The organism is Pseudomonas sp. zfem001 (genome assembly GCF_032621725.1).
Classification (GTDB): domain Bacteria; phylum Pseudomonadota; class Gammaproteobacteria; order Pseudomonadales; family Pseudomonadaceae; genus Aquipseudomonas; species Aquipseudomonas sediminis.
The window spans coordinates 739,304-791,150 of the sequence record NZ_JAVYJI010000002.1 but is presented as its reverse complement, the minus strand read 5'-3'; the positions used below and the strand labels follow the sequence as shown (position 1 = coordinate 791,150).

Annotated in this window: 67 protein-coding genes and 2 tRNA genes (2 of these 69 cut by a window edge); 17 read left to right on the top strand and 52 right to left on the bottom strand. The window is 62.6% G+C overall.

Features of this window, described 5'->3' with window-relative positions:
• Together RTH74_RS11720 and RTH74_RS11715 are read left to right on the top strand one after the other, a co-directional pair.
• Nucleotides 1–41 (top strand) — tRNA-His (locus RTH74_RS11720) (it extends 35 nt beyond the left edge of the window).
• Between the two features lie 56 nt (nucleotides 42–97).
• Nucleotides 98–182: transfer RNA gene (locus tag RTH74_RS11715), tRNA-Leu, on the top strand.
• 135 nt (nucleotides 183–317) lie between these two features.
• Here RTH74_RS11715 and RTH74_RS11710 read toward each other — a convergent pair.
• From RTH74_RS11710 to RTH74_RS11610, 21 genes are all read right to left on the bottom strand, one after another.
• Nucleotides 318–1,484, bottom strand: coding sequence for an Arm DNA-binding domain-containing protein (locus RTH74_RS11710; protein ID WP_316914763.1), 1,167 nt, complete (start codon nucleotides 1,482–1,484; stop codon nucleotides 318–320).
• A 112-nt stretch (nucleotides 1,485–1,596) separates the two neighbouring features.
• The gene (locus tag RTH74_RS11705; RefSeq protein ID WP_316914762.1) at nucleotides 1,597–1,947 is read right to left on the bottom strand and encodes a hypothetical protein; all 351 of its coding nucleotides are present in this window, start codon (nucleotides 1,945–1,947) and stop codon (nucleotides 1,597–1,599) included.
• 80 nt (nucleotides 1,948–2,027) lie between these two features.
• Nucleotides 2,028–2,234: a DUF7696 family protein gene (locus RTH74_RS11700; protein ID WP_316914761.1), complete on the bottom strand. Its 207-nt coding sequence runs from the start codon at nucleotides 2,232–2,234 to the stop codon at nucleotides 2,028–2,030.
• Entirely contained in the window at nucleotides 2,227–2,472 is a 246-nt protein-coding gene (locus RTH74_RS11695; protein WP_316914760.1) for a type II toxin-antitoxin system HicA family toxin, read from the bottom strand. The genes RTH74_RS11700 and RTH74_RS11695 overlap by 8 nt, the downstream gene beginning before the upstream one ends.
• Nucleotides 2,469–3,707, bottom strand: a complete 1,239-nt coding sequence (locus RTH74_RS11690) for a phosphoadenosine phosphosulfate reductase family protein (RefSeq protein ID WP_316914759.1) — start codon at nucleotides 3,705–3,707, stop codon at nucleotides 2,469–2,471. The genes RTH74_RS11695 and RTH74_RS11690 overlap by 4 nt, the downstream gene beginning before the upstream one ends.
• A complete protein-coding gene (locus RTH74_RS11685) occupies nucleotides 3,704–4,330 on the bottom strand; it encodes a hypothetical protein (RefSeq protein WP_316914758.1) in 627 nt (208 codons plus the stop codon). The genes RTH74_RS11690 and RTH74_RS11685 overlap by 4 nt, the downstream gene beginning before the upstream one ends.
• A complete protein-coding gene (locus RTH74_RS11680) occupies nucleotides 4,327–4,545 on the bottom strand; it encodes a hypothetical protein (RefSeq protein WP_316914757.1) in 219 nt (72 codons plus the stop codon). The genes RTH74_RS11685 and RTH74_RS11680 overlap by 4 nt, the downstream gene beginning before the upstream one ends.
• Nucleotides 4,535–4,738, bottom strand: coding sequence for a hypothetical protein (locus tag RTH74_RS11675; protein WP_316914756.1), 204 nt, complete (start codon nucleotides 4,736–4,738; stop codon nucleotides 4,535–4,537). The genes RTH74_RS11680 and RTH74_RS11675 overlap by 11 nt, the downstream gene beginning before the upstream one ends.
• Nucleotides 4,731–5,078 (bottom strand): Arc family DNA-binding protein, encoded by a 348-nt coding sequence (locus tag RTH74_RS11670; protein ID WP_316914755.1) that lies wholly within the window; start codon nucleotides 5,076–5,078, stop codon nucleotides 4,731–4,733. The genes RTH74_RS11675 and RTH74_RS11670 overlap by 8 nt, the downstream gene beginning before the upstream one ends.
• 59 nt (nucleotides 5,079–5,137) lie before the next feature.
• Nucleotides 5,138–6,097, bottom strand: a complete 960-nt coding sequence (locus RTH74_RS11665) for a hypothetical protein (RefSeq protein WP_316914754.1) — start codon at nucleotides 6,095–6,097, stop codon at nucleotides 5,138–5,140.
• 56 nt (nucleotides 6,098–6,153) lie between these two features.
• Entirely contained in the window at nucleotides 6,154–6,468 is a 315-nt protein-coding gene (locus RTH74_RS11660; RefSeq protein ID WP_316914753.1) for a hypothetical protein, read from the bottom strand.
• Nucleotides 6,465–7,052: a hypothetical protein gene (locus RTH74_RS11655; RefSeq protein ID WP_316914752.1), complete on the bottom strand. Its 588-nt coding sequence runs from the start codon at nucleotides 7,050–7,052 to the stop codon at nucleotides 6,465–6,467. Before RTH74_RS11655 ends, RTH74_RS11660 begins: the two co-directional genes overlap by 4 nt.
• 53 nt (nucleotides 7,053–7,105) lie before the next feature.
• Nucleotides 7,106–7,378, bottom strand: coding sequence for a hypothetical protein (locus RTH74_RS11650; protein WP_183895279.1), 273 nt, complete (start codon nucleotides 7,376–7,378; stop codon nucleotides 7,106–7,108).
• 53 nt (nucleotides 7,379–7,431) lie between these two features.
• On the bottom strand, nucleotides 7,432–7,557 hold the full coding sequence (locus RTH74_RS11645; protein WP_316914751.1) for a hypothetical protein: 126 nt from the start codon (nucleotides 7,555–7,557) through the stop codon (nucleotides 7,432–7,434).
• 18 nt (nucleotides 7,558–7,575) lie between these two features.
• On the bottom strand, nucleotides 7,576–10,425 hold the full coding sequence (locus RTH74_RS11640; RefSeq protein ID WP_316914824.1) for a toprim domain-containing protein: 2,850 nt from the start codon (nucleotides 10,423–10,425) through the stop codon (nucleotides 7,576–7,578).
• 5 nt (nucleotides 10,426–10,430) lie between these two features.
• Complete coding sequence (locus tag RTH74_RS11635; RefSeq protein WP_316914750.1) at nucleotides 10,431–10,667, bottom strand: hypothetical protein; 237 nt, start codon at nucleotides 10,665–10,667, stop codon at nucleotides 10,431–10,433.
• Between the two features lie 10 nt (nucleotides 10,668–10,677).
• Complete coding sequence (locus RTH74_RS11630; protein WP_316914749.1) at nucleotides 10,678–10,911, bottom strand: hypothetical protein; 234 nt, start codon at nucleotides 10,909–10,911, stop codon at nucleotides 10,678–10,680.
• 74 nt (nucleotides 10,912–10,985) lie between these two features.
• On the bottom strand, nucleotides 10,986–11,264 hold the full coding sequence (locus RTH74_RS11625) for a hypothetical protein (RefSeq protein ID WP_316914748.1): 279 nt from the start codon (nucleotides 11,262–11,264) through the stop codon (nucleotides 10,986–10,988).
• Nucleotides 11,261–11,566 (bottom strand): ogr/Delta-like zinc finger family protein, encoded by a 306-nt coding sequence (locus RTH74_RS11620; protein WP_316914747.1) that lies wholly within the window; start codon nucleotides 11,564–11,566, stop codon nucleotides 11,261–11,263. Before RTH74_RS11620 ends, RTH74_RS11625 begins: the two co-directional genes overlap by 4 nt.
• On the bottom strand, nucleotides 11,563–12,033 hold the full coding sequence (locus tag RTH74_RS11615; protein ID WP_316914746.1) for a YmfL family putative regulatory protein: 471 nt from the start codon (nucleotides 12,031–12,033) through the stop codon (nucleotides 11,563–11,565). Before RTH74_RS11615 ends, RTH74_RS11620 begins: the two co-directional genes overlap by 4 nt.
• A 29-nt stretch (nucleotides 12,034–12,062) precedes the next feature.
• Complete coding sequence (locus RTH74_RS11610) at nucleotides 12,063–12,263, bottom strand: DNA-binding protein (RefSeq protein ID WP_316914745.1); 201 nt, start codon at nucleotides 12,261–12,263, stop codon at nucleotides 12,063–12,065.
• 80 nt (nucleotides 12,264–12,343) lie between these two features.
• On the opposite strand from RTH74_RS11610, the gene RTH74_RS11605 reads away from it, so the two are divergent.
• From RTH74_RS11605 to RTH74_RS11580, 6 genes are all read left to right on the top strand, one after another.
• On the top strand, nucleotides 12,344–12,688 hold the full coding sequence (locus tag RTH74_RS11605; RefSeq protein WP_316914823.1) for a transcriptional regulator: 345 nt from the start codon (nucleotides 12,344–12,346) through the stop codon (nucleotides 12,686–12,688).
• 20 nt (nucleotides 12,689–12,708) lie between these two features.
• A complete protein-coding gene (locus RTH74_RS11600) occupies nucleotides 12,709–13,443 on the top strand; it encodes a hypothetical protein (protein ID WP_316914744.1) in 735 nt (244 codons plus the stop codon).
• 28 nt (nucleotides 13,444–13,471) lie between these two features.
• Nucleotides 13,472–13,759: a hypothetical protein gene (locus RTH74_RS11595; RefSeq protein ID WP_316914743.1), complete on the top strand. Its 288-nt coding sequence runs from the start codon at nucleotides 13,472–13,474 to the stop codon at nucleotides 13,757–13,759.
• A 27-nt stretch (nucleotides 13,760–13,786) separates the two neighbouring features.
• Nucleotides 13,787–14,758 (top strand): hypothetical protein, encoded by a 972-nt coding sequence (locus tag RTH74_RS11590; RefSeq protein ID WP_316914742.1) that lies wholly within the window; start codon nucleotides 13,787–13,789, stop codon nucleotides 14,756–14,758.
• A 164-nt stretch (nucleotides 14,759–14,922) separates the two neighbouring features.
• On the top strand, nucleotides 14,923–15,366 hold the full coding sequence (locus RTH74_RS11585; RefSeq protein WP_420713162.1) for a hypothetical protein: 444 nt from the start codon (nucleotides 14,923–14,925) through the stop codon (nucleotides 15,364–15,366).
• Between the two features lie 78 nt (nucleotides 15,367–15,444).
• Nucleotides 15,445–15,624, top strand: a complete 180-nt coding sequence (locus RTH74_RS11580; protein ID WP_316914740.1) for a hypothetical protein — start codon at nucleotides 15,445–15,447, stop codon at nucleotides 15,622–15,624.
• A gap of 261 nt (nucleotides 15,625–15,885) precedes the next feature.
• Here RTH74_RS11580 and RTH74_RS11575 read toward each other — a convergent pair whose 3' ends face one another.
• The 17 genes from RTH74_RS11575 to lysC all read right to left on the bottom strand — a co-directional run bounded on the left by RTH74_RS11575 (nucleotide 15,886) and on the right by lysC (nucleotide 28,262).
• A complete protein-coding gene (locus RTH74_RS11575) occupies nucleotides 15,886–17,148 on the bottom strand; it encodes a phage late control D family protein (protein WP_316914739.1) in 1,263 nt (420 codons plus the stop codon).
• Nucleotides 17,145–17,597 (bottom strand): phage tail protein, encoded by a 453-nt coding sequence (locus tag RTH74_RS11570; protein ID WP_316914738.1) that lies wholly within the window; start codon nucleotides 17,595–17,597, stop codon nucleotides 17,145–17,147. The genes RTH74_RS11575 and RTH74_RS11570 overlap by 4 nt, the downstream gene beginning before the upstream one ends.
• Before the next feature lie 6 nt (nucleotides 17,598–17,603).
• Nucleotides 17,604–20,138, bottom strand: coding sequence for a phage tail tape measure protein (locus RTH74_RS11565; protein ID WP_316914737.1), 2,535 nt, complete (start codon nucleotides 20,136–20,138; stop codon nucleotides 17,604–17,606).
• Complete coding sequence (locus tag RTH74_RS11560; protein ID WP_037053016.1) at nucleotides 20,128–20,250, bottom strand: GpE family phage tail protein; 123 nt, start codon at nucleotides 20,248–20,250, stop codon at nucleotides 20,128–20,130. Before RTH74_RS11560 ends, RTH74_RS11565 begins: the two co-directional genes overlap by 11 nt.
• Before the next feature lie 8 nt (nucleotides 20,251–20,258).
• Nucleotides 20,259–20,609, bottom strand: coding sequence for a phage tail assembly protein (locus RTH74_RS11555; protein ID WP_316914736.1), 351 nt, complete (start codon nucleotides 20,607–20,609; stop codon nucleotides 20,259–20,261).
• Between the two features lie 78 nt (nucleotides 20,610–20,687).
• The gene (locus tag RTH74_RS11550) at nucleotides 20,688–21,203 is read right to left on the bottom strand and encodes a phage major tail tube protein (RefSeq protein ID WP_316914735.1); all 516 of its coding nucleotides are present in this window, start codon (nucleotides 21,201–21,203) and stop codon (nucleotides 20,688–20,690) included.
• 45 nt (nucleotides 21,204–21,248) lie between these two features.
• On the bottom strand, nucleotides 21,249–22,442 hold the full coding sequence (locus RTH74_RS11545) for a phage tail sheath protein (protein ID WP_316914734.1): 1,194 nt from the start codon (nucleotides 22,440–22,442) through the stop codon (nucleotides 21,249–21,251).
• A gap of 158 nt (nucleotides 22,443–22,600) precedes the next feature.
• A complete protein-coding gene (locus RTH74_RS11540; RefSeq protein ID WP_316914733.1) occupies nucleotides 22,601–23,113 on the bottom strand; it encodes a phage tail protein in 513 nt (170 codons plus the stop codon).
• Between the two features lie 9 nt (nucleotides 23,114–23,122).
• On the bottom strand, nucleotides 23,123–24,418 hold the full coding sequence (locus RTH74_RS11535) for a phage tail protein (protein WP_316914732.1): 1,296 nt from the start codon (nucleotides 24,416–24,418) through the stop codon (nucleotides 23,123–23,125).
• Nucleotides 24,415–25,032: a phage tail protein I gene (locus RTH74_RS11530; protein ID WP_316914731.1), complete on the bottom strand. Its 618-nt coding sequence runs from the start codon at nucleotides 25,030–25,032 to the stop codon at nucleotides 24,415–24,417. The genes RTH74_RS11535 and RTH74_RS11530 overlap by 4 nt, the downstream gene beginning before the upstream one ends.
• On the bottom strand, nucleotides 25,032–25,943 hold the full coding sequence (locus tag RTH74_RS11525) for a baseplate J/gp47 family protein (RefSeq protein WP_316914730.1): 912 nt from the start codon (nucleotides 25,941–25,943) through the stop codon (nucleotides 25,032–25,034). The genes RTH74_RS11530 and RTH74_RS11525 overlap by 1 nt, the downstream gene beginning before the upstream one ends.
• Nucleotides 25,940–26,293, bottom strand: coding sequence for a GPW/gp25 family protein (locus tag RTH74_RS11520; RefSeq protein WP_316914729.1), 354 nt, complete (start codon nucleotides 26,291–26,293; stop codon nucleotides 25,940–25,942). The genes RTH74_RS11525 and RTH74_RS11520 overlap by 4 nt, the downstream gene beginning before the upstream one ends.
• 2 nt (nucleotides 26,294–26,295) lie before the next feature.
• Complete coding sequence (locus tag RTH74_RS11515; protein ID WP_316914728.1) at nucleotides 26,296–26,589, bottom strand: PAAR domain-containing protein; 294 nt, start codon at nucleotides 26,587–26,589, stop codon at nucleotides 26,296–26,298.
• Complete coding sequence (locus RTH74_RS11510) at nucleotides 26,589–27,065, bottom strand: phage baseplate assembly protein V (protein WP_316914727.1); 477 nt, start codon at nucleotides 27,063–27,065, stop codon at nucleotides 26,589–26,591. The genes RTH74_RS11515 and RTH74_RS11510 overlap by 1 nt, the downstream gene beginning before the upstream one ends.
• Before the next feature lie 74 nt (nucleotides 27,066–27,139).
• Nucleotides 27,140–27,592 (bottom strand): phage virion morphogenesis protein, encoded by a 453-nt coding sequence (locus RTH74_RS11505; RefSeq protein ID WP_316914726.1) that lies wholly within the window; start codon nucleotides 27,590–27,592, stop codon nucleotides 27,140–27,142.
• Entirely contained in the window at nucleotides 27,589–27,999 is a 411-nt protein-coding gene (locus RTH74_RS11500) for a phage tail protein (protein ID WP_316914725.1), read from the bottom strand. The genes RTH74_RS11505 and RTH74_RS11500 overlap by 4 nt, the downstream gene beginning before the upstream one ends.
• The gene (gene lysC / locus RTH74_RS11495) at nucleotides 27,996–28,262 is read right to left on the bottom strand and encodes an Rz1-like lysis system protein LysC (RefSeq protein WP_316914724.1); all 267 of its coding nucleotides are present in this window, start codon (nucleotides 28,260–28,262) and stop codon (nucleotides 27,996–27,998) included. Before lysC ends, RTH74_RS11500 begins: the two co-directional genes overlap by 4 nt.
• Before the next feature lie 37 nt (nucleotides 28,263–28,299).
• On the opposite strand from lysC, the gene RTH74_RS11490 reads away from it, so the two are divergent.
• Entirely contained in the window at nucleotides 28,300–28,596 is a 297-nt protein-coding gene (locus RTH74_RS11490; RefSeq protein ID WP_316914723.1) for a hypothetical protein, read from the top strand.
• Here the strand turns inward: RTH74_RS11490 and RTH74_RS11485 are convergent.
• The 9 genes from RTH74_RS11485 to RTH74_RS11445 form a co-directional block, all read right to left on the bottom strand.
• Nucleotides 28,548–29,399, bottom strand: coding sequence for an N-acetylmuramidase family protein (locus RTH74_RS11485; protein WP_316914722.1), 852 nt, complete (start codon nucleotides 29,397–29,399; stop codon nucleotides 28,548–28,550). The genes RTH74_RS11490 and RTH74_RS11485 overlap by 49 nt on opposite strands.
• Nucleotides 29,396–29,677: a phage holin family protein gene (locus RTH74_RS11480; RefSeq protein WP_316914721.1), complete on the bottom strand. Its 282-nt coding sequence runs from the start codon at nucleotides 29,675–29,677 to the stop codon at nucleotides 29,396–29,398. Before RTH74_RS11480 ends, RTH74_RS11485 begins: the two co-directional genes overlap by 4 nt.
• A gap of 2 nt (nucleotides 29,678–29,679) precedes the next feature.
• On the bottom strand, nucleotides 29,680–30,045 hold the full coding sequence (locus RTH74_RS11475; protein WP_316914720.1) for a putative holin: 366 nt from the start codon (nucleotides 30,043–30,045) through the stop codon (nucleotides 29,680–29,682).
• Nucleotides 30,038–30,511 (bottom strand): hypothetical protein, encoded by a 474-nt coding sequence (locus RTH74_RS11470; protein WP_316914719.1) that lies wholly within the window; start codon nucleotides 30,509–30,511, stop codon nucleotides 30,038–30,040. Before RTH74_RS11470 ends, RTH74_RS11475 begins: the two co-directional genes overlap by 8 nt.
• Entirely contained in the window at nucleotides 30,502–30,711 is a 210-nt protein-coding gene (locus RTH74_RS11465) for a tail protein X (RefSeq protein ID WP_179527767.1), read from the bottom strand. Before RTH74_RS11465 ends, RTH74_RS11470 begins: the two co-directional genes overlap by 10 nt.
• A complete protein-coding gene (locus RTH74_RS11460) occupies nucleotides 30,711–31,175 on the bottom strand; it encodes a head completion/stabilization protein (protein ID WP_316914718.1) in 465 nt (154 codons plus the stop codon). Before RTH74_RS11460 ends, RTH74_RS11465 begins: the two co-directional genes overlap by 1 nt.
• 100 nt (nucleotides 31,176–31,275) lie before the next feature.
• Complete coding sequence (gpM, locus tag RTH74_RS11455) at nucleotides 31,276–31,977, bottom strand: phage terminase small subunit (protein ID WP_316914717.1); 702 nt, start codon at nucleotides 31,975–31,977, stop codon at nucleotides 31,276–31,278.
• Between the two features lie 3 nt (nucleotides 31,978–31,980).
• The gene (locus tag RTH74_RS11450) at nucleotides 31,981–33,000 is read right to left on the bottom strand and encodes a phage major capsid protein, P2 family (protein ID WP_316914716.1); all 1,020 of its coding nucleotides are present in this window, start codon (nucleotides 32,998–33,000) and stop codon (nucleotides 31,981–31,983) included.
• A 39-nt stretch (nucleotides 33,001–33,039) separates the two neighbouring features.
• Complete coding sequence (locus RTH74_RS11445) at nucleotides 33,040–33,882, bottom strand: GPO family capsid scaffolding protein (protein ID WP_316914715.1); 843 nt, start codon at nucleotides 33,880–33,882, stop codon at nucleotides 33,040–33,042.
• 142 nt (nucleotides 33,883–34,024) lie between these two features.
• On the opposite strand from RTH74_RS11445, the gene RTH74_RS11440 reads away from it, so the two are divergent.
• Together RTH74_RS11440 and RTH74_RS11435 are read left to right on the top strand one after the other, a co-directional pair.
• Nucleotides 34,025–35,779 carry a terminase ATPase subunit family protein gene (locus tag RTH74_RS11440; RefSeq protein ID WP_316914714.1) on the top strand — a complete coding sequence of 585 codons (1,755 nt, stop codon included), beginning with the start codon at nucleotides 34,025–34,027 and terminating at the stop codon, nucleotides 35,777–35,779.
• Nucleotides 35,779–36,798, top strand: coding sequence for a phage portal protein (locus RTH74_RS11435; protein ID WP_316914713.1), 1,020 nt, complete (start codon nucleotides 35,779–35,781; stop codon nucleotides 36,796–36,798). The genes RTH74_RS11440 and RTH74_RS11435 overlap by 1 nt, the downstream gene beginning before the upstream one ends.
• 43 nt (nucleotides 36,799–36,841) lie before the next feature.
• Here RTH74_RS11435 and RTH74_RS11430 read toward each other — a convergent pair whose 3' ends face one another.
• Nucleotides 36,842–37,240 carry a DUF2513 domain-containing protein gene (locus RTH74_RS11430; protein WP_316914712.1) on the bottom strand — a complete coding sequence of 133 codons (399 nt, stop codon included), beginning with the start codon at nucleotides 37,238–37,240 and terminating at the stop codon, nucleotides 36,842–36,844.
• Between the two features lie 892 nt (nucleotides 37,241–38,132).
• Between RTH74_RS11430 and tig the strand changes: the two genes are divergently transcribed.
• From tig to RTH74_RS11400, 6 genes are all read left to right on the top strand, one after another.
• Nucleotides 38,133–39,443, top strand: a complete 1,311-nt coding sequence (tig, locus tag RTH74_RS11425) for a trigger factor (protein ID WP_316914711.1) — start codon at nucleotides 38,133–38,135, stop codon at nucleotides 39,441–39,443.
• A gap of 94 nt (nucleotides 39,444–39,537) precedes the next feature.
• Nucleotides 39,538–40,179 (top strand): ATP-dependent Clp endopeptidase proteolytic subunit ClpP, encoded by a 642-nt coding sequence (gene clpP / locus RTH74_RS11420; protein ID WP_106732429.1) that lies wholly within the window; start codon nucleotides 39,538–39,540, stop codon nucleotides 40,177–40,179.
• Between the two features lie 107 nt (nucleotides 40,180–40,286).
• On the top strand, nucleotides 40,287–41,567 hold the full coding sequence (gene clpX, locus RTH74_RS11415) for an ATP-dependent Clp protease ATP-binding subunit ClpX (protein ID WP_099524454.1): 1,281 nt from the start codon (nucleotides 40,287–40,289) through the stop codon (nucleotides 41,565–41,567).
• A gap of 149 nt (nucleotides 41,568–41,716) precedes the next feature.
• A complete protein-coding gene (gene lon, locus RTH74_RS11410) occupies nucleotides 41,717–44,113 on the top strand; it encodes an endopeptidase La (protein WP_316914710.1) in 2,397 nt (798 codons plus the stop codon).
• 135 nt (nucleotides 44,114–44,248) lie between these two features.
• On the top strand, nucleotides 44,249–44,521 hold the full coding sequence (gene hupB / locus RTH74_RS11405) for a nucleoid-associated protein HU-beta (RefSeq protein WP_003239952.1): 273 nt from the start codon (nucleotides 44,249–44,251) through the stop codon (nucleotides 44,519–44,521).
• A 192-nt stretch (nucleotides 44,522–44,713) separates the two neighbouring features.
• On the top strand, nucleotides 44,714–46,561 hold the full coding sequence (locus RTH74_RS11400) for a SurA N-terminal domain-containing protein (protein WP_316914709.1): 1,848 nt from the start codon (nucleotides 44,714–44,716) through the stop codon (nucleotides 46,559–46,561).
• Nucleotides 46,562–46,615: 54 nt separating this feature from the next.
• Here the strand turns inward: RTH74_RS11400 and RTH74_RS11395 are convergent, their stop codons facing one another.
• From RTH74_RS11395 to RTH74_RS11380, 4 genes are all read right to left on the bottom strand, one after another.
• Complete coding sequence (locus RTH74_RS11395; RefSeq protein WP_316914708.1) at nucleotides 46,616–48,163, bottom strand: phospholipase D family protein; 1,548 nt, start codon at nucleotides 48,161–48,163, stop codon at nucleotides 46,616–46,618.
• A gap of 230 nt (nucleotides 48,164–48,393) precedes the next feature.
• Complete coding sequence (fabI, locus tag RTH74_RS11390) at nucleotides 48,394–49,188, bottom strand: enoyl-ACP reductase FabI (protein ID WP_099524447.1); 795 nt, start codon at nucleotides 49,186–49,188, stop codon at nucleotides 48,394–48,396.
• Nucleotides 49,189–49,216: 28 nt separating this feature from the next.
• A complete protein-coding gene (locus tag RTH74_RS11385) occupies nucleotides 49,217–50,830 on the bottom strand; it encodes an ABC transporter ATP-binding protein (RefSeq protein ID WP_106732426.1) in 1,614 nt (537 codons plus the stop codon).
• Between the two features lies 1 nt (nucleotide 50,831).
• On the bottom strand, nucleotides 50,832–51,847 hold the 3' portion of the coding sequence (locus RTH74_RS11380) for an ABC transporter permease (protein ID WP_279922965.1). It continues 4 nt past the right edge of the window; only the last 1,016 of its 1,020 coding nucleotides appear in the window; its start codon lies off the right edge, out of view — the gene reads right to left on this strand; its stop codon occupies nucleotides 50,832–50,834.

Genomic DNA, 51,847 nt, shown 5'->3' with positions numbered 1-51,847 from the left:
GGCTCCTGGTGTCGTGGGTTCGATTCCCATCGTCCACCCCATATTCCAAAGCGCCAGGCCGAAAGCCTGGCGTTTTTGTTTTAAGCTGCAAAGCCACGCGGACGTGGTGGAATTGGTAGACACACCAGATTTAGGTTCTGGCGCCGCAAGGTGTGAGAGTTCGAGTCTCTCCGTCCGCACCATGTACAAGCCAGTATTTCCGGGGGTTCTAGCCGGATCGCTTCTCAGAGGGGAGCGTTTTGGGAACACTTCGGGAATGGTGGAACGAAAAAGGCAGCCTGCGAGGGCTGCCTTTTGTCGTTTCTGAGGGGCTGGATTCACAGCTTTAGCGCGTGCTCCAGGAGCGGGATCATGTCCGGGCCGTCTTTGCTGATGTACTTGCCGTAATGGCGTTCAAGCATGGCAATGGTGGTGTGGCCCATCTGATCCTTTAGCCACTGCAGCGTGACGGCGCCGGTGGTGAGCAGCTGGCTGGCGTAGGTGTGGCGGCAGTTGTTCGGCCCCCGGTACCGCACCTCGGCTGCTTCCAGGTGCGGGCGCCAGAATCCCTTGAGCAGCATGTCGGAGCTGCTGTGCGCTGCGCCGGTACTGGTGCAGTGGAAGACGAAGCGCAGCGCCTGGCGCTTCCTGGTCTTGTTGTCACGGTCGAGCACTTCGACTTCCACCGGCTTGAGCTTCTGCGTGTGGATCGCCATGGCGTGCAGCGCCTGCAATGCCGGCTTGAGCAATCGCACCTCGCGGTTTGACCGCCTGTTCTTCGTCACCTTGTACACGCCCCGCACCTGTGCGCGGCGGAATCTCACCGTGCCGGCCTTGAGGTCGACGTCTTCCCAGGCCAGCGCGATGGCCTCCGATACCCTCGGCCCCGTCCACAGCATGAACTGCGCGAGCAGCAGCTCCTGGAGCTTGTCGGTGTGCGTGCCGAGGATCGCGTCGATTTCCTTGCGGGTGAACGGGTCGACCTCGTCCGGGTCGGGCTGGCGGATGGTGATGCCCTCGGTCGGATCATGCGCCGAGCGGTTGCGCGCCCGGTACAGCGTGAAGACCTGTTTCACCAGGCTGACCACCTCGCGCACCGTGCGGTTGTGCAGCGTGGGCATCAGTGTCTTATGCACCCATGCCTGCAGGTCCAGGTGATCGATGGTGTCGGCCTGTTCATCGCCCCAGCGCGGGCGGATGTGCGTCTCTAACTTGCTCTTGTAGGTGCGAAAGCCGGACGGCGCCATTTCGTTGCGCTTGATCTCTAGCCACAGGTCCATGTAGTGGCCCAGGGTGTTGGTTTTCACCCTGGGCGAGTCTGGGAAGTGGCGGGCATAGCTGAAAGTGCCCGCCTTGATTTCATACTCGATCATGCCGACCAGGCGCTCAGCCTGGGCGATGTTTTCGGGCGTGGCGTCGCCGTTGAACGGCTCGCGGCACAGTTCGCCCTGATAACGGAAATACACACGCACGCGCTTGCCGCGCACCTCTACACCATTTGCCATCTGCGCCCCCCGGCACACGAAAAGCCCAGTGTATGGGCCGAAAAAAAGCTCGGCCCGAGAGTGGGCCGAGAAGTTGAAGCGGTGGTTTCTCGTTATGGGGGTGGCGGGTGCCTCAGATCAGCAGATCCAGTGACGAGGGCGGGCAGCTCGTCCAGGGGATTACCACCTTGTCCTCCAGCGGGCGGCAGTGCCAGGCCTGATGGAACACCTGGCCGTCGATCACCTCCACGCCGGTGAGCACCATACCCAGGGTGGCCATGCCCTCCAGCTGCACGTTGTAGAGCCTGGGGATGGGGTCCTGCATATGGCCGCCGCCCACACAGGCACAGAGGCACGGCCCGCCCGATGGCCCCGAGGGATCGAGGCAAACGATGATGTCCGCGCGTAAGCGCTGGCTGGATTGCACGTCGCGGCGCGGTCGCTTCTTGCCGAGGTGATAGAGCTGGGCGATGTCGTAATACATGGCGAATAAATACTGTTTGGATGTACAGTATTTTTACCACTGAACGGGCTGGCGTCGAGAGTCGTTTGTCGCGTCCTGGTCTACACATGGTCCCTCCCGAGCCATTCGCTACGGCGCTTCCACTGTCGGCGCATTTCCTCGATCAGCCGCTCGGCCGCAGCAGCGCCGCGCTTGGCGGCGACCTTCTCGCGCAGCTCGTCGACCATCGCCTCGCTGGAATAGCCGAGGCGCAGCCACTGCCGCGCCTCGCATTCGTGCATGTGTTGCCGGTCGGCCTGGTCAGCCACGGTCCACCTCTAATACGCGATAGCCGTCCGCCCTGGCCAGCATGGAGACGGCGTTGCGCACGGCACGCCAATCGCTCGGCGTGCTGCTGGTATGGACGATGGGGCGGCCAGGCTTGGTCAGGCGCAGGTGGCCGCCGTTGGTTCGGGTGATCTGCCAGCCATGCGCCTGGGCGTAGACGAACAGAGGCCACAGGCGCTTTCCGCCGCGCCGGCCGTAGATGACTATCTGCCGGCTCACGATTGCACCTCCAGGAACAGCAGTGGCTGGACGGAGCCGTCCGCGTAAACCTTGTCGAGCGGGGTAGTGGCGACAGGCTCGTCGCCCTCCCAACCGTCCGGCCAAGTCTCGGCGGCGATCAGCTCGCGGATTCGCGCCTCTTCCTGGGCGTTGATCATGTCCACCTTCGGGCGGCCGAGGCGTGCAGCAGCCTCGTTGATTTCCGCCTGGATGCCGAGCAGGCGATCCAGCGCCATCAATCGCGATTCCAGCAGGATCGGCCCCATGCGCTGCGGGTTGGCGGCTACGCTGCCGTTCTTCAGCCGCTCTATGCCCGCCTTGCGCAGCCGGTGCTGTGGTTCGCGCAACTCGCGCCACAGCGATTTGATGCCCTTCATCGGCGCCAAGTAGGCCCATTGCGGGCTGAGCAGGATGGTATCTAGCGCGGCATCCTTGCTGGCCAGAGGGCAGCCGGTGCAGCCTGTGCGTGCGTTGATTTCCTCGGCCTCGTCGCCGCCATAGGCATCCGCGATGGCGGCCGTAGACCAGTCACCGAACTCAGCCCGTGGCGCCCAGTGTTTGAGCCATTCCCACACATGGCACACCCGCCAGTGCAGCAGCGGCGCCAGTGTAGCGAGGCGACCTTTCAGGCCCTTGGCCTCGGGCAATACCTTCTGGTACCAGCCCTGGCCACATTCTGCGCCGTCCTTGCCGCAGCTCATTTCGATGCGCTTGTCGCGGATCGCGCTCTCGCCCTGGCGCACGCCGGTGATCATGAGCACATTGCCGTCGAGCTCAGCCAGGCGCTGTTCAAGCGCCTGGGCCATTGGGTCAATCTTGATCTGGCGGGTGCACCAACGCAGTGTGTTGTTATTTGGCGGCGGCACGCCACGCCCGAGGATGTAGACCATAAAGCGCTTTTCCATCGGCGCCGTGACCACCTCGACGTGGATGCCGCGCTCCTGCAGCTCGTCCATGATCTGGCTGGCAGCATTGGCCAGGGGCAGCAGCTCCTGGCGCGTGTCTGCGTAGAACACGGTGAGTGTCTTGGGCGCCTTGATGCGCCCGCTGTCAATCAGCCAGATGATCAGGGTCAGCGTGGCGCTGCTGTCCTTCCCGCCGGACCAGGCGATGCCCCAGTGGTCATGGTCAGCACCATAGGCCTGCAGGGACTGAATCGTCAGCTCGATGCTTTCGGTCATCTGCAGGCGCTGGGCGCCGCCGGCGAAGATGTCGCCTTGGCGTAGGGAACTCATGCGGCCACCTCCTGAACATTCGCCAGCCCAGCCTGGCGCAGGCCTGCTTGAACGGCCTGCACGATGCGTTGCAGGTACTGGTATTCAGGGCTTGGCTCGGTGGCTTCACTCGCGGCGTGCCACCACTCGTCGCTGAACAGCTCGGCGAGCAGGTCGGAGTGGTTCCAGCAGTGATCCTCACGCTCGACGTTGCGCAGCTCGTCTTCGATGCGGTCGAACAGCTTTCGGGCGTCTTCCTTATCCATGCTGTAAGGGTGGTGGTTGGCCGTGCGCCCGCGTCGGCAATCCAGCACCACGCGCTTCGCCATGGTGACCAAGGCGCCACCGCTGAAACGGTTCACGCCCAGGCTAGGCGCCAGGCTGCCGATCAGGTACCCGCAATGCTCGTCGCTGAAGAACTGCGCCACCGTCCGGTCACCCATGCCGCCCCAGTAGGCCGACCACGATTTGCCGTAACACTCGACAATGATCTTGCCCTGGCGCGAGGTGTAGCTCCCGCTAGCCGTGGGAATCACTCGGTGCCCGATGTCTTCAAGAATCACGGTCACAGGGTCCAGCTTGTGAGGCTCGCCCATCAGGTCGCTGATCAGCAGCTTGGTTATCTGAGTAGTTTCGGTCTTCATACCGGCTCTCCTGGATGGGTGAAGACGACGCGGTCTTTCGGGTCGATCAGGTCGCGTTGTTTCTCCACCAGGTGGGCCGGGTCGAGGCCGAGCTTTACCGCCATTGCCTCGGCGGCGTGGCGGGCGCTGATGGTGTTGCTGGCGGTGCGCTTCTCGCCTTTGACGGTGGCCACGTAGGTGCCGGCGGCGTAGCGGCAGCGGATTTCAACGGCCATAGCGGCGGCGCTCCTGTTTGGCGAGGCGTTTGGCGGCCAGCTCGGCCATGAAGGCCGACCACTCGGCCTGCTTGGTTTGCTGGCGGATGCGGCTGCATTTGGCGTGTTTGCGGGTATTGCGGGGCTTGCCGCAGATGTCGCAGATGCTGTGCAGGTCCAGGCGGCTGCCGGCCAGGGTTGGGCGCTCACGCATGGGGCACCTCCCCACGGCGTTCGGCGTATACCGCGTCGATGGCCGCGCGCAGCTCGGGGCCGGCGCCTTCGCTGGCGGCGGTGCGGCAGAGGGTGGTGATGGTCGCTTGAAGATGGGCGATCAGCTGATTCTGCTGCGCGACCAGGTCGGTGGTGATGAACGAGCGTTCAAGCCGGCGGATGATTTCGGCGTTCATGCTGCGATGGTTCTCAGTTGCCAGTGCCTCGATACGGCTGCGCATGCCATCAGGCAGGCGAGCGACGAACTTCTCGGCCGTGCGGGATTTGCCGCGCAACGTGGTAGCCTTATTGGCGCTGACTTCTTGGGGTTCTGCTTGCATGGTGGTTCTCCTTCGGGGTTGGTTGGCCCTGGTGAGTTGCCGCTCACCGGGGCCTTTCTTTATGCCGCCACGTATCCGGCGGCTGTCTTGCTCAGCAGGCCCGCTTCTGCGGCCAGCTGCATCAGTCGGGTGGTTCTCTCTTTGCCCATCCTCAATTCCTTCGCTACCTGTCGAACGCTCAGCTTGGCGCCGCTCACGGTGCTGGCTATCAGCTGCAGCAGCTCGGCGGGTAGGTCTGTTCCTACTGCCGTTTCCGGCCCGGTTACCGGCTGTTCCTGGGGGCGTTCCTCGGTGCGTTTCTGGCGTTCCGGTGTGCGTACCGGCGCGGTTTCGGTAACGGGGACGGGACGCAGGGCGCTGAGGATCAGGGCCGGTACCACTTCCAGCGCCAGGGCGAAGCCGATGCACAGCAGAGTGGCCAGCGCCTGGGGCAGGCCTGCGGCCTTGGCCGGTTTGCTGCGCAGGGCGGTGAGTTCCTGCGATGCGCTGTCGCGGCGTTGCTGGGCGGCGGCGCGCAGGGCGTCGATGCGGGTGAGGGCGGCGCTTTCCAGCTCCAGGGCTCGGGTGACCATGCCGCGTTCGCGCAGGGCGTTGGCCTGGTGATGGACGGCGACCGCTTCGGCGTCGAGCTGCTCGATGCGGGTGGCGTCGGCCTGGCGCAGTTCCAGCAGGTCTGCCTGGCGTTGTTCGTGCTGCGCCTGGTGCTCGGCCTGGCTGGTGATGATCGAGGACATAAGCCGGTCGTATGTCGCCCAGCCGGAAACGGCGCCCATGGCCAGGGCGCTGGCCATCATCAGCAGCGCGGCCAGGGTGCGGCGGGCTGCCAGCATCATCAGGGCCAGCGGCCACGCCAAGTACTTGAACAGGTCCAGCACCACGGCGGCGCCGGCGAACAGTGCGGCGAGCACTGGCGCGTCGATCAGCGCGGCGATGGCCATGGCCACAGAGGTGGCGGTTACGCCAGCAAGGGCGGCGACCATGGCGAGCAGCGGCCAGCGGTGGTGGGGTTGTAGGTGCATGGTGGTTCTCCTTCGGGCCAGCCCTGCCGAGTTGCCGCTCGGCGGGGCTGGGTTGGTCAGCAGGTGAGAGGGTCGAAGGCGAACTCGCCGGTTTCTGCAAAGGCCTGCAGGTGCGGCAGCAACGCGCGCACCTGGTCCTGGCTCAGGTGCATGCGGCCGCTGACAAGTGCGCCTTTCGGCAGCTTGACGGGCTGCCAGCCCTTGCCTTGCTCCATGACCTGAATGGATGGGTTGGTGACGCCAAACCAGCAATGCACTTGCTCGCCGGCCAGGCTGCTGATCTGTAGGGAGCAAAGTTCGTCGTAGCGGTCTTTAAAGCTGATAAAGGGGAAGCCGCGCTCGGTGACGGTGCAGGTGAGTTCTTTGCTCATGCCTTTGCTCCTTCGAAGGCACTGACAGCCGCCGAGTACTCGCTTGGCAGAATCTCGACGGCGCCCTCAATCCAGCCCGAGGTGGGCTGGCCGGCAGCGACCTTGGCCAGGTGGTCGGCCTCGTCGATCTGGAAGCCCAGGAGGAAGTAGGCGGTAGCCTGGTGTTCGAACAGAACGCCGCCACACAAGAGCAGGTTGCCGGTGTTTACGCCCAGGCGGCCCCAGTAGCTGTGCACGTCCACGCGCGGCGGGTAGTTCTCGCGCCAGAGTGTGAGCAGGCGCTCATGCTCCTCGCGGATGGCTGCGCGGTCCTTCTTCTCGGTGCCTTTGGGGAGGAGGGGCTTGGTGCGCAGGTCGCGGTAGCCCCATTCATCAGGGCGGCGCCAGTGCACGTCGTGGGCCTTGTCGGCACTGAGTTTCACACCGCCGGCGTAGTTGCAGGTGATGCTGGCCATTGGCGCAACTGGGCCGCCGAACAGTTCGCCCAGTTTGGCCGATTTGGCGCGTAGCTCGGCCTTGGCCTGGTACAGCTCCTGGACAATGGCCACGGTGGCCGGTGCGGTGGATTTGTAGTGGTGCTGCATGGTGGTTCTCCTTCGGGGGTTGCCCAGGCGTTGCCGCGCCTGGGCGTTGGAGGTCAGTTGGCGACTACCGCGTGGATGGTCAGGTTGGTAGGCAATTTGCCCTTGAAGCGTTCCAGCTCACGGATCTGCATCTCGGTGCATTCGTCGATGCAAATGACTGTTGCGCCCCGAGAAGCGAGACGCCGGACATCGCGCAGCAGCGCTGCCTTGGTGCTGGTGCGGCCGACCAGGATTTGCTTTTCGGTTTGCCCGTTTGCCTTCGCTAATTCGCGCAGGCGGATGGTTTTCCCGGTCATCGGGGCGCCGCGTTCTACGTTCAGTTGCATGGTGGTTCTCCTTCGGGTGGTGCCCAGGCGTTGCCGCGCCTGGGCGTGTTGGGTCAGTGGATGATGGCGAGCAGCGCTTCCGGGGCGAGGCTGCACAGCGTGAACAGCGCAACGAGCGCCATGCCGCTACCGAGTAGCGTGATGGCCTTGTCTACGCGGGTTTCGTGATCGATTGGCATGGTGGTTCTCCTTCGGGGTTAAGCCGGCTTTGCCGAGCCGGCGGTGGGTTGCTGGAAGATCCAGCACTTGACGGTGGGGGACTTGTAGACGGTGAGGTTGTTGCGCTTGGCCTGGTGCGTGCGCACCGCGCTGCAGACGGCGACGTTGGCGTCGACGAACTTGCGGGAGCGGCTTTCTTTGAGCAGGTCGCGCAGCACGTTGATGTCCGGCAACTTCTGCTTGTGCTCCTGGGCGCGTTCGTAGAAGTCGTTGAGGTTGATGGCGATTTCGCCCTTTTCCCGGTTGTTGCTGTGGTTGACCACTGGGCCTTCGCCGTCCAGGCCTTCCAGGAAGTCGAACACTTCCCAGAACTCGGCCACGTGCTGGTGATCGGCGCTGATCGAGGCCTGGCGCTCCAGGGCCATGGTGATGATCTGCCGTTGCGTGGCGCTGACCTGGGCGTCGCTGATGACGGGCACCACCTGGCGCAGGCAGTGCAGCAGGGCCAGCAGCATTGCGTGGTTCTTGCTGATGCGCTCGACGCGGATGTAGCCGCGCAGCGTGTTGCCGCAGCTGGGGCAGGCGTGGCTTTCGTTGGCGGTGGCGTAGGGCGTTTCGCACTGCCAGCAGTGGGTATGCAGGCGGCGCAGGCGTGATTCATAGCCGGGGAAGTATTCGGCGAAGGCATCCAGCACGCCGGCCTCGGCCTTGATGGCCAGCAGCAGGAAGTGGCTGAGCATGTCGCCGTCCAGGGCGTTGAGTTTGTCCGCCGCGGCGCGGCTTTCTGGCGTGACCTGGGGGCGCACGAAATGCAGTTTGCAGATGCGGGTCATGATCGCCTCATGGGCTACCACAGCGGCGTTCTGGCTGATGGCGATGGTGCCGCGAAAGGGCGGCTCATAAGTCTCGTTGCCCGCTGTTTTCACGCCCTTGGTGGCCAGGGTGCCGCCGCCGAAGAAGTCTTTCAGCTCGTCCCATTCGAAGGTTTTGGCGTGGGGCTTGTCGTCGCTGTGGCGGTCGGCCTCCAGATACACCACGGGCATGCCGGCGACTTGGCCCATCAGGCGCGAGCGCCCGGCCTTGGTGGACTTCATCGGGTCGAAGCCTTCATAGCCGGCACGGCCGAGCAGCTTCCACAGCAGGTTGAGCAGGGTGGTTTTGCCGGCGCCGGCTTCGCCCGTTGCCTCCAGGAAGGGGTAGGACTGCCAGCGGGCGCGGATCTGTTCGCAGAACAGCGAGCCAAAGAACCACACCAGGGCAACCGCGCCCTGGGCGCCGAAGCACGTCCAGAGCAGCTTGAACCATTCGCTGCTGTAGGCCTTGGCGTCGCGGCTGGGGCGGATGGTGACGCCCTTTTGCAGCGTCTTGATGCGCAGTTTGCCGAACTCGAAATAGTCCTCGGCGTTGGCCTCGTACACCTGGCCGTCTTTGACCGCGATATCGCCGAACACGTAGCAGCCGTGGTCGCGGCTGTAGCCGACGAAATCAATCGTCTCGACGGTTTTGATGCCGTAGGTCTGCAGCTTCATGATCTTTTCAAGCTGCTGGCCGGTACCTGTGTACATGGCGCCGGCGGCCATACCCAACAGGCGCTTTTTGAACTCGCTGGCGGCAGCGATGTGGGTGGCGGTGAAGGTGTTCTTCACGCTCGGCGCGCCGTGGGGGAAGTCGACGCGCAGGTAGTACCATGATTCGTCGGTAATCTCGTTGCGCTGGAAGTACAGGGCTTCGAAGTAGCAGTTGGCGATTTCGGTGACGTTGCCGGACAGGCGCAAGGCTTTTTCGCGGATCTGCTTATTGTTCAGCTCGCGGTCTGCGCCTTCGTCGTCGCCCTCGATCGCCTGGATGGCCTTGTTGTATTTGTCGAGGTCGAGCGACCACCAGTAGAGGCGGTTATCAAAACGGTAGTGGAACTCCTTCCATTCGTTGCGCTGGTAGATCAGCAAGCCTTTCTCGCTGGCGTTCTCGGCGGTCAGCAGGGCGCCCTGGTAGCGGGCTTCGTCCAGGTCTGCGGCGATACGTGCGGCGCGTTGCTCGGCGTCGTCGATAAAGGCCCAGCGCTGGTGCAGGTCGTTCCAATCGACCTTCTTACCGTTCTGCGGGATGACGGCGGCTGAGCAGGTGAAGCCCAGGTCTTGGGCCTCTTTCGCCCAGCGGCGCATGTTGGCCTTGGCCACCGGCTCGTTATCGAGCGCCCACACCAGGCGCGGGAGGGGTTTGCCAGCATCCTGGCAGGCCTTCTTGAGTGCCTTGAGGGCTTCGCCAGGGAAGGGCGCGCTGCTCATCATGGAGGCGGCGGCGTGCTCGTGATGCTCCAGGGCGATGGCGTCGAAGATGCCCTCGACGATCCACAGCTCGGTCACGTCGGTCAGGTCGCGCCCGGGCAGCGTCCAGAGTTTGCCCTTGTAGCTGTAGCCCGGCTTGAAGCGCGCCTTCTGCTTGCCGAAACGCTCGGGGCGGTCGATAAGGCGTTCCCAGTAGCCGCCGCCTGGCATTTCAAAGCGCACGGTGGCGCTGCCGATGCCGAGGTCACGATCCCAGTAGCTTTCCTGGGTGAACACGCCGGCGAGCAGCTCCAGGCGGAAGCCACGGGCCATTTCCAGATAGGCGCGGGCGGTGGCGGTGGGGTTCTCCGGTGTAGAGGGCGCCTGCTTGCTCCAGTCGTTGAACAGGTCGTCGTAGAGGTCTTTGACGTGGATGCGGTGGTCGCATTGTTTCGGGCGACCACAGACCAGCATCCACGGGGCATCCGAATAGGTGTATAGGGTTTTCTGGCCGCAACCGGGGGCCGGACATTTGCCCTTGCGCATGACCTTGACGTCAGTGCGCGGGAAGTCGAAGTCGCGCTTGAGGCGGCTGAGCACCTCAAGGCGCAGTGATTCTTTCATGGGGGTCATGCGGTGGCTCCGAAGGCGAAAGCGCGCAGTTCGGCGACCATGTCACTGGTATGGAGCTGTTCTTGTTCCTGGTACGCGGCGAGCATGCCCATCAGCCGATAGGCGTCCGCTTGCTGTATTTCCTGAGAAGGATCAGTCAGCAGAGCGTCAAACCAGAATGCGAACAGATGACGCTCACGCTGGGCTGCTAACTGGCTGCACAGCGGCAGCTTGGGGTGGTTGGGCGTTGGCATGGTGCAGTCCTTACTGGGCGGCTGTGAGCGCGGCTTGCAGCGCGCCGATGGTGCGTTTGTGGCCGGCGAGGGCCGGGTAGTCGGTGAGGATGCGTTGGCTGCGCAGGCCAGCCGGCACGGTGCGGTAGCGGTCGGCGTACCAATGCAACTGCAGGCCTTGGCGCAGCTCTTCGCGCAGGCTGGTGAGCAGCGCCTCGGCCACTGGCTTGGGCAGTTGCAGCTGGATCTCGACGGCGTTTTGCATGGCGCAAACCTCGAATGCTGGGTGTAACTCCCCCTTACCCACGCAAGGCGGGCAGGGCGGTTGGTGGTGCTGGGTTAGGTGAAGTGGTGGCGGCCTGGGCTATCCGGCCCGCTGGCCAGGTCGATACCGAGCCAGGTTTTCTGGTACGGCTGTAGCTCGCTGATGGCCAGAGCAACCAGGCGTGGCGCGATGAACAACGGCACGTCGTACTGGTGCACCAGGTGGCAGGTGGTGCGCTCGATCAGTTGGGTGTCGCCTGACAGGTGTTCGGCTTGGTGCGCCTGCAGATAGGCCTTTGCCTGGGCCTGCATCTGGCTGAGGTAGTCGTCGGGCAGTTGTGGGGCGGTGTTCATGCGGTGGCCCCCATGGCATCGAGCAGGTCGAGCTGGTTGGTTTTCGGCTTGCAGTCGCGCAGCGCCTGCATGCGTTGCACTGAGGGCGCGATCGGCAGGCTGATGCGCGGCTTATCCAGCCCGCTGGGGCTGAGCGCGTAATCCCAGGTGAGCGAGCCGGTGTAGGTGGCGCCGCACGCCAGGTTGCAGCACTGCGCGTACATGGTCTTGAAGGTGGGCGTTTGCGTCTCGCTGTTGCGAATGCGCATACGGCTGCCGCAGGCCGGGCAGAGGCACTTGTAACCGCCGCTGTTGGTGGTCATGGCTGGGGCTTCCTGTGCAGGGCGAGGATGGCGCCCACTTCGGCGTGGCGCGCGGCGATGTGCTGGCGGTGGGCGGTGATGATGCTGGCCAGCTCGGCTTCGTCGATCTGCCCGTCTTCCAGGGCCTTGAGGATCATCGCGTCGACCTTGCCGCGTTTGACCGCCGTACCCATGGCGCGGGTGAGCAGGTCGATGTTGTCCGTGTCTGCCAGCTCTGGCATGGCGACGTGCACGCCGTTGTAGAGACCGCTGATGTAGTCGGGCAGGTAGCTGGTGCCGGCGACCTTCTCCAGTTGCAGCACTTGCTCGTCCGTCAGTGGGCGGTGGCCGGGGTTCTCGTACAGCTTGTTGTCGAACTGCTTGAGGTCCAGCCCCAGCCAGGCGGCGGCGCACTCGCGGCCACCTGGGAATGCGGCAACCACGGCCAGCACGGCGCGGCGGCGGCTATCAAGAATCGGGCGCTTCATCTTCTCGTTTCCCCCAATGACCGGGCGCACTACTGTGCGACCGTGCCTTCCTTGATGCCGAGCAGCACGGCGGCTTTGTGGGCTTCACCGCGCTTACCTTTCTTGGTGCCAGCGAGCACCTGGTAGGTGGTGTGCAGATCAAGGTCGTTGGCTTCGGCAAATTCCTTGACGGTTTTGCCCTGGCTCTCGATCCAAGCCTTTGCTTGTGCTGGGGTGCGGGTGGCGTGCATCATTCAAAACCATTCAAAAGCATTCAATGGCGCACAGATTACCACTCAAATGAGTGGTGTCAATGGAGTTTTCTATCCAAATGAGTGGAATTGGCGAGCGCCTGCGCGAAGAGCGTGAGCGCCTTGGCCTCAACCAAGGCGCTTTTGGCGAGCTGGGGGGCGTGAAGGCGAACGCCCAAGGCAACTATGAAAAAGGGGAGCGCTACCCCGATGCGGCCTATCTGGCGGCGGTGGCAGAGCAGGGTGTCGACGTGCTGTATGTGGTTACCGGCCAGCGCACGCCTAAGCCCAGCAGCAGCCTTGATAGCGACGAAAGCGATTTGATCGATCACTACCGCCAGTTGCCCGATAGCGATCGGCACCACACACACAAGATGGTGAATGCCCTGGCCGAAATGGCTGGGCGATATGACGTGAAGAAGTAAGTACAAGAAGGGGAAAACACATGGATGCGTTGGTGATTCTGGTCACTCTGGGGGCGACTGCGGGCGCGTGGTACTGGCTGGCCAGAGTGCTGGGGCGCAAGGGGCGCGGGTGGTTCATCAGGCATCTGGCAGGGAGTTTCGCCGGGTGCTTCGCGTTCGTGTTGGTTTCGATGATTGCGGTTGGTACTGGCCTTATCAGCGCAGAGCCGAAAGAGGGACTAGCGGTCACAGGCGCCGATAATGTCTCCACGGCTGATGCCGAAACGCTCACGCCGATGAAGTTCGCCACGGTCACGGAAATGATCGATGACAAGGCCGACTTCTCTGAAGAGAACGGCACCTTCAAGGTTATATCTACCGAACCACTGCATATCCAATTGGCCACTCAGGTCGTCGCGAACGATCTGGACGAAGTGAAGCTCGCCGAGGTGCGGCGGGTGGCGCTCTACGGTGTTTATCGCACGCTGATTCATACCGATGCGCCGAGTGTCCATGTCAGTGCGTTGCCCATGGAGGTAACGCTCAATCCGTATTCCGCTCGCTACATTGATGGTCAGAAAGTTGAGATTGCGGTGACCCGCGATGAAGCGTTACGGGCAGTCGCCGGGCTTATCGAAGTGGAAACACTTGAAGACCTAGTCACTCCGAACGCCACCCATGGCATCCAGATGGATTCGTGGTCGAAGGCTTTCGAACCGTTTTACTTCAAGCCAGAAGGCCAGCAAGCGCTGGTTAGCGCGTTACAGAGTCAGTAGCGAAGTGCGGGGGCTTCTAATCCTCCTCATGATTCTCGGTCTGGCCCAAATGAGCCAGGCCGCTAACTACCCGTGCTCCGGTAAGAAAGGCGGCGTAGCTCGCTGCGACGGTGAGCTGTGGGTATGCAATGACGGCTCGATCAGCGGCAGCAAGCGCAATTGCAGCGCAGTTTATGGCGGCAGCGCTAAGGCGCTTCGCGCCACGGGTAACGCACCCAGTGAATGCTCGTGCGGTACAGGTGTTCTATGCACCGGCCCGAGAGGCGGACAGTACTGCATTACGGCGAGTGGGAATAAGAGCTATAGGCGCAAGTAGCGCGTCAACAGACAGGGATCATGGACTATGTCGGAATACGTCAGTTCAATTTTCGATGGCGTGCGCGAGCGCTTCAATAGCCCGTTACTTCTATCGTTTTTTGCTTCATGGGTTGCGTGGAACTATAAAGTATTTTTTGTTTTGTTTTCAGAGCTTGACCCTGCTTTAAAGTTTGTATTGGTGAATGCTCTATACGCTGACAAGCTATTTGATGTTTTGGGTAGAGCGCTGTTGTTTCCCCTTCTTTCGGCTGCTGCGTTCATTCTGCTCTATCCACTTGTCTCACGGCAGGTGCTTAAGTATCAAATGTGGCAGCATGAGCTCACGCAGGCAGTTAGAGCTAGTCGGCTTGATACGCAGATACTTTTACCTGAAGAGGTGAAAAGCCTGAGGGAGCGCTACAAAAAGCAGATTGATGCGGCTGAGTCAGAGGCCGAGCGTAGAACGGAAGCCGCTGCTAAGTATAAGGCAGAAGTTGATAAGGCTGAGCAGGCGCTGATCGAAGAGAAGGCTAAGAATATCTCGGCTGTTAATGATCTGAATACGAAGCTGGCCGAAAATAAAGACTTCTTCAATAATCTGCGGTCAGCCAATGCTCAGATTGCAGCAGAAAGAGATAACATTAATAAACAATATGAAGCGTTAAAGATCGAGTCGGAAGATAAATATTCAGCGTTGAAAGGGGAGTATAAAGAAGTAGTCGCTGCGAGAGATGCTCTTGCTGCAGCGGTGCAGGATAGTGAAAGAAGGCGAGTCGCTGCTGAGCAAGAATTGATTGGGTGTAGGCAGGCGCATGCTGTTTTAGAGAAGCAAATCCAGTGGCAAATTGAAAAATCTGCGTCGCTTCGTAATGAGGCTGATACGACCAAAGAGAAGCTTAAAGCTAAGGAGGTCCAGCTGGCTTCGCTTGAAGAGTCGTTGTTGAGTTTGGTCAAGAATTCAGCAGGTTCTGAGCATTGGTCGCGTAAACTGAAGGATATTATTCAGCATATTCTTTAGAAGCCCTTTGTAACTGGTTGGGTTTTCTAGTCCTCCAAAAATACGGCTGGCCAATTTGGAAAGTTTATCTAGTCTGTTTGAGTACACGGACGGTACCACCCACGAAAAGGAGTTCAACCATGCCCATTCTTCGCTATCTCTGCGTTGCCCTCGCTTCTGCTCTGGTGGCCGCTTATGCGGCCATCTGGCTTGCCAGCCCTGCGCCGCTTGAGCGCACCACTGCCACTATCCCGCCGCTGCGTGTTGCCCAAGGTGACAACTTGATCGTCTGGGGCGGCTGGCGCACTGTCGAAGGCTATGACCACGGCACCACCACCGGGGTAGAGATTATCTGCAACCGTGAGCGGCAGACTTGCCTGGAGGCCTATGCCGCGTTGCTGTACCACGACACGGGCGAGGATCTGAGCGCGCAGGCGTTCGACTACGAGGTGACCACCTGGGATGACCAGCGCGTGGTGGCTATCGACAAGGACGGCATGGGCGAGTGCCTGGACCGCATCCTGAACGTGGACCTCGTGGGCGAGGGTGCCACGCTGGAATGGCGCCCCGGTGAGGGGGAATGCGAGGGCGATACCGGCAAGGCCGTGCTGGTGGGCGACCCCCTCTAAGGTCGCATGCCAGTGCCCTTGGGATTCTGAAAGCCGCCTTTATGGTCGGGACTCAACTGCCATTAACGGAGTATGCAGATGAGTACCGAAGTTCGTGAGGCTGTAGGGGAGCAACTGGCGGAGCGGGTTGCACAGCCGGATCAGGAATGGATCACGCCAGAGGAAAGGCTTTTGCTGCGGTTCTACCGCCAGCTCGATGCAGGGGAACAGGCGTTCATGCGCCGGGCGATCGAGGCGCTGGCGATGCGAAAGAACTAGATGATCCTCTGATTTGGCCCCGCAACGCGGGGCTAAATTTCCGTTTCGGAAAGTCGCAGTAAAGGGTGTTCCGCGGCTGACCTAGCATGGTGGCTCAATCAATGAGCGAGAGGTTCGCCATGCAATATCTAATCGACAATCGAATGGACGCCTTCAAGCGTCAGTACCCTCAATTCCAGGTCGCAGCAGTCAACTACGGGACTTAGGCGCGTATTTCCGTTCACGACGGGCGCCGATGGTTCCATAGGGAGATTCTGCAGGCTAGGCCTGCATGCGCTGCCACTCACGCTTAACCGCCCGCTGCGCGCTGGCCTTGCTCTCGTAGAGGTGGGTAAGGCGGCGCGGGTTGCTCTGGTCGTCTTCGGTGATCTTGTGTTGCTGGCCTGTTTTGGCGTCGCGGTACCAGGCGACGATGCCGGTATAGCCGGCGCCCGGGTCGGCCAGGCCGGCGATATCTTCGCCGTCCGGCAATTGCGATTCTAGCTCTAGGGACGTGGTGAAGGCGTCGGGCGTGAAGCTGTGGCGGATGTTGCCGCCTAGCCAGACGATGGCGGCAATCTCGGCCTTGATGCCGGTGAGGCTGTAGGTCTGGTCGGGGATCAGCTCCGGGCGGCCCTTGGCCAGGGTGTAGCTGAGGGTGGCGGTGCCGCGCTGTAGGCGCTTCCACTCGGCGCGGGCGGCCTGTAGGGCGCTGGCCTGGTCGGTGTAGCTGTGGCGCAGTTCCTTGAGGTTGTCGCCGGCGCCGGCGATGGCCTCTTTTTTGTCCGCGCTGTTTACGTCGTAGTAGTAGGCCTTTACGCCGGTGTAGGCGTCTCGGTCGGCCTGCAGAAAGCGGTGTTGGTCGCCGTCTGCCCTGGTGAGCGTGACGTGAGGCAGGGCCAGGCCGCTTGCGGTGGTGGCCTTGCCGGTGGGCAGGAAGAGCAGTCGGCCGGCCTTCACGGTGGCGATGGCGTCATGCTCGCGGCCGAGGCGGCTGAGCAGGTTGGCGTCTGACTCGTTGGCCTGATCGACCTGCAGCAGCTCGATGCCGGCGAGCACGGCACTGACCAGCGGCGCCAAGCCGTGAGCGGAGGCAATGGCGCCGATGATGGTACCGAGGGTGGCGGTGCTCCAGCTGCGTTCCTTCTTGACCTTGAGGCCGCCGCGCAGGTCGGCGCTGCGGGCGCGGATGCTGAGGGTGTCCGGTGCGCCGCTGTGCTCGGTTTCGTCAACGGTGTAGCTGCCCTTGTCGATCAGCCCGGTGTCACTCCAGCCGAGCCAAAGGCGTAGCGTGGCGCCGCGCGGCGGGATGGCGAGCAGGCCGTCGTGGTCGCTGAGGGTGATGTCGAGCTGGTCCGCCTCCAGACCGCGATTGTCGGTCAGCTCGATGCTGACAAGGCGCGGCTCCTGGCCGCCGAGGATGACGTCGGTGATGTCGGTGCCGTTGACCACCAGCCGGCAAATGGGGCGGGGGTAGCTGGTGAGGTCGCGGTAGCCGCTTGCGGCGTGCTTGAGCATTTGCCCGGCTTGGGCCAGCAGGCTCACAGCAGGCCACCGAGCGCGCCGCGCAGGGCACCACCGAGGACGCCGGCGAGGCTGCCGAGCATGTCGGTGCGGCCGTCGTCGATGCGCTTGAGGTTGATGGTGAACTCGTAGCGGCGGGGCGTGCCGTCTTCGAAGAAGATTTGCTGCGTTTCGCTGATGCTGGTGATGACCCAGGCGCCGAAGATGCGGCCGGTACCGCCGACCAGGGGCCAGGCCTTGCCGGTGTCGGCCATCATGCGCAGGGTGTCGAGGCTGAGCGGCGAGCCTACCAGGCCGGGCAGCAGGGTGCCGGGCAGGGTGATGGTGTCTTCACCCCGGCCGAGGAACTGGCTGGCGGGGTTGGTGCCGATGCGGGTGGTGGAGCCGTGGCGCCATTCGGTGGTGCGCTGCAGCTCCTGGTAGGCAATGGTTGGCAGGCCAAAGGTGAACATGCCGAGGGCCATCATCATGGCGTTTTACTCCTGGTCTGACAGTGCGCTGCGGCTGCGCGCTTGTTGGGCGCGCTGGATCTTGGCCACCTCGGTGGCCACCAGGCGGGCGAGCTGCTGCTCGTCCATGCCTGGCGTCGGATGCACGTGGATGTGGATAGGCGGCAGCGGTTGCACCTGGGCGGCGCGGGGTGCGCTCTGCCTGCCCAGGGGCGGGCGGTTGTCCATGGCGATGGCGCTGCCGGCCGCGCCAAAGGTGATCGCGCCGGCGGCGGCCAGTTGCTTGCCCAGGCCGAGCACGGCGCCGAGCGGGCCGTCCTGGCCTTTGATCAAGCCCCGCTCCAGCCCCTGCATGGTGAAGCCGCCGAGCTCGGCGAATACGCGCGAGGGCGAGTGAATGCCGAGCTTCTGCTTGAACCAATCAATGGTTGCGCCGGCGGCGCCGGTGATGGCGCCTTTCACGCGGCCGAGGCCAGCGGTGATGCCGTTGACCAGGCCGTCCATGAGCATGCCGCCGAAGTCGGTAAATCGCGCGGGGATGTCTACGCCGAAGTAGCTGAGCACGCCTGCCATGGCGCGATGAAACAGGCCCAGCGGCGAGAAGTTGAGGATGGTGGCGGCGATACCACCCAGGCCACCGGAGAAGCCCGCCTGCAGCTCGTCCCAAAGGCCAAGCAGATAGGCCTTCACGGCGTCCCAGTTCTTGTAGATGAGCACGGCGCCGACCACCAGGGCGGTGATGAGCAGGCCGATAGGGTTGGCCATGGCCAGGCGGCCGATCCACAGCAGCACGCTGCCGACCGACTTGAGCGCGGTGACGGCGCCGAGGCTCTTGATGCCGAGAAGCATCATGCCGTAACGGACCATGGCGAACGGGCCGAGGATCGAGGCGAGCATCAGGGTCAGGCCGCCCATGGTGGTCATGATCAGCCCCAGGCCGGCGGCCATCTTGACCAATTGGCTGGCCAGCGCCGGGTTTTGTTCTACCCAGGTCTTGATGCTGCCGATAACGCGGGTGATGCCCTGGGTGATGCTGCGCAGCGGGCCATCTTGCTGGGTTTGCAGCTGGATGCCGAGGTCTTCCCAGGCGCTGTTGAGTGCGTCCAGGTCGCCGCGCATGTTGTCGGCCATGACCTTGGCGGTTTGCTCGGCCTCGCCTCGGGCTTCGCGCAGGGTGCCGATGAATTTTTGCAGCTCGCCATTGCCGGCCTGTTGCACCAGGACCTGCAGGCCGCTGAATGCTTCCTCGCCGGCGATGCCCTTGAGGAAGCCGGCGCGCTCGGCGTCGCCCATGGCCTTGGTTTTCTCGTAAATCTCCTGCAGGACGGTGGGCATATCGCGCATGTTGCCCTGGGCGTCTTTGGCGCTTATGCCGAGGGAGTCCAGCGCTTCGGCTGCCATCTTCGGCGGCGCGGCCAGGCGACTGATGATCGCGCGCAGGGCGGTACCGCCCATGCTGCCCTGAATGCCCGCGTCGCCCAGCTTGCCGGCCATGGCGGCCATGGTTTCGATGTCTTGCCCAACGCCTGCGGCGACTGGCGCCACGTACTTCATGGTTTCGCCGAGCATCTGCAGGTTTGTGTTGGAGCGGGTGAAGGCGCCGACCAGCACGTCACCCACGCGGCCCATATCCGCCGCTTGCAGGTTGAAGCCGGTGAGGATGTTGGAGGCGATATCGGCAGTTTCGGCGAGCTCGCTGTCGCCCGCCTTGGCGAGCGAGAGCATGCCCGGCATGGCGGCGCGGATGGCCTGCGGGTTGAAGCCAGCCATCGCCAGGAAGCCCTGGGCGTCGGCGGACTGGCCGGCGGTGAACTGGGTGCTTGCCCCCAGTTGGCGCGCCTGTTCGCGCAGGGCTTCCAGCTCGGGGCTGTTCTTGTCCAGGCGGGTGAGCGATTGCACCTTCGACATGCTGGCGTCGAAGTCGAGACCTGGCGCGAGCAGGCGGGCGCCGGCGTAGAGAATGCCGCTACCGGAGGCCAGGCCAGCGGCACCAGAGCCGGCCATGCTGCCGGCGAGCTGCTGGGTTTTGTCGTACTGCGCGCGTGCCTGGGCCAGGCGCTTGCTCTGCTGGGCGAGGGCCTGCATGCGCTTGGTCTGGTCGGCGATGCTCTTGTTGGTGTGCTCGATGCGGCTGCGGAGCTCGCGCTCGTGCGTGCTCAGGTTACGGGTGCTGATGCCGGCGGCGTTGAGCTTGGTGCGCAGCCCCTGGAGCTGGGTTTGTTGCTCCTGGTGTTCGCGCTTGAGGTTGGTGGCGGCACGGATGGCGCCCTGCAGGTCGCGTTGCATCTGCCGCGTGGGCACGCCGGTGGCGGCCATCTGGCGGCCGAGTTCCTTGACGCGGTCGCGGGCTTGCTGGAGCGATTGCTCGGTCTGGCCGGCAGCGGTGCGCATGGTTCGCCAGCTGCTGATGTCGCGCTGCTGGGCCTGCATGGCCTTGAGCTGGTCGCGCGAATCCTTCAGGGCGCGGCCGAGGCCTACGCTGCCCTGGGTGATGGCGCGAATGGGGCGGGTTGCACGGTCAATCGCCTGGAGGATGACCTCCATTTTCAAATCATTGGCCATGCTGCCGCTCCCAACGCTTCCTGGCCTCTTCGCGCCAGTCGATCAGTTCTGCCAGGCCTAGCGGGTCCATATCCGCCGGCCCCCAATGAAAGACCATGGCGATATCCGCCATGGCGTCGTCTACGCGTCGAGGACAGCTTCCCTCGCCGACTTCTTCAGCAAAAAAGCCGCCACCTTGCCCGCGCAGTCGACCAGGTCGGCTGGGTCCATGTTGCCGATCTCGTGATCGGTGAGGCTGGGGGTGGTGATGCGTGGCAGTACCTTGCGCAGGGCGAGCACGTCCATTTGCAGCAGGTCGACCAGGGCGACGCCGCGCAGCTCGCCGCTTTTCGGCTTGCGCAGGACGATTTCGGTGATTTCCTGGGTACCGCGCACGATGGGGGTGTCGAGCTCGACGGTGGCTTCGTTGGGGTTCTTGGCTGGGGCGGCTTCGGCGACTTCAGCCGGCTGCGCGGTTTTCTTCTCGGTCATGGGTGGGCTCCTTCGGGTGTAAGGGCCGGCGCACGCTGCGGGGGCAGCGCTGCCGGCAACGGGGGTGGGTTATGCGGGTTACAGGCCGATGTTGCGGCGGTGCTGTTCGAGCAGGTCGACGCCGTCGACGATGAAGACGAAGTTGAGCAGGTCGATTTCGATGATGACTTCGCCGTCTACGGTGAGCTTGTAGTAGGTGCAGGTGACGGTGATCTCGTGCTCGGTGTCTTCGCCGGGGGTGGCGTCGCCGAAGCTGATCTCTTCATGTCGGCCACGGACGGACACTTCGACGGGGGAGGTGGCGCCGGTGTCGTCTTGCTGAGCGGAGCCAGCGAAGCGCAGGGGGATGCCGTCGGCGCGGGTGGCGCCGTATTGGCGAAGGCTGATGAGGTCCCAGCCGCCCAGGGTGAAGACGAGCTGAATGCCGTCGTCGCTGTGGCCGAGGTCAACCTTGACAGGGCCGTCCATGCCGCCGGCGCGGAAGGCCTCCATCTTGCGGGCCAGGTTGGGCAAGGTGACGGTCTTGGCTACGCCCTGGTAGCTCTGGCCGTCGTTGAACATGTTCATGTGCTTGAGCTTTTTGGGCAGCGCCATGGTGTTGCTCTCCTACGGCGCGGCGGGGCCGCGCGGGTGAATGGGTCAGGCCGCGTTGACGCTGTCGGCGAAGGTCATGAGGTAGCGGTCGGTGATGCGCTGGCGGAGGGTGAGGTCTTCCAGCGGCGGCACGGGCGTGTAGTCGTAGTCGAGGAACAGCTTGCCGGCCTTGAGGGTGTCTTTGTCGTTGGCGTCCGGGTCGTACCAGCATTGGCCGTCGATGATGTAGCCGCCGGTTTTCAGCTCGCGGAACTTGGCGTTAATGCCGTCGATAATGTCTTTCACCAGGCTGCCATGCATGGGCTTGTCGATTGCCCAGAAGTGGGCCTCGGCCATGGTGTCAGCCAGCACCTGCGCGGTGCGGGTGTAGTTCTCGAAGGCAAACAGCGGGTCGGCGCTGGTGGTGCGGTTGCCCCAGAAGCGGAAGCCGTCACGACGAATCAGGGTGGAGACTTCGCTGGCGTTGAGCAGGCCGGCATCGGTGGCGGGGTTCTGCAGGTCCCAGTAGATGTCGCGGGACAGGCCGGTAACGCCGTTGACGGCGACGTTGGACAGGGTTTTGTGCCAGCCGACCTGCTGGTCGATCTTGGCGCGCAGGCCGAGGGCGCGGGCTACGGCTGCGGCCGGGGCGTTGCTGCTGGTGGCGGTGTCCCAGTTGATGAAGTCGGGCCAGATGAGCATGAGCTCACGCGAGCCGAAGCCGTCACGGTAGGCGATGGCCTCGGATACGTTGTCGGCGCCCCAGGCGCTGGCGTAGGCGAAGGCGCGCATTTGTTCGGCAATGGCGGCCAGCTCGGTGGTGACCGGCAGGTTGTCGAGCCCCGGCACGCCGAGGATGCGCGGGCGCACGCCAAGCTGTGCCTCGGCCGCCATGAGCGCCTTGAGGCCGGTGTACTGGCCGCCAGCGGTGACGCCACCGATGATCTTGGTGGTTTGGTCGGCCTCTTTGGCGGCGGCATCGGCGCCTTCGCCATCTGCTACGCGAACCACAACGGTGACGGGCTTGGTCTGGTCGGCGATGGCATCCAGGCTGCGGGCCAGGGTGCCGAGTTCGCCAGCCTTACCGGAGGCGGTCAGGACGTTGGTGAGCAGTACGGGTTTATTGAGCGGGAAGACCTCGGGGTCGGCATCGCTGCCGGTGCAGACCATGCCCACCACGGCGGTGGAGATCGTGCGGATGGGGCGCGTGCCCTCGTTGATTTCGAGGACGCGCACGCCATGGTGAAATTCGGTGGACATGGGCTAGCTCCTGGTGGCGTGGTGCCGTTGCAGTGAGCCTTGAGGGTGACGCGCGCGCGCAAGCGGCGCGAGCGGCGGGGGCTGTAGCGGGGCGCGGTACAGGGCGGGGATAAAAAAGCCCCGCACTTGGCGGGGCAATGGGTGCAGCAGGCGTAGGGTCAGGCGTTGTTGCCGATGCCGGCGACGGCAGCTTCGATAGCGGCGATGGTCTGGTCTGCGAGCTGCTGGGCCTGCTCGACCTGGTTGGCGGCCATCAGTGCGCGGATTTGCTCCTTCGCGGCAAGGCGTGTGGTGCGCAACAGCTCCAGGGCGTGGGTGTAGGCCGCTGCCTCGGCGAGGATGCTGTCCGCCGCCTGTTGCGGCGTGCGCCCGTTGATCGCCCAGGCCGCGACCATGGCCGGGACTTCACCCTCGTAGCCGGCAGCGGCGAACTGTTCGGCGGCGAGGCGGGCGCGGTCATATTCGACGGCGCGCAGCGGGTCGCCGGCTACGGCGCGGCGGGCAGCGTCTGCGGCGGTGTCGATGCGGGCGCAGAGTTCGGCAGTTTTGGCGGACGATGAGGGGATCAAGTCCGGTGACCCTTCATCGAGCCACTCTTCGGCGGTGCCGGGTTGGAGGTTAGCGAACCGGCCGACAATCTGGCCGGCTGGATTTCTCTGAATGTACGGCATGTATGTCTCCTAGATTTCCAGCCAGCCGAGGGTGGCGATACGTACGTCGTTACTCTGCGTAGTGAGGCCTGTGTACTTGACCTGCGAAGCCTCATTTGTCGGCACGTTGACCTCAGACGCAAAGTATTCAGCGCTTGCGTTAGTGGTGCCAGAGTTGCCCCCCACGTAACTACCTGGGAGATAGTGCACAGCAATCGAGGGGAAATCGGGGTGATTGAGGTAACCAGCAGCGTCTCCGCCGGAGATATAGAGCGTCGCTTTCACTTCTACCGAGATGCCAGGCGGAACGGAAAGAACATAAGTCGCCGAGCCTGCTGCAGGGACAAGCACCGAAACGTCCAGGATTGGCGTTCGCCAGCTGAACCGGCGGCCATGCTGCAAAAATGGAATGATTGCCCCGGCTGCGTTGGTTTTTATCGACCCAACCCGCCGGAACGCGCTCCACCCAGCCGGTTTGTTGGCCGCAGAAATGGACGTATCAAAACCCACGTCGATGCTGCCGTCAGAATCCTTACGAATCAGAAAGACGTGGTACCAGGTGTTGTTTGCGCGAGCGCCGTTGAACAGCCCGTTACCACCACTACCAGCTGCCCATGCCCCTGCATTTTGCAAACGTTTGGTAATGGCGGCAGCCAGCCTTAGCGTTGCTGTGTCGCTGGCCGAGCGGGCCAAGCCAGGGGCGATGTCGATATCAGTTGTCGGTGTTGCGGCGTTGTTGCTCAGGACAAGGCCGGAGAAGTAGCCGGTCGGCACTGTATTGATGGCAGCGATTGCGGCGGCCAGTTCTGCGTTGTTCACGTACTGCGGGTGCGGGTCGGCTGCAGCCATGTGCACGGCGATCAGGCTGTCCGCATAGGCTCGGGTGGCCAGCACTACGGACGGGTCAATTTTGAGTTGCACGGCGGCGGTGCTGGAGACGATCAGCACCATGCGCAGCACTTGGGTGCGGCCGGAGCCTTCGGCCATTTCCGGCTTGTAGCTGGGCGGGCAGTTGGCCACGGCGATCAGGTCGCCAGCGGCGTCCTTCAGGCCCATTTCACGCAGCCAGTAGCCGCCTTCGGTTTCGGGAATAACCAGCTCGGCGATGATCTGGCTGGCGTTGGCCGGGTCAATCTTGAGCTCATTGAGGGGGGCCTCGTAAACCTCTCGTACAAGGGCCGTCTGCAGGCGGTTGGGCACGGGCAGATTGCCATTGCCGTCGCCTACGGCCATGAGGGCTAGTTGCAGGGGTACACCCAATGCGGCGGCGTTGGAGAGTTTGGCCTCGCCTACGGCGGTGAGAATAGCGAAATAGGTCTGGCTCATGGGTAGACGCTCATGGTGTCGATGGTGTGGGCGGCGCCGCCGAGCAGCACAGCGGGGCTGCTGACTTCAATCGGGCCGGGGGCGTAGGGGTAGACGGTGAGGGTTTCGCCATCGACGGCGGCGGCGCCGATGTAGGTGCGGCCGCGCACTTCCAGGCCGATGGCCAGGCCGATCAGGTGGCGGCTCAGGGGCTTGGCGTCGTCGATCAGGAATGACAGCTCCTGGTACATGGCTTCGTCGATGCCGGTGTCCAGTACGCCGATCAGCAGGCGGAAGGTGCCGGGCACGCCGAGCGGTACTTCCTCCCACCACTCGCGCACCTCGATCAGGTAGCCCAGCGGCTCCACCACGCGGCGCAGGGCGCCGATGGTGCCCTTACGCGAGTGGATGAAGTAGGCGGCGCGGATGGCGGCGCGCTTGGCGCTCTCGGGCCAGGCCGGCGACCAGCGATCTACCGAGAACGCCCAGGCCAGGTACGGCAGCAGCTCGACGGGGCAGGTATCCGGGTTCCAGAGGTCGCGCAGCGGCACGGGCACGCGCTCGATCTGCGCCAAGGCCTGGGCGGCGTTGCGCTCCAGCTCGCTGGCGTTGCCGGGCAGCAGGCGGGCGGCCATTACTCGGCCACCGTGACATTGAAGGCGGTGCAGTAGGGCGCCTGGGTGAGGCTGGCGACCACGTCTACCCAGTCTTCCAGGTCCACACGTTTTACGCCTTCGATGTGCAGGGCGGCGTCCAGCGCGGAGCGGTTCACTTCCATGCCCAGGCGGCGGCGACGGTTGACCAGGGCCAGGCCTCGGGCCAGTGCGGCTGCGCGGATCGGCTCGGCCTCGGGGCCGGCGCTGGCGAGGTGCAGCACGGCGTTGACCTGGTAGGGCAGCACCTCGGCGCTTTGCACGGTGAGGCGGTCGGCGACTGGGCGGCGGTCTTCGTCGGACAGGTAGGCGGCGACGATGGCCAACACCTCGGCGGATGCGGTGCCGTTGCCCAGGATGCTTTGCACGGTGACCAGGACTTCGGCCGGCGCCGGGCTGATGGCGGTGGCGTCGGCTACGCGGCCGTCCGCGCTGCGCGCGTGAAAGATGTAGGCATTGCGCGGGCCGGCGGTGCTCAGGCCTTCCATGGCCATTTGGATGCGTTCGCGCAGGCTGTCGTCTTCTTCCATGACCGCCGCCACGGGCGGTACCGCGTTCGGGTTTGCCGGGACGATGACCAAGCGGGCGACGTTGAAGCGCGCGCCGATCTGCTCCAGGTCGGCACGCTTGGCGAACGGCAGCAGCACGGCGAGTGCGGCCTCGTTGACGCGCTGCCGCCAGAGGGTTTCGCGGTAAGCGTTCTCCTGCAGCAGCTTGGTGAGCGGCTCGGATTCCAGGGCCAGGGTGGCGGCGACTTCGGCTTGCTTGTCGGCTGGCCAGAGGCTGATGGCGTAGGCCTTACGCTCGGCGAGGATGGCCTCGAAGTCTATGGGCTCGACGACATTCGGCGCGGGCAGCTGGCTGAGGTCGATGGGGGTAAAGGTGATGGTCATGCGGCAGCCCCCAGGGTTATGGGCACGCGCAGGCTCAAGGGCTCGTTGGTGTCGGTGACGGTGCCCTCTACGTCCAGGAACGCTTGGCCGGCCACGGTGCTGGGGGTGAGCAGCACGCGGCTGAGGCGGATACGCGGCTCCCAGCGCATGAGGGCGGTGGCGACGGCGGCATAGGCCTGCAGGCGGGTGGCAGCGTTGAGCGGCCAGTCGACGAGATTGGCGAGGTGGCAACCGTACTCGCGGCGCATAACGCGGCTGCCCACCGGGGTCGTGCAGATGTCTTCGATGGACTGGGCCAGGTGCTGCTGGCTGGTAATGGTGCGGCCGGTGCGGGCGTTCATGCCGATCATGCTCAGCCCCCTGCAAATACGTTGGGCGAGCCGGCGGCGACCTGGCTGCCACAGGCGACGGGGTCGCCAATGCGGCCAATCGGCTTTCTGTTGACGAATACGGTGGCGCTGCCCGCGGCGAGCACGCTGGCGTGCGTCTCGGGAATGGTCGGGCAAGTGTGCGCGGCCCAAGCGTCGCCCTGGCGGTGTACGGCGATGCTGTTGACGAATACGTCGGGGCTCGCGCCGGTGCTGGGGCGCGGTGGCCAGCAGCCGTGGCCGGTGCAGTTGTCGCCCTTGCGGGTTACGGCCGGCATCAGTTGAGGTCCACGCGGGCGCCGGTGATGGCGACATTGCCAGCGGCTGCGATCTGGATATCGCCGCCGCTGTTGAGGGTGATGTTGCCGGCGGCCATCAGCTCGGCGCTGCCGGGCAGGGTGGCGCGCAGGTGGTGGGCAAGGCTGTCGTACTCGATGACGGCGCCGTCGCGGTAGGTGCGGCGGTGCAGGCCTTCACGGTCGCCGTTGGCCGGGTGCTGGTCGCTGGTCAGGCCGGTCAGGGCCACGCCTTGGGCGAGGTTGCCGGACGGGCTGAACAGAATGACTTGCTCGCCCACTGTGGGCGGGTCCCACTCGCGGTCCTCGCCGGCGCGCAGGTTGAGCCAGGGGCGCCAGGTGGTCAGATTCTTGCCGGTTTTGATGCGCACGCGTGGCGGGTCGACCTGGACGGCTTCGACGGTGCCGAAGCGGATCAGGTTCTCGATGAGGCGGGCGAGTTCGGCGAGGCTGTTCATGCCGGTGATGCTGCAGCTCGCGCGCGCGGGGCGCACGCGGTGGCCCCTGTAGCGGGGCGCGTTACAGGGCGAGGCTAGCGGGTGAGGTGGTCGAGCAGGCCGTCGCGGATCAGCTCGATGGCGGCGTGGTTGAAGCCGAGCAGCTCGCGCTTGGCGTATTGCACTTCGGCCTGGCCACGGGCGGGGCGGTCGCGTAGGCCGCGCTGGTGAATCTTGGCGATGCGGGCAATGCGACCAGTGAAGGCGATGCCGATGGAATCAGCGGTGCTCTGCAGGCGCAGGTGTTTGGACTGGCGCAGGCGGGCGAACATCTGGCGCTTGATGCGCCCTTGCTTGCCGCGCAATGCCTTGGCCTTGCGCGGCGCGTAGGGCGTGCCGTCCGGGTTGCGTTGGGTGGCGATGCGCTGCTGTTGGTTGCGGCGCAGGTCGCGGCCGATGCGGGTGGTGAGCTTGCGCCGCTCGGCGGGGCTGAGCTTGGCCAGCAGGGCGCCGGCCCAGTCTTCCAGGACTGCGAGGTTGTCGGTCATAGCTCGAAGTCTGGCTCGGGTGGGTGGGTGACTTCGAGGCTTTCGTCCGGTAGGCGTTTGACGATCACGCGCTCGGTCAGCGGCAGGGTGATGGACAGGTCGACCTTGTCATTGCCGAGGATGTCGGCCTCGAAACCGATGGCGTCTTTGCCCTTCTCGATGTTGGTGAGCAGGTCGGGCTGGTTGCGGCGCAGCCAGGCGAGCAGCGGGATGGCGATGTTGTCGGGGTGGCCGGCGTAATCGGTGATGATGATATTGAGGCTGAATAGCCATTCGAACGACAGCCCCGGCGCGGCGGTGGCGCGGATGTTGCCCTCGTCGATGAAGACGAGCAGCCGCTCGGGGTTCTGCGCGAGGGTTGTGTCTGCGGCGAGCAGGTGGTCGCGCAGGCTGTTGGGTTTGTTCACGGGTCAGCCCTCGGCTGCTGTTGCTGGTGTTCGTAAACCGCGTCGACCTGGGCGGCGCATTCGGCCCAGGCGGACAGCAGGTAGTCGCTGTCGTCGCTGAGGCCTTCGTTATTCTGCGGCGCTGCTGGCAGCAGGCTGCAGCGCGTTACGACGGGACAGCCAGTCACGGTAACCACTGGCTCCGGTGAGGGCGGGGCGCTCATGCAGCCGGCGAGCAGCGCCAGGCAGAGGCTGCCGCCCCCAATCACTAAAATTCGGGTCATTGCGGCTTATCTCCTGTTTCTGGATCTGGCTAGCGGCGTGCTGTTGGCGCACGTCGGCCTGAGCCGTTTGCATGCCCTGCTGGGCGACGCGCCAGGCGGCCAGCTCGCCGCCGAGGCGAACGATGCTGGCGGCCTGGCGGGCGCTGCGTTGCTTGAGTTGGTCGATGAGCTGGCCGTCGCGCTCGGCGCGTGCCGAGTGGGCTTGGCTCTGCTGGTAGGTGCCCCACAGGTGCAGGCCAAGGGCGCCGAGCAGGGCTGCGCCGTAGAGGGCCTGGCGCAGGGTGGTCACGCGGCGGCCTTCTGTCCGCAGCCGCAGTCAGCATGCCGCTGGTAGGCGCGTTCGAGCTTCACGTCGTACAAATTGCGGGCGTAGGCCGGGCCGTTGTAGCCCTCGGCGAATGCCGCCCACTTTTTGGCCTTGAGGGCCTTGAGCAATGCCGGGTCTTTCTCGATGAAGCGGACGAACGCCTCGAACTGCTGGTTTTCATCCTGGTGCATGAGGCGCACGAACTCGGCGACGCTGGCATAGCCGAGGCGCGGCGCGTGGTAGCCCATGACCTGGAACGCGCCCCAGCTGGCGGACTCGTCGGCGCAGAGGGCGTCGAGCATGCGGGCCTGGGCGATGCGCTGGTGTTCGGCAGTGCCGCCGGCGTAGCCGCCCGGCTTGCGGCTGACCAGGTTGGGGTAGGTGAGGGCCAGTTGATCGGCATGGGCGACCAGGGCGGCCGCGTCGTCGCCTTTGTTGCGCACCAGGGACAGGCGGGCGTGCATGACGTGGCGTTCAAACAAAGCCTTGGGCTTGCCGTTGGCCAGGAAGCCAGCACCCTGGCTCTCGATTTCGTTGACGGCGTAGACGGTGGCCAGCTCCAAGCCCAGGCGCGCGGCTGCGGCCACCAAGGTGGCGTTGCTGAGTAGCTTGCTGCAATCGGCGCCGGCCAGGGCGGCGAGGGTCTTTTCGCCGGCGCGGCCGTCGACTACCAGGCCTTTCTTGAGTTGGTAGGCGCGGACGGCTTTCTCGGTTTCGTCGCCGAAGTCGCCATCGACGAGCAGGTCGGCACCGTTGGCGTTGAGGGCCTTTTGCAGGGCCAGGACGGCCTGGCCTTTGGAACCGTGTTCGAGGGTGGTGGGCTTGTTCATGGGGTTGACCTCAACAGTGCGGCGAGGTTGCCGCGAGAGCGGTAGACGAGGATGCAGAGCAGTACGGCGATTGCCGTTTGCCATGGGCTGACTGGGCGCTGGTAGAGAAGGATTTCGAGCCCGGCGCAGAGCAGGGCGCCAATAAGTAGGCAGGCGAGCAACGAGATACCGCGCCGGATGCGGGCGCCATTGCGCTGGAAGCACACCAGACGCAGGGCAGAGGCGAGGTAGGCCAGAGCGGCCAGCATCGGTAGAAAGGTGCTGAAGGTGCTGAGCATGGTCAGTCTCCTTTGCCCCGCTTGAACCATGCAGGGACCAGGGCGGAGAAGTCGGCCTTCTCGATCAACTCCAGGGCTTTTAGGGCGAGCGGCACGACGACGACAGCGCCGACGAATCCGCCGGGGCCGGTCTGGGTGATGGGGGTTTGCGCGACGATCTCGGCGGCGCTGACGTAGCCGGCGCCGATGGATACCAGCAGGCCGGTGCAGCGCTGCCAGGCTTTGATGTTGCGCTGCGCGTTGGCGATCAGCGCGGCGCCGATGATGGCGCCGAACAGGGCGTTGCCGTCCATGGTCGGCATCAGGGTGGCCAGGCCAACGCCGGCGGCAGCGGTGGCGATGACGGTGCTGGTGGTTGGCTCAGCCATGGTGCGTCCTTACTTCTGGATGGTCTGGCAGGCGGTTGATGCGTTCGACTACGCGGCCAATGAGCATGGGGTTGAAGCACTGGCCGATATCGGTGAAGCCCAGGGCTTCGGCACAGAACTCGCTGCAGAACATGCGGCTTTCGCTGTGGATGCCTCGGGCCAGCAGCTGACTGAAGAAGATGCCGGCCCAGTCGTAGCCGCTGCCTTCGTACTGGTCGAAAACCTGCTCGATGCGCTTAGCGTTGGCCCAGGGCACCTGGATCAGTTCCCAGTGTTCGGGCTTGTAGTCGATGCGCTTGGCGCGCACGCCGCCGTCCATAGCCGAGGCGGACAGCCAGCGGCCGTCCGGCATGACCAGTTCGCAGTGGCTGTAGATGGAGCCCGTCCAGGCGCGGATAAGTGCGTTGAACAGTTGGCCCTTGCCCTTGTACAGGGCGAGGGTGACGACGCCGGGTTTCAGTTCCATAGGTTCACCACTTGCGGTTGTTCGGCTTGCGGGGCGGCGTCTGGCAGGGTCACGGCGGTGCCGTGGGGGATGATCGGGCCGAGGTCGGCCAAGCCTGGGTTGGCGTCGAGTACGGCCTCGGTAACGCCGGCGGTGCGGCCGTAGTAGTCCCAGCAGATGCTGTCGACGGTGTCGCCCTGGGCAGCGATGACGGTGGGCATCAGAGAACCTCCACGGTGCTCTGGCTATCGCCGAGGATGTTGCGCAGCGCCCAGCGGGCGTCGCGCCGCAGTTGGTCGGGGCTGGTTTCTTCTTCGGTGACTTTCTGCGCGCCGCTATTGGTGGCGTCGTAGTTGCGATAGCGCTCGATGAGCTCGGCCAGGGCACGGCAATAGACGATGCGGCGATAGAGGTGCAGTAGCTGGCTTTCGTCTTTGATCTTCTCGGCCGGTACGTCGCCCAGTTTGGCGTGGCCTTCGGCCTGGCGAGCGGTGCGGTAGTCGGCTAGCTCGCGGTTGGCCTCGATCATGGCGTTGACGGTGGCGACTTCTAGGCGGTCGTCGGTGACGCTGGAGTCGATACGCATGGCGGCGCGCAGCTTCTGGCCGTCGATCTCGGGCCAGAAGTCGGCGTTGCTGATGGGATACGGGACGTTGGGGGTGCCGCCCGCTACGAACGCGCTCATGCGGTGCCTCGGAAATAGTCGGCGGTGGTCGGGGCGTCACAGCTTGGGAAGGAGTTACCAGCTGATCGGCCCCGAGCCGCCGGGTGCGTGGGACGCTCGGTTAGCCGTTGGTGGCGGCGTGTTTCTTGAGGCGACTTTCGACGCGCTCCAGGTCTTTCTTGGCGCCGCAGGCGCTGTACAGGCTGATGGCCTTGGTCAGGTATTCCTTGGCGTTGACGAGGTTGCCCAGGTCTTCGCCGCTGGAATCGTCCTTGACCTTGAGCGCGTACAGGCGACCGATGGCCAGCATGAGCTTGGCGCGGGCGGCGTCGGGCATGTCGTGGCTTGCGGTGAGCTCGTTGGCCTGCAGGGTGACTTCGAGGTCGAAGTCACTGCCGGCCTTGAGGGCGCGGAGGGCGGCTTCGGCAATCTCTTCGGCGACCACACAGCCGGTGGTGCGGTTGAAGCGCTCGGGCATTTTCAGATTGTGCTGGAGCACGTATGCCGCAGCCTCCAGCCCGCCAGCGAAGTCGCCGGCATCGAAGCGCCAGAGCATGACGGTGACGAATACGTCGTCTTGCGCGCCCTTGCCGCCAGCCAGTACGCCGGCGATGTAGTCGGCGTAGTCGGGCAGCAGCTCGGCCTTGAGCAGGGCTTTTTTCTGGTTCGACTGCAGCTGTTTCAGGCGCAGTTGATCCTGTTGCAGCTTTGCGAGCATGAGCTCGTAGGTGGTGAGCCCGTCCATGAGCGCCGGTGGTGCGGTACGTGCCGATTCCGCTTCGGCACGCTTGCGCAGTTGGGTGCGTTGGGCAAGGGATGCCATGGCTTAGACCTTCTCGATGTTCTCGACCAGGGCGATGGCGCCGAAGTCTTCGATGACATAGGCCTCGTTAGAGGACTGGTAGTCGGCTACCTGGTTGTAGTCCGGCTCGTCGCGGATGTGGCGACGACGCTTGCCGCTCTGGACGTAGATCGACAGGTTGCTCAGCGGGGTGATCAGTACGCCGCCGTCGATGAAGAAGGGGGCGTCGTGCTCGATGGGCAGGCCGCCCAGGCGACCCTTGGTGACCACTTCGTCGGCGGCGTTTTCTTCGACGTTGGACTCGGCGCCTTTCTCGACTGCCTTGAGCTGCTTTTCGTGCAGCAGTTGCGGGTCAACGATGACCACCAGATCTTTGCGTTTGCGGTGCCACGGAGCCAGCAGCTGGATGGCGTCGAATACGAGGCCGTCGAGGGTCTTGTAATCGCCGGCGGCGCCCACGGTGACCTTGCCGGCGACTGCCTCGCCTTCGCTCATGACCTGGTCCGGGGCACCCACGCGGATTTTCTGCAGCCAGCCGATGTTGACGTCTTCCAGCATCGGGTTGGCGTCGAGGTCGGTGTCTTCCTGGGCGCTGGTGCCGTTGAAGCCGATCATGATGCGGTCCAGGCCCTGCTGTACGGCGATGGATCCGGACAGCATGGTCTGGAACTCGGGGAACTTGGCCCAGGCGTCGAGCTTGGCGTAGGGGAAGGCGGTGTCGAAGTCGGTTTTCTTGCAGGCGTAGGTGTCTTTGCTCAGGGCGCTGACATCGCGCGGCTGACGCTTCTTTCCCGTGGCTGAGTTGGTCTTGGTGCGGCTGGCAGTCGGGCCGTTGACGCCGAGCAGGATGGCTTCACCTTCGGGCTCGTCGACCGGAATGATGTTGATCTTGGTCAGGAAGCGATTCGATTCCTGGATCGCTTTTTCCAGCTTCTGTGCCGGGGTCGGGGCGACGGTAAACGTCTCGGTAGCCGAGTCGACTTCGTTGATTTTCGCCTGGTTGGCCATGTAGCCGTTGAAGGCGATGCGGGTGTGCTTCTGCATGGTGTTACTCCGAACTGGTGGCGTGGTAGCGGCTTGGGGTCAGAAATCGGCGACGACGTGGCCGTTGCCGCCGGGGTTGGCCGGCCGCGCGGGCTGCTGGCTGTGGTCTTCGGTTTCGCTGAGGCGCTTGACCAGGTCGGCGAACTCGGTGGCCAGCTTGTCGTGGGCTGCCTGGAGCTTGCCGTGGGCGGCCTGCACGCTGGCGAAAGCGTCGGCCTGCTTGGCGCCGTGCTCGGCCAGGCTTTCGATCATTTCGCCCAGTTCGGCGAAGTGAGCAGCGTCCCTGCCTTCCTTGTCCTTGCTCAGTTTCAGCAGTTCGCCGAGGCGCGTTTTCAGGCCGGCGAACATGCTGGTGTTGTCTTCGACTTCCTCGAAATCAAGCGCCGTTTCTTCGGCGGCGGTGAAGAGGTTGTCTTTGTCCTGCTTGCGGTTGGCCAGGGTGCCGTTCTTGGCGCTGAACTGGAGCATTTCAGTGCCGAGGCTGGCCGGGCTGTCGGTGATGGCTAGGCCGACCAGGTAGGCCTTGCCGGTGTCGGCGAAGTCGGGGTTGACCTCAATGGAGGTGTAAACCTTCTGCCCTTTCTTGTTCAGTTCGATCAGGGTGTCGGTGGGCACCATTTGGGCGAACAGGGCCAGTTTCTTCTTGCCGTCGATGTCGACCTCTTCGGCCTTGAGGGCGACAACGTCGCCGTATGCGCCGAAGTCGCTACCCGGCCAGACGCCGCGCAGGTGCTCGCAGTTCAGGCGAGCGCCGTAGGTGTTGGGGCTGTACTGCTGGGCCATCTCCTGAATCCATTTGCGCTCGATGTTGCGGCCATCGGTGGTGGCGCCTTCGACGGCAATGCGGGTCCATTTGGAGACGGTTTTCTTGGTGGCGGCCATGCGGGGTAATCCTCGGTGCGGTTTCGCGTTGAGGGCATGGTCGGCAGGCTGGGCAGAGGCGGCAACGCGCTGAGCCTGTAGCGGGGCGCGCTACAGGGCGCGCCGGTAGGGGCTCGCGCGCGCGAACGGCAGCATCGGCGCCATGAATGCCATCGTCGATTTGCCCACCGATCACCGCCGCCACGCCAAGCACTTGTACTGGCAGGGCTATCGCGTGTGCGAGATCGCCGAGCTGATCGGCGAGAAAGAAAAGACGCTGCACAGCTGGAAGGCCCGCGACGAGTGGGACCGCGCCACGCCGCTGGAGCGTATCCAGGCCGCGACCGAGGCGCGGCTTGTTCAGCTGATTCTGAAAGACCCGAAGTCGGGCGCCGATTACAAAGAGATTGACCTGCTGCATCGGCAGCTGGAGCGGCAGGCGCGGATTGATCGCTTCCAGAAGGGCGGCACCGAGGCCGAGCTAAACCCGGAGCTGGATAAGCGCAACGCCGGGCCGAAGCGTAAGCCCAAGCGCAACGACATTACCGAGGAACAGACCGAGAAGCTGGTCGAGGCCTTCCTCGAAGGGTGCTTCGATTATCAGCTCGATTGGCACCGGGCAGGCGACCAGCGCACGCGCGTCATCCTGAAAAGCCGGCAGATCGGCGCCACGTTCTACTTTGCCCGTGAGGCGCTGATCGATGCGCTGATCACCGGGCGCAACCAGATTTTCCTGTCTGCATCGAAGGCGCAGGCGCATATCTTCAAGGCGTATATCCAGGCCTTCGCGCGGGATGTGGTCGGGGTGGACCTGGCCGGCGACCCGATCATCTTGCCGAACGGCGCCGAGCTGCACTTCCTGGGTACCAATGCGCGCACTGCCCAGGGCTATCACGGCAACTTCTACTTCGACGAATTCTTCTGGACCTACAAATTCCAGGAGCTGAACAAGGTCGCCAGCGGCATGGCGATGCAGAAGCGCTACCGCCGGACGTACTTCTCGACGCCGAGCAGCATGGCGCATGAGGCCTACACGTTCTGGACGGGCGAGCGGTTCAACAAAGGCAAGCCGTCTGCCGAGCATATCAACCTGGATGTAAGCCACGCCGAGCTGCAGCAGGGCCGGCTGTGCGAGGACAACATCTGGCGCCAGATCGTGACGATCATGGACGCGGCCGACCGGGGCTGCGACCTGTTCGACATCGACGAGCTGCGGCGCGAGTACGACGCGGCGGCGTTCCAGAATCTGTTGATGTGCCAGTTCGTTGACGACGGGGCATCGATCTTCCCGCTGAGCATGCTGCAGAGCGGTATGGTGGATAGCTGGGTTGACTGGGATGACTTCAAACCGCTGGAAATGCGCCCGTTTGGCTCGCGCCAAGTGTGGCTTGGCTATGACCCTGCGGAGAGCGGCGACTCGGCCGGCCTGGTGGTGGTGGCGCCGCCGGCGGTACCGGGCGGGAAGTTCCGCATTCTGGAGCGCCACCAGTTCAAGGGCATGGACTTCGACAGCCAGGCCAGGACGATTCAGAAGGTCACCCAGCGCTATTGGGTGACCTATATCGGCATCGATACCACCGGCATCGGCAGCGCCGTGGCGCAGCTGGTGCGCCAGTTCTTCCCAGGCCTGACGACGTTCAGTTACAGCCCCGAGGTGAAAACGCGGCTGGTTATGAAGGCGTGGCATGTGATCAGCCAGGGGCGCCTTGAGTTCGACGCCGGCTGGACGGACATGGCGCAGTCGCTGATGGCGATTCGCAAGACGGTCACGCCGGGCGGGCGTCAGTTCACCTACACAGCCGGCCGCAACGACAACACAGGCCACGCCGACCTGGCGTGGGCGCTGTTCCATGCTTTGCACAACGAGCCCCTGGAGGGCCAGACGGCCGCCAATACGGGCGTTATGGAGTTCTATTGATGAGCAACGAGACAATCACTGAGCAGCCGGCCGCCAGCGTGCCCGGCGGCATGGCCTTTACCTTCGGTGAGCCTACGGCGGTGCTCGATGGGCGTGACTTTCTGGATTACCTGGAGTGCTACGCCAACGGGCGCTGGTACGAGCCGCCCGTCTCACTGGATAACCTGGCGAAGGCCTCGAAAGCGGGCATCTATCTGCCATCTGGCCTGGTGTTCAAGCGCAACGCGCTGTCTCGCACCTTCATTCCGCACAAGCTGTTGAGCCGGGCTGCGTTCGAGCAGATCGTCACGGACTGGGGGTGGTCGGGCAACCTGTATCTCGAGAAGCGCAACAATATGCTCCGGCAGGCCCTGGGGCTGTTGCCGTGCATGGCCAAGTACATGCGTCGCGGGGTGGATCTCGATACCTACTACCAGGTACGCGGCTGGAAAGATGAACACGAGTTCAAGCGCGGCAGCGTCTGCCATCTGCGCGAGGCCGACATTAACCAGGAGATTTACGGCTTGCCCGAGTGGCTGCCAGCCCTGCAGAGCGCGCTGTTGAATGAGGCGGCCACGCTGTTCCGGCGCAAGTACTTCGCCAACGGCAGCCATGCCGGCTTCATCCTGTACATGACCGACGCGGCCTTCGACGAGAATTACGTCAAGGACCTGCGCAAGGCGATGCGCGACAGCAAGGGGCCGGGCAATTTCCGTAACCTGTTCATGTACGCGCCGAACGGCAAGAAAGACGGCATCCAGCTGATCCCTATCAGCGAGGTGGCGGCAAAGGATGACTTTGGCGCCATCAAGAACATCAGCCGGGATGACCTGCTAGGCATGCTGCGCGTATACCCACAGTTGATGGGCATTGTTCCGCAGAACTCTGGCGGCTTCGGCTCGCTGCGGGAGGCGTCAGAGATGTGGGCCGTCAACGAGCTGGAGCCGGTGCAAGCCAGGCTCGCGCAGATCAACGATTGGCTAGGTGAAGAGGTGGTGAAGTTCAAGCCCTATGAACCACCCACCAGCGCCTCCAGCTGACTCCCTCCCGCACCACCAGGGCCGCCCTCGAGGCGGCCTTTCTTTATCCGAGCGGTATGTCGGTGAGTCTCTCGATCTGCTTGCGGAGGAAGCCTTTGCCAAGGGTCGCTAGCGTTTCCATGGTGAAGCCTCCGGCGGCACTCACACCCTCCTTGGTCAGCTTCCAAATTGCGTCGTCTCTTACTGAATCGACGAAGTCATGACCGGTTGGAGTTAATCCCCTGAAATAAAAGTGTCCGCTTGGATTCATGCCACGGCCTCCAGCCATATCCACCCAGCCGCTCATTAGTATCTGGTCGACGTGGTAGTAGACCTGGTCGTCAGTGTATCCATCGATGGCAAGGTTCTCTCGATAGCCCACTGTGGCTATAGCGGTTGCCGGTTTTTCCAGTGACTCCAGCTTGAGCATCAGCTGCCGGATCAATTCAGGGTCTCGACGCATCACTCTTCTCCTTGAGGCGGCCTCATGCCGCACCCGAACGATAACCTTCAGCACACGGTTTCGGCCACCCGAATGGCCCCATTCAGCACCCGGCGCGCGCCCTCGTCCCCACGCCACGCCCCCGGGCTAAATGTGGTGCTTTTTCTTCACCCCTTCGGACTGTTCCAGGCGGCCCAGGCTGTGGGCTACATGCAGCATTCAGGCTGTGCCCGCACCCTGCGAATCCCTGCGGCAACGGCCTCATGCAGGGGCGTTAAGGCGCCTTCCTGCTCAAGCTGGCTGAGACGGTATCGAGAATGGGTAATTTTGGTAATGAGATGGTCTGGCAGCGCTGGAGGCCCCGAAAACCCTGGGCTTGGGCTATTACCTTGGCTGGTAATTCTGGGTAATGGTAAAGGTAATTTTTCTGCAAGCTACTGATTTTAAAGGCTTTTCATTTTCAGATTTCTGACCAGTGCTTAGGGTAATCTCCTAACCTTCTGATTACTGATTTATTACCTTTCTAACGAGCCTATAACGCATTGAAAACACTGAGGTTCAGCCGCTTCCAGTCGCCGAAATTACCAAAATTACCTTTTTCCTTTGCCTCAAAATAAATCCGTGTAGAATGCCGCCGCCTGCGGTGCTGAGCACCCTTGCTCGTTCTCACTGGGAACAAGCTGGGAACAGATTCACGCTCACGCACACGCGCCCATTCACACAAATCAAGGCCTCCAGGCCTGGCCGTCGGGGTGTGGTGAGTTCGAGTCTCTCCGTCCGCACCATCTTTATATAGCCCCTCCCGACTGCCGCCTGCTTCTAGGGTGACTTCTGCACATTGACCCTCTAGAATGCTTGGCCTTGATTCGGGGCCGGTTCGAGCCGGCTTATGTCTGTGCAACGAGGAATATCCATGCAAGTTTCTGTTGAAAGCACTTCTGCTCTTGAGCGCCGCATGACTGTCGGCGTACCCGTCGAGCGCATCGAGACCGAAGTCAACAAGCGTCTGCAGCAGACTGCCCGTCGTGCCAAGGTTCCTGGCTTCCGTCCTGGCAAGGTGCCGATGAGCGTGATCCGTCAGCGTTATGAAGACGCTGCTCGTCAGGAAGCACTGGGCGACCTGATCCAGGCTACCTTCTACGAAGCAGTGGTTGAGCAGAAGCTGAATCCGGCCGGTGCTCCGGCTGTCGAGCCCAAGTCCTTCGAGAAGGGCAAGGATCTGGAATACGTCGCTACTTTTGAAGTATTCCCCGAGTTTCAGGTTTCCGGTTTCGACTCCATCGCCATCGAGCGCCTCGAAGCTGATGTGGCTGACAGCGACGTCGACAACATGCTCGACATCCTGCGTAAGCAGAACACCCGTTTCGAAGCTGTTGAGCGTGCTGCCGAGAATGGCGACCAGCTGAACATCGACTTTGTTGGCAAAATCGACGGCGAAGCTTTCGCTGGCGGTAGCGCCAAGGGCACCCAGCTGGTACTGGGCTCCGGCCGCATGATCCCGGGCTTCGAAGACGCCCTGGTCGGCGCCAAGGCTGGTGAAGAGCGCGTGATTAACCCGACCTTCCCCGAGGACTACCAGAACCTCGATCTGGCCGGCAAAACCGCCGAGTTCACCGTTGCCGTGAACAGCGTTTCCGCACCGCAACTGCCTGAGCTGAACGACGAATTCTTCGCTCTGTTCGGTATCAAGGAAGGCGGTCTGGAAGGTTTCCGCGCTGAAGTTCGCAAGAACATGGAGCGTGAGCTGCGTCAGGCCATCAAGTCCAAGGTCAAGAACCAGGTAATGGACGGCCTGCTGGCTGCCAACCCGGTTGAAGTGCCGAAGGCGCTGATCGGTAACGAAGTGAACCGTCTGCGCGTGCAGGCCGTTCAGCAGTTCGGTGGCAACATCCAGCCTGACCAGCTGCCGGCCGAGCTGTTCGAAGAGCAAGCCAAGCGCCGCGTGGTGCTGGGCCTGATCGTTGCTGAAGTGGTCAAACAGTTTGACCTGAAGCCTGACGAAGCCCGCGTACGCGAACTGATCGAAGAAATGGCCTCGGCTTACCAAGAGCCTGAGCAGGTCGTTGCCTGGTACTACAAGAACGACCAGCAAATGAACGAAGTGCGTTCGGTTGTACTGGAAGAGCAAGTTGTAGATACTGTTCTGCAGAAGGCCAACGTGACCGATAAAGCGGTTTCCTACGAAGACGCAGTCAAGCCGGCGGAAGCTCCTAAAGCCGACTGATCTGGTAACCTCGTTCGAGTACACCACCATAAGCCAGCCTCCGTGCTGGCTTATGCGTATTTGAGACATGACTATTAGGGAGTGAGCGCAAGACATGTCCCGCAATCCTTTTATGCAAAACATGCCTGAAATTCAGGCCGCTGGCGGCCTGGTGCCGATGGTCATCGAGCAGTCCGCTCGTGGCGAGCGTGCCTACGACATCTATTCGCGTCTGCTCAAGGAGCGCGTGATCTTTCTGGTTGGTCAGGTCGAGGACTACATGGCCAACCTGATCTGCGCCCAGCTGCTGTTTCTGGAAGCAGAGAATCCGGACAAGGACATTCACCTGTACATCAACTCGCCAGGTGGCTCGGTGACTGCAGGTATGGCGATCTACGACACCATGCAGTTCATCAAAGCGGACGTGTCCACCACCTGCATCGGTCAAGCCTGCAGCATGGGTGCATTCCTGCTGGCTGGCGGCGCCAAGGGCAAGCGTTTCTGTCTGCCGAACTCGCGCGTGATGATTCACCAGCCGCTGGGTGGCTTCCAGGGGCAGGCCTCGGACATCGAGATCCATGCCAAGGAAATCCTCTTTATCCGTGAGCGCTTGAACGAGCTGCTGGCGCATCACACTGGTCAGAGTCTGGAAATCATCGAGCGTGATACCAACCGCGACAACTTCATGAGCGCTTCGCGTGCCATGGAATACGGTCTTGTAGATGCCGTACACGAAAAGCGTCAAATGCCGGTCTAGATAAGGCTCCGTCTGCGGGCACCCTTCAATGACGCGACCTGCGCCCTTGAAAATGCCCGCATTTGCCTTCATCTTGTGTTTCAAGCCTACCGTATTGGATTGATCGAATGACTGATACCCGTAACGGTGAGGACAACGGCAAACTGCTTTATTGCTCCTTCTGCGGCAAAAGCCAGCATGAAGTGCGCAAGTTGATCGCCGGTCCTTCCGTCTTCATCTGCGACGAATGCGTCGACCTGTGCAATGACATCATCCGCGAGGAGGTGCAGGAAGCACAGGCCGAGAGCAGCGCGCACAAACTCCCGGCACCCAAGGAAATCAGCGGCATCCTCGATCAGTATGTGATTGGTCAGGAGCGCGCCAAGAAAGTGCTGTCGGTAGCGGTATACAACCACTACAAGCGTCTTAATCAGCGAGACAAGAAAGATGATGTCGAGCTGGGCAAGAGCAACATTCTGCTGATCGGTCCGACCGGTTCCGGCAAGACACTGCTGGCGGAAACGCTGGCGCGTCTGCTCAATGTGCCGTTCACCATCGCTGACGCCACCACCCTGACCGAAGCCGGTTATGTCGGTGAGGACGTCGAGAACATCATTCAGAAGCTGCTGCAGAAGTGCGATTACGATGTCGAGAAGGCCCAGATGGGCATCGTCTACATCGACGAAATCGACAAGATCTCGCGCAAGTCTGATAACCCGTCGATTACTCGCGACGTGTCGGGTGAGGGCGTGCAGCAGGCGCTGCTGAAACTGATCGAGGGCACTGTTGCCTCGGTTCCGCCGCAAGGCGGGCGCAAGCATCCGCAGCAGGAATTCCTGCAGGTCGACACACGCAATATCCTGTTCATCTGTGGCGGTGCATTCGCCGGTCTGGAGAAGGTCATCCAGGCGCGCTCCACCAAGGGCGGCATCGGTTTCGGTGCGGAAGTGCGCAGCAAGCAGGAAGGCAAGAAGATCGGTGAGTCGCTGCGCGAAGTCGAGCCGGACGATCTGGTCAAGTTCGGCCTGATTCCCGAGTTCGTCGGTCGCCTGCCGGTGATTGCGACCCTGGAAGAGTTGGACGAAGCAGCTCTGGTACAGATCCTCACCGAGCCGAAAAACGCGCTGACCAAGCAGTACGCCAAGCTGTTCGAGATGGAAGGCGTGGACCTGGAGTTCCGCTCCGATGCGCTGAAATCCGTGGCGCAGAAGGCGCTGGAGCGCAAGACCGGTGCACGTGGCCTGCGTTCTATCCTCGAGGGCATTCTGCTCGACACCATGTACGAGATCCCGTCCCAGCAGGACGTGAGCAAGGTGGTGATCGACGAGAGCGTCATTGAGGGCACCTCCAAGCCGCTGTTGATCTACGAGAACAGCGAGCCGCCGGCGAAGGCCGCGCCAGACGCCTGACGGCTGTCACACGATGCAAAGAAGGGGCCCCTCGGGCCCCTTCGCTTTTCTGGACATTGCGCTTGTTTTTTATGGGAGCTACCCCCATCTTAAAAGCCAAGGGTAATCCCGCCTGTTTACGGCCTTTTGGCCGCCGCTGAGCCGAAATCATGAAGACAACCATCGAATTGCCTCTCCTGCCATTGCGCGATGTAGTGGTCTATCCGCACATGGTCATCCCGCTTTTCGTCGGGCGTGAGAAATCCATCGAGGCCCTCGAGGCAGCGATGACGGGCGACAAGCAGATTCTTCTGGTGGCCCAGAAGAATCCGGCCGTCGATGATCCGGATGATCAGGATCTGTATCGCGTAGGTACCGTTGCCACTGTCCTGCAACTGCTCAAGTTGCCCGACGGCACCGTCAAGGTGCTGGTCGAGGGTGAGCAGCGTGGTTCCATCGAGCGTTTCATCGAACTCGATGATCATTGCCGCGCCGAAGTGCAACTGATCGAGGAGGGCGAGACCGCCGAGCGCGAGTCCGAGGTCTTTACTCGCAGTCTGCTCAGTCAATTCGAGCAATACGTGCAGCTGGGCAAGAAGGTCCCGGCCGAAGTGCTGTCTTCGCTCAACAGCATCGATGAGCCCAGCCGTCTGGTCGATACCATGGCCGCGCACATGGCGCTGAAGATCGAGCAGAAGCAGGAGATCCTCGAGATCACCTCGCTGTCCGCCCGCGTCGAGCATGTGCTGGCGCTGCTGGATGCCGAGATCGACCTGCTGCAGGTCGAGAAGCGCATCCGTGGCCGCGTGAAGAAGCAGATGGAGCGCAGCCAGCGCGAGTACTACCTGAATGAGCAGATGAAGGCCATTCAGAAAGAACTGGGCGATATCGATGAAGGCCACAACGAGATCGACGAGCTGAAGAAGCGCATCGACAATGCCGGCCTTACCAAGGAAGCGCTGACCAAGGCCAATGCCGAACTGAACAAGCTCAAGCAGATGTCGCCGATGTCCGCTGAGGCCACCGTGGTGCGTTCCTATATCGACTGGTTGGTGAACGTGCCGTGGAAGGCCGAGAGCAAGGTACGTCTCGATCTGGCGCGCGCAGAGAGCATCCTAGATGCCGACCATTACGGTCTGGAAGAGGTCAAGGAACGCATCCTCGAGTATCTCGCCGTGCAGAAGCGGGTGAAGAAGCTCAAGGGCCCGGTACTGTGTCTGGTTGGCCCGCCCGGCGTGGGCAAGACCTCATTGGCCGAGTCCATCGCCACTGCCACCAACCGCAAGTTCGTGCGCATGGCCTTGGGCGGCGTACGTGACGAGGCCGAGATTCGTGGCCACCGTCGCACCTATATCGGCTCGATGCCGGGGCGTCTGATTCAGAAGATGACCAAGGTCGGCGTGCGCAATCCGCTGTTCCTGCTCGATGAAATCGACAAGATGGGCCAGGACATGCGTGGTGATCCTGCGTCTGCGCTGCTCGAGGTGCTCGATCCGGAGCAGAACCACAACTTCAACGATCACTATCTGGAGGTCGATTACGACCTGTCGGACGTGATGTTCCTCTGCACCGCCAACTCGATGAATATCCCTGGGCCGTTGCTGGACCGGATGGAAGTCATTCGGCTGCCGGGTTACACCGAGGACGAGAAGGTCAACATTGCCATCAAATACCTGGCGCCCAAGCAGATACAGGCCAATGGTCTGAAGAAGGGCGAGCTGGAAATTGAAGAATCGGCGATTCGCGACATCATTCGTTACTACACGCGTGAAGCTGGTGTGCGCAGTCTGGAACGGCAGATTGCCAAGGTCTGCCGCAAGGTTGTCAAAGAACATGTGCGCGAGAAGCGTTTCCAGGTCACGGTCAGCGCGGACTCCCTGGAGCATTTCCTGGGGGTACGCAAGCATCGCTACGGCCTCGCCGAGCAGCAGGATCAGATTGGCCAGGTAACGGGTTTGGCGTGGACGCAGGTGGGCGGCGAGCTGCTTACCATCGAGACGGCGGTAGTGCCTGGTAAGGGCGTTTTGATCAAGACCGGCTCGTTGGGCGATGTCATGGCGGAGTCCATGACGGCGGCCATGACGGTGGTTCGCAGTCGTGCGAAAAGCCTGGGGATCGCAGCTGATTTCAACGAGAAGCGCGACGTTCACATCCATATGCCAGAAGGTGCGACACCTAAGGATGGCCCGAGTGCGGGCATTGGTCTGTGCACGGCGCTGGTCTCGGCATTGACGCAGATTCCGGTGCGGGCGGACGTGGCCATGACTGGAGAAATCACCTTGCGTGGTCAGGTGTTGGCCATCGGTGGTCTCAAGGAAAAACTTCTGGCAGCTCATCGGGGTGGGATCAAGACGGTGATCATTCCCGAAGAAAATGTGCGTGATCTGAAGGAAATTCCGGAAAATATTAAGCAAGACCTGCAGATTAAACCGGTTAAATGGATTGACGAGGTCCTGCAAATTGCGCTGCAATACGCCCCGGAGCCCTTGCCCGATGCGGCTCCCGAGATGGTTGCAACGGATGACAAGCGCGAGTCTGATTCCAAGGAGCGAATTAGCACGCATTAGCCGGGGGGCTTCCTTGACACAATTTTTGAGCCCTTGTTATAAAGCGGCTCTTATTGTGTCAGCAGGCCATCCAGCACCCGCTTTGCTTACACTAAAAATCAAGAAACAAACTAAACAGAAATAAGGGGACTTAGAGTGAACAAGTCGGAACTGATCGATGCCATCGCTGCATCTGCTGATATCCCGAAAGCTGTTGCTGGCCGCGCGCTGGATGCAGTGATTGAATCCGTCACTGGCGCTCTGAAGGCTGGTGACTCCGTTGTGCTGGTTGGCTTCGGCACCTTCGCTGTCAAAGAGCGCGCTGCTCGCACTGGTCGCAACCCGCAGACCGGCAAGCCGATCAGCATCGCTGCTGCCAAGATCCCAGGCTTCAAAGCTGGCAAGGCTCTGAAAGACGCCGTCAACTAAGCGTCTTCCGGGTTTGCCTCGCCGTCAGGCTTCATCTGGCGGCTGTTAGGGGGCAGCGCAGGTAGTCCCAGACTCTTGCTCTGACTGCTTAACGCGTTACGAGAAGGCGCATCCAAGGATGCGCCTTTCTTCTATCTGGACATTACCCACACTGCGCGGCTGGTGACTCTGTACAGTCGTTCTGGGGGAAGCATGCTGCAAAACATCAGGGACAATTCACGCGGTTGGATTGCCAAAATCATCATCGGCCTCATTGTGATGCTGATGGCGTTTACCGGTTTCGAAGCTATCGTCACGGGAGCCAGCAATCGCAACAATGCGGCTGACGTGAACGGAGACACCATTACCCTCAGCGAGCTCAACCAGGCCGTTGAAATGCAGCGTCGCCAACTGCTGCAGCAATTGGGTCGCGATTTCGATGCCTCGCTGCTCGATGACAAATTGCTGCGTGAGGCTTCGCTCAAGGGTTTGATCGAGCGCAAGCTGCTGTTGCAAGCAGCGGACGATTCCCACTTCGCCTTCTCGCAGGGGTCGCTGGATCAGGTCATTCTGCAAACTCCCGAATTTCAGGTAGATGGCCGCTTCGATGCTGCGCGCTTCGATCAGGTCATTCGCCAGATGGGCTACACCCGTCTGCAGTTCCGTCAGATGCTGGAAGAGGAAATGCTGATTGGGCAACTGCGTGCCGGTCTCGGCGCCAGTAGCTTCGTCACTGAGCAGGAGGCGCGTGCGTTCGCCAATCTAGAGCGCCAGACCCGCGACTTCGCCAGCCTCGCCATCAAGGCCGATAGTGCTGCGATCAAACTGAGCGATGACGACGTCAACGCCTATTACGACGAGCATGCCAGCGAGTTCATGAGCCCAGAGCAAGTGGTGCTGGAGTACGTCGAACTGCACAAGGACAGCTTCTTCGATCAGGTCGAAGTCAGCGATGAAGATCTGCAGCCGCTGTACGAGAGCGAGATCGCCAACCTGGCTGAGCAGCGTCAGGCTGCGCACATCCTTATCGAGGGCGATGACCAGGCAGCGCGCACCAAGATCGAAGAGATCAAGGCGCGTGTAGACGCTGGCGAAGATTTCGCTGCCCTGGCCAAGGAGTTCTCGCAAGATCCAGGATCGGCTGCCGATGGCGGTGATCTGGGGTACGCCGGTCCTGGCGTTTACGACCCGGCCTTCGAAGAGGCGCTCTATGCACTGCAGCAAGGGCAGGTCTCCGAGCCGGTCAAGAGCGAGTTCGGCTGGCATCTGATCAAGCTGCTGGGTGTTCAGGCGCCTGAAGTGCCGAGCTTCGACAGCCTCAAGGACAAGCTGGCGCGTGACTTCAAGGCGCAACAGGTCGAGCAGCGCTTCGTCGAGGCAACCAAGCAGTTGGAAGATGCTGCGTTCGAAGCGTCGGATCTGGTGCAGCCGGCTCAGGAGCTGGGGCTCGAGGTCAAGACCAGCGAAGCCTTCGGCCGTGAGGGTGGTGCAACTGGTATCACTGCCAACCGTCAGGTACTGCAGGCTGCATTCAGCCCTGAGGTTCTGGAAGATGGCACCAACAGCTCGACCATCGAACTGGACCCAAGCACCGTGGTTGTCGTGCGCGTCAAAGAGCACAACAAGCCTGAGCAGTTGCCGCTTGAGCAGGTTGCAGAGAGCATCCGCGCTCATCTGCAGCAAGAGCGTGCCGCCGCTGCCGCCAAGGCTGAGGGCGAGAAGCAACTGGCCGCTGCCGAGGCAGGTGAAGCTGCCGATGCTGGCTGGCAGGTTCAGGAAGCCGCCACGCGCAGCCAGGACGGCGTTGAGCCGAAGGTGCTGCAAGCGCTGTTCCGTATGCCCAAGCCAGCCAAGGCGGGTGAGCCGACCTTCGCCGGCGTGACACTGAACAATGGTGACTATGTTGTGCTGCGTCTCGATGGCGTGAATGTGCCGGAAGAGGCGCTGGCTGACGAAGAGCTTGCCATGTACCGCAACTTCCTCGCATCGCGTGCAGGTCAGCAGGACTTCGCCGCACTGCGTAAGCAGCTGGAAGCCAAGGCCGACATCGAGCGTTTCTGATCGTTGTTTGCTAAGACAGAGCCCCGCCAAGTGAGGGGCTCTTTCATTTTGAGGTCATAACAACCATTCGATGGGCAGCCAGGAAAGCAGGCGTACGCCCAGGTTTTTCAGCAGCCCCGTACCAGGCTCGCTGTCGAGTCGACGTTGCTCGCCATTCTGGCGCTCAAGCCAGTAGAGCCCGCCGTTCTCGCTTAGCCCCAGCTCATAGGCATTTGCCGGAATATCGGTTTCGAATGCCTGGCCAATGGCGGCAGCCAGTGCCGGGCTTTCGATGATAAAGCCCATCTCCGTGTTGAGGCGGGCGGAGCGTGGATCGAAGTTGAACGAGCCGATGAAGATGCGCTGGCCATCCAGAGCGAAGGTCTTTGCGTGCAGGCTCGAGCCGGAGCTGCCAAACGGCCCGGCTTTTTCCCGGGGGGCCTCATCGTCGGCACCCAGGCGCATTTCATAGAGTTTGACGCCACCTTCCAGCAGGGCGCGACGGCGCTTGGCGTAGCCGGCGTGCACGGGCGTCACGTCGGTTGCTTCCAGCGCATTGGTGAGAATACGCACTTCTATGCCGCGTCGTACCATGCCGGTGAAGAGGTCGACGCCGGCTTGCGTGGGGACGAAGTAGGGTGAGACGAGATCGACCCGAGATGTGGGAGTGTCGAGCATGTCTTTCAGGTCGCTGATCAATAGTTCGCTATCACTGGCCGTGCCAAGGCCTTTGGCGGGATCGTCACTGACCAGCGTGGTCTCGCTCCATTCAAAGCTCAGATCCTTGTCCAGCAGGCGTGCAATGAAGTCGCTTTCCTGTAGGGCTTTCACGTAGCCGCTGGCTGCAGGTGTATTGGAAAGGTCTGCAGCGATATCGTGTAGGCGCAATGGGGCGTTCTGGCTGCGCGGCACGATCAGCTCCAGCGGATAGCTCGAATCACTGGCCCAGTAACGATCGAAATCGTCCGAGGTATCCGCCACCACTGGGCCGATTGCCAGCACGTCGAGGTCGGCGAAAAGCACGCCCTCACTGGCATCGAAGTACTCGTCGACAATATTGCGCCCGCCAATGATGGTGGCCTGGTTGTCGACGGTGAGCGACTTGTTGTGCATGCGCCGGTTGGCGCGGGAGAAATGCGTCAGATAACCCAGCATCTTGGCTTTGCGCAGGGAGAAGGGGTTGAACAGACGTACTTCGATGTTGGGGTGTTGATCGAGTGTGCTGAGTGTCTGATCCAGGCCGGCAATGCCGTTGTCGTCCAGCAGCAGGCGGACGCGTACGCCGCGCTCTGCCGCTCTGAGCAGGGCGTCGAGTAACAGGGTGCCGGTGACGTCATTGCGCCAGATGTAGTACTGCACGTCGAGGCTGCGCTCGGCCGCTTCGACCATCAGCATGCGCGCGGCGAAGGCGTCCCTGGCCGCTGCCAGCGTAAGGATGCCGGACAAGCCGGGATGAGCGTCCCGCTCGCTACCCAGAGCTTGCCCCAGTGTGGTGTCGGCCGTTTCGGCCTGGGTGAAGGCCAGGCTTTCGCTACGGCCATCCAGTGGCGGTAATGCGCAGCCAGCCGCGACGCTGCATAGCGCGGTAATCAGGCAGGCTCGCCAGGTGTTTGTCTGGATCATTTACCTTTCTCGGTTCCAGGCCTCCCATCTAGGACCGCGTCAGTGTTGATGCGTGCCGGGCTTTAATGAAATGTGACATCAGAACGCGGCTCGGCGCGCTCAGCCTCTGCAAGGTTTGCTGGCGTCCTGACGAAAAACGCCGCAGTCCCAAGGGGATCTGCGGCGTTTTCGTGCCGTTCAGCAGGGGGCGTCGATGCTGGAGTTCCAGTCGATGCCCGGTCGACTGCCGATCAGTCTTCCATGGCGCCCATGGCGGTGGTGTTGAAGCCGCCGTCGACGTACATGATCTCACCACTGACGCCTGAGGCCAGGTCGGAGCAGAGGAAGGCACCGGCGTTACCGACTTCCTCGATGGTCACGTTGCGACGCAGCGGGGTCTGCTTCTCGTTGGCGGCCAGCATCTTGCGGAAGCTGGCGATACCGCTGGCGGCCAGGGTACGGATCGGGCCGGCAGAGATGGCGTTGACGCGGGTGCCTTCCGGGCCGAGGCTACCGGCCAGGTAACGTACACCGGCTTCCAGGCTGGCCTTGGCCATGCCCATGACGTTGTAGTTGGGCATGGTGCGCTCGGCGCCCAGGTAGGAGAGGGTGAGCAGGCTGCCGTTGCGGCCTTTCATCATCTCGCGACCGGCCTTGGCCAGGGCGACGAAGCTGTAGGCGCTGATGTCGTGGGCGATCTTGAAACCTTCACGGGTGGTGACGTCGGTGAAGTCGCCATTGAGTTGGTCGCCCGGGGCGAAGCCAACCGAGTGGACGATGCAGTCCAGGCCATCCCACTTCTTGCTCAGCGCTTCGAATACCGAGGCGATTTCCTCGTCGTTGGCCACATCGCAAGGGAAGCACAGGTCAGCGCTGGAGCCCCAGCCGGCAGCGAAGTCCTCTACGCGGCCCTTGAGCTTCTCGTTCTGGTAGGTGAAGGCCAGCTCGGCACCTTCGCGGTGCATGGCAGCAGCGATACCCGAGGCGATGGACAGTTTGCTGGCGACGCCAACGATGAGTACGCGCTTACCGGTTAGAAAACCCATTGTGCTATTCCTCTTCCTGTTTCAAGGATCAGTGAGCCGTTGCCGGGGCCAGAAAAGCGGCTTCCAGCAACTGCTGCGTATAAGGGTGTTGCGGTGCACTGAAGATCGACTCTGCAGACCCTTGTTCGACCACCTGGCCCTGCTTGACCACCATCAACTGGTGGCTCAGCGCTCTGACTACCGCCAGATCATGACTGATAAACAGATAGGTCAGGTTGTACTTGGCCTGCAAGCCGCGCAACAGCTCCACCACCTGACGCTGCACCGTACGGTCGAGCGCCGAAGTGGGCTCGTCCAGCAGGATCAGCGCCGGTTTCAACACCAGTGCCCGGGCAATGGCAATCCGCTGCCGTTGCCCGCCAGAAAACTCGTGGGGGTAGCGATGCCGCGTCTGCGGGTCCAGCCCTACCTCCAAAAGCGCGTCGATGATGGCTTGTTCCTGTTCCGCCTCGTTGCCCATACCGTGAATGCGCAGACCTTCACCGACGATCTGGCTCACCGACATGCGTGGGCTCAGGCTGCCGAAGGGATCCTGAAACACCACTTGCATCTGCCGGCGCAGCGGACGTACTTCCTGCTGGCTGAGGCCCTGCAACTGCTGGCCCTGGAAGCGGATATCACCGCGACTGGCGAGCAGCCGCAGAATGGCCATGCCCAGCGTGGACTTGCCGGAACCACTTTCGCCGACGATGCCCAGAGTCTGGCCCTGAGGCAGGCTGAAGTTGATGCCGTCCACCGCTTTGACATGATCCACCGTCCGGCGCAGCAGGCCCTTCTTGATCGGGAACCATACGCGCAGGTCGTCCACTTCCAGCAGCGGCTCGCCCGCAGGGTTGGCCGCAGGGTCGCCGCTGGGCTCGGCGCCGAGCAGTTCCTGGGTGTAGGGATGCTGCGGAGCCTGGAACAATTCTTCACACGACGCCTGTTCGACGATGCGACCGCGCTGCATGACACATACGCGATGAGCAATTCTGCGAACCAGGTTGAGATCATGGCTGATCAGCAGCAGTGACATGCCCAGGCGCGCCTGCAGATCCTTGAGCAGTTCGAGGATTTTCAGCTGAACGGTGACGTCCAGCGCGGTGGTCGGTTCGTCGGCGATCAGCAGTTGTGGCTCGTTGGCCAGGGCCATGGCGATCATCACGCGCTGCCGCTGACCACCGGATAGCTCGTGCGGGTAAGCCTTCAGACGCTTCTTCGGTTCGGGGATGCCGACCAACTCGAGCAGTTCCAGCGTGCGTGCACTGGCGGCCTTACCGCGCAGGCCCTTGTGCAGCGCAAGCACTTCGTTGATCTGCTTCTCGATGCAATGCAACGGGTTGAGCGAGGTCATCGGCTCCTGAAAGACCATGGCGATGCGGTTGCCGCGAATGCCGCGCAAGCGGCCTTCGCCAAGTTTGAGCAGGTCCTCGCCAGCGTATTCGATGCTGCCGTGCGGATGCCGTGCGAGCGGGTAGGGCAGTAGACGCAGGATCGAGTGCGCCGTCACTGACTTGCCCGAGCCGCTCTCGCCAACCAGGGCCAGGGTTTCGCCCTTGTGAATATCGAAACTGACGTTCTCGACCACGCGCTGACATTGATCGCCCATGACGAACTCGACGGCCAGATCGCGCACTTGCAGCAGGGTTTCGTTCTGGCTCATGTCATTTCCTCGGGTCGAAGGCATCGCGGGCGGCTTCGCCGATGAAGACCAGCAGGCTCAGCATGATCGCCAGCACGGCGAAGGCACTGATGCCCAGCCACGGGGCCTGCAGGTTGCTCTTGCCCTGGGCGACCAGCTCGCCGAGCGACGGTGCGCCAGGCGGCAGGCCGAAGCCCAGGAAGTCCAGGGCGGTAAGCGTGCCGATCGCACCGGTGAGAATGAACGGCATGAAGGTCATGGTCGAAACCATGGCGTTGGGCAGAATATGGCGGAACATGATGGCGCCGTTCTCCATGCCCAGTGCTCGTGCCGCACGCACGTATTCCAGGTTACGCCCGCGCAGGAATTCGGCGCGGACCACGTCGACCAGGCTCATCCAGGAGAACAGCAGCATGATGCCCAGCAGCCACCAGAAGTTCGGCTGCACGAAGCTGGCGAGGATGATCAGCAGATAGAGCACCGGCAGGCCCGACCAGATTTCCAGAAAGCGTTGGCCAAGCAGGTCGACCCAGCCGCCATAGAAGCCCTGCAGCGCACCGGCGATCACGCCGATCACCGAGCTGGCCAGGGTCAGGATCAGGGCAAACAGTACCGAGATCCTGAAGCCGTAAATCACCCGCGCCAGGACGTCACGGCCCTGATCGTCGGTGCCCAGCCAGTTCTGTGCCGAGGGTGGTGCGGGGGCTGGTACTTCCAGCTCGTAGTTGATACTCGAATAGCTGAAGGGGATCGGCGGCCAGATCATCTTGCCGTCCTTTTCCGCGATCAGGTCCTGAATGTACGGGCTCTTGTAATTGGCCTGCAGCGGGAATTCGCCGCCGAACACGGTTTCCGGGTAGCGCTTGAGTACCGGGAAATACCACTCCCCGTCGTAGCGCACGGCCAGGGGCTTGTCGTTGGCGATCAGTTCGGCGCCCAGACTCAGACCGAACAATATGAGGAACAGCCAAAGCGACCACCAACCACGTTTATGCGCCTTGAAGCGGTCGAAGCGGCGTCGATTGAGAGGCGAGAGTT

Coding starts and splice junctions, on each gene's coding strand:
- RTH74_RS11605 (WP_316914823.1), top strand. CDS start 12,344: ATGAGTGGAATTGGCGAGCGCCTGCGCGAAGAGCGTGAGCGCCTTGGC.
- RTH74_RS11480 (WP_316914721.1), bottom strand. CDS start 29,677: ATGCTCAGCACCTTCAGCACCTTTCTACCGATGCTGGCCGCTCTGGCC.
- RTH74_RS11635 (WP_316914750.1), bottom strand. CDS start 10,667: ATGCCAACGCCCAACCACCCCAAGCTGCCGCTGTGCAGCCAGTTAGCA.
- RTH74_RS11470 (WP_316914719.1), bottom strand. CDS start 30,511: ATGGAACTGAAACCCGGCGTCGTCACCCTCGCCCTGTACAAGGGCAAG.
- RTH74_RS11505 (WP_316914726.1), bottom strand. CDS start 27,592: ATGACCGACAACCTCGCAGTCCTGGAAGACTGGGCCGGCGCCCTGCTG.
- RTH74_RS11555 (WP_316914736.1), bottom strand. CDS start 20,609: ATGACCGAGAAGAAAACCGCGCAGCCGGCTGAAGTCGCCGAAGCCGCC.
- RTH74_RS11690 (WP_316914759.1), bottom strand. CDS start 3,707: ATGAGTTCCCTACGCCAAGGCGACATCTTCGCCGGCGGCGCCCAGCGC.
- RTH74_RS11530 (WP_316914731.1), bottom strand. CDS start 25,032: ATGGCCGCCCGCCTGCTGCCCGGCAACGCCAGCGAGCTGGAGCGCAAC.
- RTH74_RS11395 (WP_316914708.1), bottom strand. CDS start 48,163: ATGATCCAGACAAACACCTGGCGAGCCTGCCTGATTACCGCGCTATGC.
- RTH74_RS11540 (WP_316914733.1), bottom strand. CDS start 23,113: ATGCCGTACATTCAGAGAAATCCAGCCGGCCAGATTGTCGGCCGGTTC.
- RTH74_RS11545 (WP_316914734.1), bottom strand. CDS start 22,442: ATGTCCACCGAATTTCACCATGGCGTGCGCGTCCTCGAAATCAACGAG.
- RTH74_RS11620 (WP_316914747.1), bottom strand. CDS start 11,566: ATGACCACCAACAGCGGCGGTTACAAGTGCCTCTGCCCGGCCTGCGGC.
- RTH74_RS11640 (WP_316914824.1), bottom strand. CDS start 10,425: ATGAAAGAATCACTGCGCCTTGAGGTGCTCAGCCGCCTCAAGCGCGAC.
- RTH74_RS11485 (WP_316914722.1), bottom strand. CDS start 29,399: ATGAACAAGCCCACCACCCTCGAACACGGTTCCAAAGGCCAGGCCGTC.
- RTH74_RS11385 (WP_106732426.1), bottom strand. CDS start 50,830: ATGAGCCAGAACGAAACCCTGCTGCAAGTGCGCGATCTGGCCGTCGAG.
- RTH74_RS11625 (WP_316914748.1), bottom strand. CDS start 11,264: ATGAACACCGCCCCACAACTGCCCGACGACTACCTCAGCCAGATGCAG.
- RTH74_RS11610 (WP_316914745.1), bottom strand. CDS start 12,263: ATGCACGCCACCCGCACCCCAGCACAAGCAAAGGCTTGGATCGAGAGC.
- RTH74_RS11655 (WP_316914752.1), bottom strand. CDS start 7,052: ATGCAGCACCACTACAAATCCACCGCACCGGCCACCGTGGCCATTGTC.
- RTH74_RS11595 (WP_316914743.1), top strand. CDS start 13,472: ATGATTCTCGGTCTGGCCCAAATGAGCCAGGCCGCTAACTACCCGTGC.
- RTH74_RS11450 (WP_316914716.1), bottom strand. CDS start 33,000: ATGCAGAAGCACACCCGCATCGCCTTCAACGGCTACATGGCCAACCAG.
- RTH74_RS11445 (WP_316914715.1), bottom strand. CDS start 33,882: ATGGCCGCCACCAAGAAAACCGTCTCCAAATGGACCCGCATTGCCGTC.
- RTH74_RS11535 (WP_316914732.1), bottom strand. CDS start 24,418: ATGAGCCAGACCTATTTCGCTATTCTCACCGCCGTAGGCGAGGCCAAA.
- RTH74_RS11515 (WP_316914728.1), bottom strand. CDS start 26,589: ATGCCGGCCGTAACCCGCAAGGGCGACAACTGCACCGGCCACGGCTGC.
- RTH74_RS11560 (WP_037053016.1), bottom strand. CDS start 20,250: ATGGCGGATATCGCCATGGTCTTTCATTGGGGGCCGGCGGATATGGAC.
- RTH74_RS11525 (WP_316914730.1), bottom strand. CDS start 25,943: ATGACCATCACCTTTACCCCCATCGACCTCAGCCAGCTGCCCGCGCCG.
- RTH74_RS11435 (WP_316914713.1), top strand. CDS start 35,779: ATGAGCAACGAGACAATCACTGAGCAGCCGGCCGCCAGCGTGCCCGGC.
- RTH74_RS11465 (WP_179527767.1), bottom strand. CDS start 30,711: ATGCCCACCGTCATCGCTGCCCAGGGCGACACCGTCGACAGCATCTGC.
- RTH74_RS11675 (WP_316914756.1), bottom strand. CDS start 4,738: ATGCGTGAGCGCCCAACCCTGGCCGGCAGCCGCCTGGACCTGCACAGC.
- RTH74_RS11520 (WP_316914729.1), bottom strand. CDS start 26,293: ATGATCGGCATGAACGCCCGCACCGGCCGCACCATTACCAGCCAGCAG.
- RTH74_RS11645 (WP_316914751.1), bottom strand. CDS start 7,557: ATGCCAATCGATCACGAAACCCGCGTAGACAAGGCCATCACGCTACTC.
- RTH74_RS11590 (WP_316914742.1), top strand. CDS start 13,787: ATGTCGGAATACGTCAGTTCAATTTTCGATGGCGTGCGCGAGCGCTTC.
- RTH74_RS11565 (WP_316914737.1), bottom strand. CDS start 20,138: ATGGCCAATGATTTGAAAATGGAGGTCATCCTCCAGGCGATTGACCGT.
- RTH74_RS11630 (WP_316914749.1), bottom strand. CDS start 10,911: ATGCAAAACGCCGTCGAGATCCAGCTGCAACTGCCCAAGCCAGTGGCC.
- RTH74_RS11670 (WP_316914755.1), bottom strand. CDS start 5,078: ATGCAAGCAGAACCCCAAGAAGTCAGCGCCAATAAGGCTACCACGTTG.
- RTH74_RS11430 (WP_316914712.1), bottom strand. CDS start 37,240: ATGCGTCGAGACCCTGAATTGATCCGGCAGCTGATGCTCAAGCTGGAG.
- RTH74_RS11665 (WP_316914754.1), bottom strand. CDS start 6,097: ATGCACCTACAACCCCACCACCGCTGGCCGCTGCTCGCCATGGTCGCC.
- RTH74_RS11660 (WP_316914753.1), bottom strand. CDS start 6,468: ATGAGCAAAGAACTCACCTGCACCGTCACCGAGCGCGGCTTCCCCTTT.
- lysC (WP_316914724.1), bottom strand. CDS start 28,262: ATGACCCGAATTTTAGTGATTGGGGGCGGCAGCCTCTGCCTGGCGCTG.
- RTH74_RS11650 (WP_183895279.1), bottom strand. CDS start 7,378: ATGCAACTGAACGTAGAACGCGGCGCCCCGATGACCGGGAAAACCATC.
- RTH74_RS11400 (WP_316914709.1), top strand. CDS start 44,714: ATGCTGCAAAACATCAGGGACAATTCACGCGGTTGGATTGCCAAAATC.
- fabI (WP_099524447.1), bottom strand. CDS start 49,188: ATGGGTTTTCTAACCGGTAAGCGCGTACTCATCGTTGGCGTCGCCAGC.
- RTH74_RS11680 (WP_316914757.1), bottom strand. CDS start 4,545: ATGGCCGTTGAAATCCGCTGCCGCTACGCCGCCGGCACCTACGTGGCC.
- RTH74_RS11475 (WP_316914720.1), bottom strand. CDS start 30,045: ATGGCTGAGCCAACCACCAGCACCGTCATCGCCACCGCTGCCGCCGGC.
- tig (WP_316914711.1), top strand. CDS start 38,133: ATGCAAGTTTCTGTTGAAAGCACTTCTGCTCTTGAGCGCCGCATGACT.
- RTH74_RS11710 (WP_316914763.1), bottom strand. CDS start 1,484: ATGGCAAATGGTGTAGAGGTGCGCGGCAAGCGCGTGCGTGTGTATTTC.
- RTH74_RS11510 (WP_316914727.1), bottom strand. CDS start 27,065: ATGAACAGCCTCGCCGAACTCGCCCGCCTCATCGAGAACCTGATCCGC.
- RTH74_RS11600 (WP_316914744.1), top strand. CDS start 12,709: ATGGATGCGTTGGTGATTCTGGTCACTCTGGGGGCGACTGCGGGCGCG.
- RTH74_RS11615 (WP_316914746.1), bottom strand. CDS start 12,033: ATGAAGCGCCCGATTCTTGATAGCCGCCGCCGCGCCGTGCTGGCCGTG.
- RTH74_RS11550 (WP_316914735.1), bottom strand. CDS start 21,203: ATGGCGCTGCCCAAAAAGCTCAAGCACATGAACATGTTCAACGACGGC.
- RTH74_RS11440 (WP_316914714.1), top strand. CDS start 34,025: ATGAATGCCATCGTCGATTTGCCCACCGATCACCGCCGCCACGCCAAG.
- gpM (WP_316914717.1), bottom strand. CDS start 31,977: ATGGCATCCCTTGCCCAACGCACCCAACTGCGCAAGCGTGCCGAAGCG.
- RTH74_RS11570 (WP_316914738.1), bottom strand. CDS start 17,597: ATGATGATGGCCCTCGGCATGTTCACCTTTGGCCTGCCAACCATTGCC.
- RTH74_RS11705 (WP_316914762.1), bottom strand. CDS start 1,947: ATGTATTACGACATCGCCCAGCTCTATCACCTCGGCAAGAAGCGACCG.
- clpX (WP_099524454.1), top strand. CDS start 40,287: ATGACTGATACCCGTAACGGTGAGGACAACGGCAAACTGCTTTATTGC.
- RTH74_RS11580 (WP_316914740.1), top strand. CDS start 15,445: ATGAGTACCGAAGTTCGTGAGGCTGTAGGGGAGCAACTGGCGGAGCGG.
- clpP (WP_106732429.1), top strand. CDS start 39,538: ATGTCCCGCAATCCTTTTATGCAAAACATGCCTGAAATTCAGGCCGCT.
- RTH74_RS11460 (WP_316914718.1), bottom strand. CDS start 31,175: ATGAGCGCGTTCGTAGCGGGCGGCACCCCCAACGTCCCGTATCCCATC.
- RTH74_RS11685 (WP_316914758.1), bottom strand. CDS start 4,330: ATGAAGACCGAAACTACTCAGATAACCAAGCTGCTGATCAGCGACCTG.
- lon (WP_316914710.1), top strand. CDS start 41,717: ATGAAGACAACCATCGAATTGCCTCTCCTGCCATTGCGCGATGTAGTG.